This window comes from Micromonospora sp. NPDC049497 (assembly GCF_044465805.1).
GTDB lineage: Bacteria > Actinomycetota > Actinomycetes > Mycobacteriales > Micromonosporaceae > Micromonospora.
This window is the reverse complement of sequence record NZ_JBITMC010000026.1, coordinates 1-55,484: the sequence shown is the minus strand read 5'-3', so window position 1 is coordinate 55,484 and position 55,484 is coordinate 1. Positions and strand designations below refer to the sequence as shown.

At 69.9% G+C, this 55,484-nt stretch carries 59 protein-coding genes and 1 pseudogene (1 of these 60 running past the window's edge); 31 read left to right on the top strand and 29 right to left on the bottom strand.

Translation table 11 applies throughout. From position 1 onward, the window contains the following. A protein-coding gene (locus ACIBR0_RS26390) for a Wadjet anti-phage system protein JetD domain-containing protein (RefSeq protein WP_396720048.1) crosses the window boundary here: on the top strand, positions 1–1,057 show its 3' portion. Its footprint begins 209 nt before the window's first position; the window shows 1,057 of its 1,266 coding nt (coding positions 210–1,266); its start codon lies beyond the left edge, outside the window; it ends in the stop codon at positions 1,055–1,057. Between the two features lie 625 nt (positions 1,058–1,682). Here ACIBR0_RS26390 and ACIBR0_RS26385 read toward each other — a convergent pair. The 12 genes and pseudogenes from ACIBR0_RS26385 to ACIBR0_RS26330 all read right to left on the bottom strand — a co-directional run bounded on the left by ACIBR0_RS26385 (position 1,683) and on the right by ACIBR0_RS26330 (position 10,389). Next, complete coding sequence (locus ACIBR0_RS26385; RefSeq protein ID WP_396720067.1) at positions 1,683–1,883, bottom strand: hypothetical protein; 201 nt, start codon at positions 1,881–1,883, stop codon at positions 1,683–1,685. 15 nt (positions 1,884–1,898) lie between these two features. Next, positions 1,899–2,024: pseudogene (locus tag ACIBR0_RS26380) on the bottom strand (transposase); the annotation flags it as partial. Then, positions 1,970–2,389, bottom strand: coding sequence for a hypothetical protein (locus tag ACIBR0_RS26375; RefSeq protein ID WP_396720046.1), 420 nt, complete (start codon positions 2,387–2,389; stop codon positions 1,970–1,972). The gene ACIBR0_RS26375 and the pseudogene ACIBR0_RS26380, both read right to left, overlap by 55 nt. After that, complete coding sequence (locus ACIBR0_RS26370; protein ID WP_396720065.1) at positions 2,287–2,718, bottom strand: hypothetical protein; 432 nt, start codon at positions 2,716–2,718, stop codon at positions 2,287–2,289. The genes ACIBR0_RS26375 and ACIBR0_RS26370 overlap by 103 nt, the downstream gene beginning before the upstream one ends. 152 nt (positions 2,719–2,870) lie before the next feature. After that, a complete protein-coding gene (locus tag ACIBR0_RS26365; RefSeq protein ID WP_396720044.1) occupies positions 2,871–4,097 on the bottom strand; it encodes a hypothetical protein in 1,227 nt (408 codons plus the stop codon). Between the two features lie 71 nt (positions 4,098–4,168). Next, positions 4,169–4,357 (bottom strand): class I SAM-dependent methyltransferase, encoded by a 189-nt coding sequence (locus ACIBR0_RS26360; protein WP_396720043.1) that lies wholly within the window; start codon positions 4,355–4,357, stop codon positions 4,169–4,171. A 76-nt stretch (positions 4,358–4,433) separates the two neighbouring features. After that, positions 4,434–5,642 carry a histidine decarboxylase gene (locus tag ACIBR0_RS26355; protein ID WP_396720041.1) on the bottom strand — a complete coding sequence of 403 codons (1,209 nt, stop codon included), beginning with the start codon at positions 5,640–5,642 and terminating at the stop codon, positions 4,434–4,436. Next, positions 5,639–6,445, bottom strand: coding sequence for a hypothetical protein (locus ACIBR0_RS26350; RefSeq protein WP_396720039.1), 807 nt, complete (start codon positions 6,443–6,445; stop codon positions 5,639–5,641). Before ACIBR0_RS26350 ends, ACIBR0_RS26355 begins: the two co-directional genes overlap by 4 nt. Positions 6,446–6,642: 197 nt before the next feature. After that, the gene (locus ACIBR0_RS26345) at positions 6,643–8,088 is read right to left on the bottom strand and encodes an APC family permease (protein WP_396720061.1); all 1,446 of its coding nucleotides are present in this window, start codon (positions 8,086–8,088) and stop codon (positions 6,643–6,645) included. A gap of 11 nt (positions 8,089–8,099) precedes the next feature. Next, entirely contained in the window at positions 8,100–8,363 is a 264-nt protein-coding gene (locus ACIBR0_RS26340; protein ID WP_396720037.1) for a hypothetical protein, read from the bottom strand. A 221-nt stretch (positions 8,364–8,584) separates the two neighbouring features. Then, positions 8,585–9,211 carry an N-acetyltransferase gene (locus ACIBR0_RS26335; RefSeq protein WP_396720035.1) on the bottom strand — a complete coding sequence of 209 codons (627 nt, stop codon included), beginning with the start codon at positions 9,209–9,211 and terminating at the stop codon, positions 8,585–8,587. A gap of 62 nt (positions 9,212–9,273) precedes the next feature. Then, complete coding sequence (locus ACIBR0_RS26330; RefSeq protein WP_396720033.1) at positions 9,274–10,389, bottom strand: FAD-binding oxidoreductase; 1,116 nt, start codon at positions 10,387–10,389, stop codon at positions 9,274–9,276. 488 nt (positions 10,390–10,877) lie between these two features. Here ACIBR0_RS26330 and ACIBR0_RS26325 point away from each other — a divergent pair, with 488 nt between their 5' ends. The 5 genes from ACIBR0_RS26325 to ACIBR0_RS26305 all read left to right on the top strand — a co-directional run bounded on the left by ACIBR0_RS26325 (position 10,878) and on the right by ACIBR0_RS26305 (position 14,763). After that, positions 10,878–12,212: a multiprotein-bridging factor 1 family protein gene (locus ACIBR0_RS26325; RefSeq protein ID WP_396720059.1), complete on the top strand. Its 1,335-nt coding sequence runs from the start codon at positions 10,878–10,880 to the stop codon at positions 12,210–12,212. 79 nt (positions 12,213–12,291) lie between these two features. Continuing rightward, positions 12,292–12,822 carry a GNAT family N-acetyltransferase gene (locus ACIBR0_RS26320; protein ID WP_396720031.1) on the top strand — a complete coding sequence of 177 codons (531 nt, stop codon included), beginning with the start codon at positions 12,292–12,294 and terminating at the stop codon, positions 12,820–12,822. A gap of 184 nt (positions 12,823–13,006) precedes the next feature. Then, positions 13,007–13,660: a hypothetical protein gene (locus ACIBR0_RS26315; protein ID WP_396720029.1), complete on the top strand. Its 654-nt coding sequence runs from the start codon at positions 13,007–13,009 to the stop codon at positions 13,658–13,660. Between the two features lie 4 nt (positions 13,661–13,664). Continuing rightward, complete coding sequence (locus tag ACIBR0_RS26310) at positions 13,665–13,982, top strand: hypothetical protein (RefSeq protein WP_396720027.1); 318 nt, start codon at positions 13,665–13,667, stop codon at positions 13,980–13,982. A gap of 31 nt (positions 13,983–14,013) precedes the next feature. After that, positions 14,014–14,763 (top strand): hypothetical protein, encoded by a 750-nt coding sequence (locus tag ACIBR0_RS26305; RefSeq protein WP_396720025.1) that lies wholly within the window; start codon positions 14,014–14,016, stop codon positions 14,761–14,763. An 18-nt stretch (positions 14,764–14,781) separates the two neighbouring features. Here ACIBR0_RS26305 and ACIBR0_RS26300 read toward each other — a convergent pair whose 3' ends face one another. Next, complete coding sequence (locus ACIBR0_RS26300; protein WP_396720023.1) at positions 14,782–15,369, bottom strand: hypothetical protein; 588 nt, start codon at positions 15,367–15,369, stop codon at positions 14,782–14,784. A gap of 114 nt (positions 15,370–15,483) precedes the next feature. Here ACIBR0_RS26300 and ACIBR0_RS26295 point away from each other — a divergent pair, with 114 nt between their 5' ends. Beyond that, on the top strand, positions 15,484–15,735 hold the full coding sequence (locus tag ACIBR0_RS26295; RefSeq protein WP_396720021.1) for a transcriptional regulator: 252 nt from the start codon (positions 15,484–15,486) through the stop codon (positions 15,733–15,735). A gap of 289 nt (positions 15,736–16,024) precedes the next feature. Further along, on the top strand, positions 16,025–16,195 hold the full coding sequence (locus tag ACIBR0_RS26290; RefSeq protein WP_396720019.1) for a hypothetical protein: 171 nt from the start codon (positions 16,025–16,027) through the stop codon (positions 16,193–16,195). A gap of 198 nt (positions 16,196–16,393) precedes the next feature. Here ACIBR0_RS26290 and ACIBR0_RS26285 read toward each other — a convergent pair whose 3' ends face one another. After that, on the bottom strand, positions 16,394–16,600 hold the full coding sequence (locus ACIBR0_RS26285; protein ID WP_396720017.1) for a hypothetical protein: 207 nt from the start codon (positions 16,598–16,600) through the stop codon (positions 16,394–16,396). A 172-nt stretch (positions 16,601–16,772) separates the two neighbouring features. On the opposite strand from ACIBR0_RS26285, the gene ACIBR0_RS26280 reads away from it, so the two are divergent. Next, positions 16,773–17,324 carry a hypothetical protein gene (locus ACIBR0_RS26280; protein WP_396720016.1) on the top strand — a complete coding sequence of 184 codons (552 nt, stop codon included), beginning with the start codon at positions 16,773–16,775 and terminating at the stop codon, positions 17,322–17,324. Next, complete coding sequence (locus tag ACIBR0_RS26275) at positions 17,321–20,224, top strand: M48 family metalloprotease (protein ID WP_396720014.1); 2,904 nt, start codon at positions 17,321–17,323, stop codon at positions 20,222–20,224. The genes ACIBR0_RS26280 and ACIBR0_RS26275 overlap by 4 nt, the downstream gene beginning before the upstream one ends. A 45-nt stretch (positions 20,225–20,269) precedes the next feature. On the opposite strand, the gene ACIBR0_RS26270 is transcribed toward ACIBR0_RS26275, so the two are convergent. After that, on the bottom strand, positions 20,270–20,647 hold the full coding sequence (locus ACIBR0_RS26270; RefSeq protein ID WP_396720012.1) for a hypothetical protein: 378 nt from the start codon (positions 20,645–20,647) through the stop codon (positions 20,270–20,272). Between the two features lie 81 nt (positions 20,648–20,728). Then, entirely contained in the window at positions 20,729–21,610 is an 882-nt protein-coding gene (locus tag ACIBR0_RS26265; RefSeq protein WP_396720010.1) for a hypothetical protein, read from the bottom strand. 184 nt (positions 21,611–21,794) lie between these two features. On the opposite strand from ACIBR0_RS26265, the gene ACIBR0_RS26260 reads away from it, so the two are divergent. Further along, complete coding sequence (locus tag ACIBR0_RS26260; protein ID WP_396720008.1) at positions 21,795–22,373, top strand: IS607 family transposase; 579 nt, start codon at positions 21,795–21,797, stop codon at positions 22,371–22,373. Beyond that, positions 22,370–23,752: an IS607 family element RNA-guided endonuclease TnpB gene (tnpB, locus tag ACIBR0_RS26255; protein ID WP_396720006.1), complete on the top strand. Its 1,383-nt coding sequence runs from the start codon at positions 22,370–22,372 to the stop codon at positions 23,750–23,752. The genes ACIBR0_RS26260 and tnpB overlap by 4 nt, the downstream gene beginning before the upstream one ends. A 123-nt stretch (positions 23,753–23,875) precedes the next feature. Here tnpB and ACIBR0_RS26250 read toward each other — a convergent pair whose 3' ends face one another. The 9 genes from ACIBR0_RS26250 to ACIBR0_RS26210 form a co-directional block, all read right to left on the bottom strand. Then, on the bottom strand, positions 23,876–25,183 hold the full coding sequence (locus ACIBR0_RS26250) for a hypothetical protein (RefSeq protein ID WP_396720004.1): 1,308 nt from the start codon (positions 25,181–25,183) through the stop codon (positions 23,876–23,878). Beyond that, the gene (locus ACIBR0_RS26245) at positions 25,180–25,857 is read right to left on the bottom strand and encodes a GGDEF domain-containing protein (protein ID WP_396720002.1); all 678 of its coding nucleotides are present in this window, start codon (positions 25,855–25,857) and stop codon (positions 25,180–25,182) included. Before ACIBR0_RS26245 ends, ACIBR0_RS26250 begins: the two co-directional genes overlap by 4 nt. Positions 25,858–26,099: 242 nt before the next feature. After that, complete coding sequence (locus ACIBR0_RS26240; protein ID WP_396720000.1) at positions 26,100–27,329, bottom strand: hypothetical protein; 1,230 nt, start codon at positions 27,327–27,329, stop codon at positions 26,100–26,102. A 149-nt stretch (positions 27,330–27,478) separates the two neighbouring features. Next, positions 27,479–27,913, bottom strand: coding sequence for a hypothetical protein (locus ACIBR0_RS26235; RefSeq protein WP_396719999.1), 435 nt, complete (start codon positions 27,911–27,913; stop codon positions 27,479–27,481). A gap of 162 nt (positions 27,914–28,075) precedes the next feature. Continuing rightward, positions 28,076–29,056 carry a DUF4192 domain-containing protein gene (locus tag ACIBR0_RS26230; RefSeq protein WP_396719997.1) on the bottom strand — a complete coding sequence of 327 codons (981 nt, stop codon included), beginning with the start codon at positions 29,054–29,056 and terminating at the stop codon, positions 28,076–28,078. A gap of 303 nt (positions 29,057–29,359) precedes the next feature. Beyond that, complete coding sequence (locus tag ACIBR0_RS26225) at positions 29,360–29,821, bottom strand: hypothetical protein (protein WP_396719995.1); 462 nt, start codon at positions 29,819–29,821, stop codon at positions 29,360–29,362. A 604-nt stretch (positions 29,822–30,425) separates the two neighbouring features. Beyond that, positions 30,426–30,854, bottom strand: coding sequence for a hypothetical protein (locus tag ACIBR0_RS26220; RefSeq protein ID WP_396719993.1), 429 nt, complete (start codon positions 30,852–30,854; stop codon positions 30,426–30,428). Positions 30,855–30,974: 120 nt separating this feature from the next. Continuing rightward, positions 30,975–31,817, bottom strand: coding sequence for a TRM11 family SAM-dependent methyltransferase (locus ACIBR0_RS26215; protein ID WP_396719991.1), 843 nt, complete (start codon positions 31,815–31,817; stop codon positions 30,975–30,977). Then, positions 31,810–32,382, bottom strand: coding sequence for a hypothetical protein (locus ACIBR0_RS26210; protein ID WP_396720058.1), 573 nt, complete (start codon positions 32,380–32,382; stop codon positions 31,810–31,812). Before ACIBR0_RS26210 ends, ACIBR0_RS26215 begins: the two co-directional genes overlap by 8 nt. A gap of 270 nt (positions 32,383–32,652) precedes the next feature. On the opposite strand from ACIBR0_RS26210, the gene ACIBR0_RS26205 reads away from it, so the two are divergent. Beyond that, positions 32,653–33,429 (top strand): hypothetical protein, encoded by a 777-nt coding sequence (locus tag ACIBR0_RS26205; RefSeq protein ID WP_396719989.1) that lies wholly within the window; start codon positions 32,653–32,655, stop codon positions 33,427–33,429. Between the two features lie 264 nt (positions 33,430–33,693). Here ACIBR0_RS26205 and ACIBR0_RS26200 read toward each other — a convergent pair whose 3' ends face one another. The 4 genes from ACIBR0_RS26200 to ACIBR0_RS26185 all read right to left on the bottom strand — a co-directional run bounded on the left by ACIBR0_RS26200 (position 33,694) and on the right by ACIBR0_RS26185 (position 37,761). After that, entirely contained in the window at positions 33,694–34,464 is a 771-nt protein-coding gene (locus ACIBR0_RS26200; protein ID WP_396719987.1) for a MerR family transcriptional regulator, read from the bottom strand. A 28-nt stretch (positions 34,465–34,492) separates the two neighbouring features. Beyond that, entirely contained in the window at positions 34,493–35,254 is a 762-nt protein-coding gene (locus ACIBR0_RS26195; RefSeq protein ID WP_396719985.1) for an ABC transporter permease, read from the bottom strand. Further along, positions 35,251–36,075 (bottom strand): ABC transporter ATP-binding protein, encoded by an 825-nt coding sequence (locus ACIBR0_RS26190; RefSeq protein WP_396719983.1) that lies wholly within the window; start codon positions 36,073–36,075, stop codon positions 35,251–35,253. The genes ACIBR0_RS26195 and ACIBR0_RS26190 overlap by 4 nt, the downstream gene beginning before the upstream one ends. A gap of 465 nt (positions 36,076–36,540) precedes the next feature. After that, a complete protein-coding gene (locus ACIBR0_RS26185) occupies positions 36,541–37,761 on the bottom strand; it encodes a PP2C family protein-serine/threonine phosphatase (protein WP_396719981.1) in 1,221 nt (406 codons plus the stop codon). A 200-nt stretch (positions 37,762–37,961) separates the two neighbouring features. On the opposite strand from ACIBR0_RS26185, the gene ACIBR0_RS26180 reads away from it, so the two are divergent. The 18 genes from ACIBR0_RS26180 (at position 37,962) to ACIBR0_RS26095 (ending at position 55,255) form a co-directional block, all read left to right on the top strand. Then, on the top strand, positions 37,962–38,402 hold the full coding sequence (locus tag ACIBR0_RS26180) for an ATP-binding protein (protein ID WP_396719979.1): 441 nt from the start codon (positions 37,962–37,964) through the stop codon (positions 38,400–38,402). A 696-nt stretch (positions 38,403–39,098) separates the two neighbouring features. Then, positions 39,099–39,395: a pilin gene (locus ACIBR0_RS26175; RefSeq protein WP_396719977.1), complete on the top strand. Its 297-nt coding sequence runs from the start codon at positions 39,099–39,101 to the stop codon at positions 39,393–39,395. 8 nt (positions 39,396–39,403) lie between these two features. After that, a complete protein-coding gene (locus tag ACIBR0_RS26170; protein ID WP_396719975.1) occupies positions 39,404–40,321 on the top strand; it encodes a hypothetical protein in 918 nt (305 codons plus the stop codon). Beyond that, positions 40,318–41,208 (top strand): PrgI family protein, encoded by an 891-nt coding sequence (locus tag ACIBR0_RS26165; RefSeq protein WP_396719973.1) that lies wholly within the window; start codon positions 40,318–40,320, stop codon positions 41,206–41,208. Before ACIBR0_RS26170 ends, ACIBR0_RS26165 begins: the two co-directional genes overlap by 4 nt. Beyond that, on the top strand, positions 41,205–42,959 hold the full coding sequence (locus tag ACIBR0_RS26160; protein WP_396719971.1) for a VirB4 family type IV secretion system protein: 1,755 nt from the start codon (positions 41,205–41,207) through the stop codon (positions 42,957–42,959). Before ACIBR0_RS26165 ends, ACIBR0_RS26160 begins: the two co-directional genes overlap by 4 nt. After that, complete coding sequence (locus tag ACIBR0_RS26155) at positions 42,956–45,418, top strand: type IV secretory system conjugative DNA transfer family protein (RefSeq protein ID WP_396719969.1); 2,463 nt, start codon at positions 42,956–42,958, stop codon at positions 45,416–45,418. Before ACIBR0_RS26160 ends, ACIBR0_RS26155 begins: the two co-directional genes overlap by 4 nt. A 207-nt stretch (positions 45,419–45,625) precedes the next feature. Continuing rightward, the gene (locus ACIBR0_RS26150) at positions 45,626–46,480 is read left to right on the top strand and encodes a replication-relaxation family protein (protein WP_396719967.1); all 855 of its coding nucleotides are present in this window, start codon (positions 45,626–45,628) and stop codon (positions 46,478–46,480) included. 314 nt (positions 46,481–46,794) lie between these two features. Further along, the gene (locus ACIBR0_RS26145) at positions 46,795–47,478 is read left to right on the top strand and encodes a hypothetical protein (protein WP_396719965.1); all 684 of its coding nucleotides are present in this window, start codon (positions 46,795–46,797) and stop codon (positions 47,476–47,478) included. Positions 47,479–47,576: 98 nt separating this feature from the next. Next, positions 47,577–48,308, top strand: coding sequence for a hypothetical protein (locus ACIBR0_RS26140; protein WP_396719963.1), 732 nt, complete (start codon positions 47,577–47,579; stop codon positions 48,306–48,308). Between the two features lie 9 nt (positions 48,309–48,317). After that, entirely contained in the window at positions 48,318–48,908 is a 591-nt protein-coding gene (locus ACIBR0_RS26135; protein WP_396719961.1) for a hypothetical protein, read from the top strand. Positions 48,909–49,082: 174 nt separating this feature from the next. Next, positions 49,083–50,366 carry a MarR family transcriptional regulator gene (locus ACIBR0_RS26130; RefSeq protein ID WP_396719959.1) on the top strand — a complete coding sequence of 428 codons (1,284 nt, stop codon included), beginning with the start codon at positions 49,083–49,085 and terminating at the stop codon, positions 50,364–50,366. A gap of 140 nt (positions 50,367–50,506) precedes the next feature. Continuing rightward, positions 50,507–50,701: a hypothetical protein gene (locus ACIBR0_RS26125; RefSeq protein ID WP_396719957.1), complete on the top strand. Its 195-nt coding sequence runs from the start codon at positions 50,507–50,509 to the stop codon at positions 50,699–50,701. Between the two features lie 75 nt (positions 50,702–50,776). Further along, complete coding sequence (locus tag ACIBR0_RS26120; protein ID WP_396719955.1) at positions 50,777–51,766, top strand: DUF932 domain-containing protein; 990 nt, start codon at positions 50,777–50,779, stop codon at positions 51,764–51,766. 304 nt (positions 51,767–52,070) lie between these two features. Continuing rightward, positions 52,071–52,472 carry a hypothetical protein gene (locus ACIBR0_RS26115; protein WP_396719953.1) on the top strand — a complete coding sequence of 134 codons (402 nt, stop codon included), beginning with the start codon at positions 52,071–52,073 and terminating at the stop codon, positions 52,470–52,472. 335 nt (positions 52,473–52,807) lie between these two features. Further along, positions 52,808–53,440, top strand: a complete 633-nt coding sequence (locus ACIBR0_RS26110) for a helix-turn-helix domain-containing protein (protein ID WP_396719952.1) — start codon at positions 52,808–52,810, stop codon at positions 53,438–53,440. 186 nt (positions 53,441–53,626) lie between these two features. After that, positions 53,627–53,830 carry a hypothetical protein gene (locus ACIBR0_RS26105; protein WP_396719950.1) on the top strand — a complete coding sequence of 68 codons (204 nt, stop codon included), beginning with the start codon at positions 53,627–53,629 and terminating at the stop codon, positions 53,828–53,830. A 112-nt stretch (positions 53,831–53,942) separates the two neighbouring features. After that, entirely contained in the window at positions 53,943–54,155 is a 213-nt protein-coding gene (locus tag ACIBR0_RS26100) for a hypothetical protein (protein WP_396719948.1), read from the top strand. Between the two features lie 80 nt (positions 54,156–54,235). Further along, positions 54,236–55,255 carry a C40 family peptidase gene (locus tag ACIBR0_RS26095; protein ID WP_396719946.1) on the top strand — a complete coding sequence of 340 codons (1,020 nt, stop codon included), beginning with the start codon at positions 54,236–54,238 and terminating at the stop codon, positions 55,253–55,255. Positions 55,256–55,484: the final 229 nt, after the last annotated feature.

Genomic DNA, 55,484 nt, shown 5'->3' with positions numbered 1-55,484 from the left:
CGGCAGTCAGCTCCCCGCCGGCGTGGAAGTTGTCTGCACCGCGGTGACCATCCGAGGAGTCGCTGGCGACTTCCCGGCCGTGCTCAATGCAGACCTGGACGGCGCCGCCACGCTTATCGCCGACACCCATAACCAGGCTGAACCAATGACCGTGGAAGTCGGCCGGGCCCGTGCCCTGGCATCGACCCTGCAGTCCGCGGGCGCCACCCTCAACCCGGCCATACTCCGGGCCGTCTACGGCCTTCCAACCAACGACGTAGATGTGCTGATCAACGCGGTGACCTGGCTACGCCAGCACCCCGACGCCGGCAACTGGACACTGCGGCAACTTCCGGTGCCCGGGATGCACACCAAATGGCTCGGCACCCACGGCGCGCTGTTGCGCGACGTTGCTGGACGTGATGTCCGGGATGAAGTCCGACCTCGGCTGACCGTCATACATCTGACCTATATCGACCCACGCCACGCGGCATCGGGCCGACGCAGGCACGATGCCTGGACTACCGGGGACGTGCACGACATCGCCTACCAGCCGCGCGTCGTCCTCGTCGTGGAGAACCGCGACTCCCGCCTCTGGTTTCCGCCGGTCAGCGACACGATCGTGGTCGAGGGAGGCGGCAAGGCCGCAGCCGCCCTACTCGCGGACGTGCCCTGGATCCGCTCCGCGAACCACGTCGTCTACTGGGGCGATATCGACGCGGACGGGTACGCGATCCTCAACCACTTCCGCGCCACGCTCGCCGTGCCCACGCCGGACGGTGCACCAGCTAAACATGTCACCTCCATCCTCATGGAGGCCACCGACCTGCACCACTACTCCCTGCATGGCATAAACCACGACAAGGCCGGCCGGCCCATCAAACCGTCACGGGAGCTCTTGCCGCATTTGACCGAAGCCGAGGCCATCGCGTACGCCACCATCGCTACTGCGGGCCCTACCCCGTTTCGCCGAATCGAACAAGAAGCCATCCCTCTCACCCACGCCGTAGCTCAACTGCTACGGATCTTGAAGGGGCAGGAATCAGATCGGTGGCGCCCACGTCCGTCGTCGAAATAGACACGGTCACCGCTCGGTACCCAGATCGCCCTCATCCGCGCGTACCCGAAGCCGGATACAGGGGACTCTCCCAGCTCGAGCTATCCCCGCACAGCCGAACGTCTATCCCGTTCAGCCGCCGATAGCCGATTTAGCCCGACGTCGTGCTTGAAGGCGGCACGATATTGGCGCCCGGGGGCCCAGACCAAAGGAGCCGCGCGGGCTAGTCGCACACCTGTGTCATCGATGAAGGAGTGGGGCCGGTCAAGGCTCGGGTTTTGACCCTCTGACATTGATTTTTCCGGTTCCGGCAATGGGTTTCGGGCAGGCGTGTCTGCGGTGCCGGGGTCAATGGCTGGGCCGTAGGCCCACCCCGCAGGGGCTTGGCCTTGACGCCGGCGCCGTGCGCGCCATGCTGGTGATGCCGGAAGACGGCGTTGTGGGTGTGGTCGCGTCACCAGTTCCGACCGATGTCGGAAGGGCAGGCCGAGGGGTTCGGCTGCCGGTCATCCATTCGCCCACGGGAGTCGGGGCATGGTGGTTTGCGACCGTGACCGGACGGGGTCAATCAAGCGGGCGGCCTCGCCGTCGGCCGACCGGGGGCCAGACACAAAACGACCACGCGTCCGGTCACGTCCGAACCTGCTCACGCCGCCGCCTTGGCCGGTGCGAGGGCACGAATGTGCCCGTCGCGCAGGCCGTAGTAGACGAGGGTGAGGAGCTTGCGGGCCACCGCGACGGTGGCGATGTTGCGTCCACGGCGCTCGGCGATGGCCGCCCGTCGGGAGACCAGCCAGCCGGCGCGGTGCGGGACGCTTTGGGCGGCCTCGACCGCGGCCCACCGCACCAGCGTGGAGCCTTGTTTGGTGATTCGTCCCCAGTGAACGACGAGATCGGACTCGCGGTGCCGCGGGGTCAGCCCGGCCCATGAGGTCAACTGCGCCGGTCCGGGGAACCGGTCGACCTCGCCAATCTCGGCGACGAACACCGCCCCCAGCACGGACCGACACCGGGGATGGCCTGGATCGTGGTGTAACCACGGTGCCCGGCAAGCCTGGCCCGGATCGGCCCGGCGACCGCGTCGATCTCGAAGTCGACCGCCTCGATCAGCCGGCACAGCGAGGACACCCGCCCCCGATAGGCGCCGTCCAGCGGTGCCCGGGCGAGCAGTTCCCTCCCACCAACGCCGAACAGATCCGAGACAGCGATGTGCACGCCCTGTTTGGCCAACACCGCATGCACCGACGCCTTCAGGCCGCTGCGCCAGGCGACCAGCTTGGCCCGATACCGCACCAGCTCCCGCAACTCACGCACCGCCGGCGGGGCCACATACGCCTCCGGCAGCCTGCCCATCCGCAGCAGATCCGCCAGATCGGCGGCGTCCCGGGCTCGTTCTTCACCCGCCGGTAGGCGAAACCTTTTACCCCCAACGGATGCGCCAAATGCACCCGGGCACCGGCCGCGGTCAGCACATCCACCGCCCAGTACCAGCCGTAAGTGGCCTCCAGGACCACCTCCGGGTCGGGGCCGGCCTTGGCGATCTCCAACCCCAGCGCAACCGGGTCATTGTCGATGCGCACCGCGTCGAGCTTCTCCCCCGCCTCGGTCATCCGCACGATCACCGACCGGCGCCGATGCAGATCGATACCCACGAACTGCCGACCGTCGTACTCTGCCTGCATGAGGGGCCTCCTTCGTCGTGAGACGTGAGCACCCCAAGCATCCCGCCCGGGACCCACGAGGAGCGAGGCCCCGCTCCTTCATGCCATCAAGTCGCAGTTCAGCGGCGAGCTGTCGGGGTCGACGTTAGAGCCCGACCGGGCCAGCGGGCTTATCAACCCTGCCTGACCGCCCGCTCGGGCGCCTCGTTTTCGGCGCACACCTTGTGGCACGGCTTGCCGTCTTGGTCCCGGGTGAACGCGCCGGACCCGCAGATCCGACACGGCTGCCGGTCACCGGCGGCGTAGCCGCTCCAGTTGAAGCTGATGCCCGGATTTTTCGCTGCCGCCCCGCCGAGGTCGAACACCACCGGGCCGCGCGGATCCCGGGGAGCCGCCGGCGGTCGCCGTAACCCCGTGTCGACGCCGTAGTTGCAGTCCAGGTTAAGCTCGCGCGGCTTCATCATTACTACGTCGTCCGGGTCGGGGTCCAGCTCGACGTTCGGGACCGGCCGACGGCCCGCGCGGTCATTGAGGTACCGCTCCATGTCGGCGGCCGTCACCCAGTAGTACATGGGCCGGCCGCGCGAGTCAGTCTCCTCGAGCGACCGCCAGCCGCCGGCCGCCGCCCCGACGACAAGCTCGTCGAGGTTCAGGCCTCGGGTCGCGATCAGGTAGACGTGCAGCTTGCCGCACGGCCGCTTCCGGGTGACCGGGCAGTACACGCTACGGCGGCCGCACCGGTCGATGTCGGCGTCGCGGACACCACCGGAAACGAGCAGCTCATTGCCCCCGCGGACCCAGCCGGCGTTGGTCGTCGGGATCGTCGCCCACGCCACACGATGCTCGATCTGCACGGCGGGGTTGTCCGTCGTCCACATCGGCATCAGGCCGTCCTGGCGGGCGATCCGGACGCGCTTCTTGATCGTCGGGATCGACAGCTTCGATACCTGCAGCTCGTGTCCGAGCACCAGGCCGCCCTCGCCGCGCACCAATACGTCGGTGACCCGCTTGCCGGTCGACGAGCGGGCCTCCACCTCGACGGAGAAGCCGGCCCGCTCGGAGACGGTCGCGACCCGCTCCTTGAGGGCCTTGTGCTTGTCCGTCTCGACGGCATCCGGGTGGTTTTTCACGGCGGACGGGTTGAGGTGCACAGCCTGGCGCAGGCCAGTCCCGTCCGGCTTGCCCTTCAAGTACATCCACTCCGGACAGTCCGGGTCGTTCGTGTAGCAGGCGCCCATGCACCGCAGTTCACCCTGGTGGATCGTCCGCGACCGCAGCTCCTGCCACAGTCCCGGCAGCTCCGGGTGCCCCAGATCCGCTCGGCTCAGGTTCAGATCGATCCCGAGCCGCATGTACCGCACATCGGCCACACAGTTCCCCTCCCGCTTGTCCACCATCATGATGCGGGGTAGCACCGACAGGGCTCCACCGTCCGCGCCATCAGTGGCCCGAATTAGGGCAGCTTCGTGGCCTACGTTACGGCGGTGTAGATCCCGGCACCGACGGCCAGGTAGGCGGTGACCTCGCCCGTGCCGGCACCGACTTCCAGGACGCGCTGGCCAGGTTGAATGTCGAGCCGGTCCAACTCTTGACGGATGATCGGGTCGAGCAGTTCGCGCAGCCGGGTAGGGCGTAGCTGGCCGCCGTGAAGAGTCGTCATCGCGATGCTTCCTCATCGTGAAGTTCGTGCTCAGCGGTGTAGGGCTCATCCGTGGAGATCAGCCACATGGCGGGGCTCAAGGTGTCCTGCTTGCGGTTGGTGCGTCGTGCTGTCGCTGCCTAGGGCGCGGGATCGACCGTGGCGGCGCGGCGGCGGCGAGGTCGGCGATGAAGGCGTCGATCTGTCCTCGGGTGATGCCGGGCATGCAGATCAGATGGCTGGTGTCGCCGTCGGTGGCGAGCAGCCACTTCTTCCTGACCTGCTCGGGCGGGGTGGGCAGGACGACGGTGAAGGCGTGCGGGTGTCGCCAGGCGGGCCAACCGATCAGGTTGAGCCGGTCGGTGGTGTATGCGGCGAGGCGGCGAGCTTGGGTGGCCCGCCACCGGTGCCCTTCCCGACCGTGGGCGGCGATGGCGTGCCACAGCAGCGCGGCGGCCAGCCCGCACCGCGAGCCGGTGATCGTGGTGTCCGCCGTTGCGGTGTAGGCGACGCGGCTGCCGTGGGTGCGCAGGTGGTCGCGGATGAGCACCACCCCGCAGGGCGTCGGCGTGCCGAGGAACTTGTGGCCGCTGATGGCGATGCTGCTGATGCCACTGGTGTCATCCAGGCGGAGCAGGCCGTCGAGGGCCAGGGGTATGCCGGACAGGGCCGCGTCGACGTGCAGGTATCCGGCCGCGCCGTGCTCGTCGAGTACGGCGCGGATATGGCCGGTGTCGTCGACCGCCTCGGTCATGGTGGTGCCGGCGGTCGCGACGACGATGGCTGGCCAGCAGCGCCGCCTGCGTAGCTGTGCGGCGAGGTGCGTGTAGTCCATTTCCCCGTCCGGCTGCGCTTTGACCGGGACGCCTCGGGCTCCGAGCAGACGTACCACCTTCGGCACGGAGTAGTGGGCGGCGGTCGAGTAGTAGATGCGGGCGGTGGGGTCCCGCTGGTGTGCGGCGTGCAGGGCGGACAGGTTGCCTTCCGTGCCGCCGCTGTTCACGTAGCCCCAGCGGTCGGCGGGGGGCATGGCGAGCAGGTCGGCGATCCAGGTGATCACCGCGCCTTCCAGCGCCCGCGTGTGTACCACTCCGCCGTCATCGACGGGGTCGCCGATGTTGTTCCACAGCCTGCTGCCGAGGCGGGTCATGACCTCGGTGTGGTCGAGGTCCACGGCGCCGGGGAATCCGATGCTCGTGGCCGCCGCGGCGTCGGCCTCGCGCACGAGGTGGTCGAGGACGGCTCCGACGTCGATCGGCGTGCGGCTCAGCTCGGTGGCGTCGGCGAGGTTCAAAGTGTGGGTCACACCGGCCGCCCGCCGTGCAGGTGCGCGGTGAGGGTGTGGTGCAGTGCGCCGAGGTGCCGCCACACTGCCCGAGTGGCGTCGTCGCCGTCTTCGGTCAGGTGTTCGTGGCGGTTGTAGTAGGTGACCCGGTCCGCATCGAAGGTGCGGTTGCAGCGGATGCCGTCTACGCCCAGGCGGGCGTGCGGGTCGCGGTCGATGTGCATGGCGGTGCCGTCGGTCAGCAGCGCGTACGCCTGGCCTTTGAGGTCGAAGACCGACAGGCGGTGTCCGGTGGCGGGTAGGTCCCGCAGGGTGTGGGCGAGTTGGTACCAGCGGCCCTGGTCGGAGTCGAGGGTGCTGACCCCGATTCCGACGTAGGTCGCGTGCTCGGGCAGGCTCATGTCTCCGCCGTTGACCATCGAGCCGTCCGGGCCGAGGGGATGCCAGCGGCGCCGGACGGAGGCCGCGCGGGTGATGTTGTCCCGGGCCACGCCGTCGAGGTCGGCCAGCAGCCGAGGGAGGTCGTCGGAGTCCGGGGAGGCCAGCCACAGCCGGTAGGCGGTGTGCAGCCGGTAGCCGTGCGGCTCGGCCTGGGCGTCGGAGACGAAGAACAGCAGCACCCCGTGCGGGCCGAGCGCGTGGCGTTGCCCGAACCGCTGATCCGCCTCCACCATGTGGCCGGTGTTGATGCGCTTGCATCGGTACGCGACCTGCTTGCGTAGGTCCGCCCAGCGCCGCACCTCGGGCGGTATGCCATCACCGACCGGCGCCTGCTCGTCCGCCGACGACGGCGCGGACGGCGGGGTCGGGGTCGGGGGAACCATGGCCTCGGGTGGGCGCGGGTAGTCGGCAGGAACATGAGCATGTCGGTAGCCGGGCGGTGGCACATGGGACACGACTCTGGGCGGCTCGGCCGGCGTTGCTGCCGATGAAGCCGGTCGCCAGCCCAAGTTGACGGGATCGACGTCGTAGTGCTTCCCAGCAGGCGGCCTCGCCGCGTGGGTCATCATCATCGCTCCCTTCAGATTGAGACGTTGATGGCGTCGGGAACGGCATGTGTCTTCGGGGTGCCACGGCCGATGCCGGCGTAGACCTCCGGACTGGCCTGCCGAAGGTGCCCGGCCCACACTCCGCCCACGAGTGCGGTGGCGGCGAGGATCGCGGGCAGGAAGAACGGATACAGCGACCCGGGGGCGGCGCCGAGCAGGGAGCCGACGTTGCCGACCATCAGGGCCAGCACCACCGACCCGCCGAGCACACCCAAGGCGGGGGCGAGCCGCCACTCCCACGCGCCGGCATCCGGGCCGCGCACGCTGGCCGGGGCCGTCATGGCGGCCACGGACGAGGCCAGCAGCAGGCACAGCAAGCCCATGGCACCCAGCGTTGACAGCCAGGTGAACATCGCCGCGATCGGGTCAGCGCCGGCCGCCGCGAACGCGCCCACCACCACGGTCGCGATGCCGGTCTGCGTCAGCGACCCGCCGCGCGGCGCGCTGACCCTCATCGCGCTGCCGGTCCGCGCCAGGCCGGCGGGCAGGACACCGTCGCGGGCCATCGCGAACACGTACCGGGCGACAACGCTGTGGAAGGCCAGCATCGAGGTGACGATCGCGAAGATCAGCATCAGCTCCGCGATGGGAACCCACCCACCGCTGAGGCGCTCCAACACCGAGAATGGCAGCCCGGCCGCAGGGTCGGATGCCGTCTCGGCGACGGAGTCGGGGCCGACCGCCACCCCCATCGCCCACGCGGCGAGCGCGTACACCCCGCCGAGGACGACCACTGCCCCGATGGTGGCCCGGCCGACCGACCTGCGGTCGGTAGCCTCTTCGACGAACGACCCTGGGGCGTCGACCCCCATCAGCGCGGCCACGCAGAAGGCGACCGCGCCGCCGATGCCACTGACCGCCAGTCCTGAGGCATCGAAGCCCTCCCAGGACAGCTCACCGGCCGCCGGCTGTCCCACTCCCGCCAGGACGAAAGCCGCGACGATCAGCAGCGACACCGCCAGGACCGCTGCGAGGAACCGGGTGGACAGGACGATCGCCCGAACCCCCAGCACGCCGACCACGGCCAGGGCGATGCCGGCCCACACCCACCACGCTCCGCCCAGCTGCGCGGTCATGGTCGCCCCGAACAACCCGTAGAGGCTGCTTTGGATGGCGTTGTACGCGACGAGAGCGACGAAGCCGGCGGCGACACCCCAGCCGCGACCCAACCCGCCCGCGAGAATGCCGTAGTAGGCGGCCGGGTGCCCGAGTTGGCGGGCCATCGCCGTGTACCCGACCGCGAGTACCGCCACCACGACCGCGACAAGGACGAAGGTCAACGGCAGGGCGGTGACCTGTGTGGTCGCGTAGGTGGCGACGATGCCACCGGCGAGTACCACCATGGGTGCCGACGCTGCCGCCCCGAACACCCACAAGCCGAACGGCGTCACCGTCCGCCGCGCAAGGGCCACCTGCACATGCGTCGCCCTCACCGCTGCTGCCCCCGGTCCGGAGAGTTCGGGCAGCCCGAGCGCCGGCAGCCATATACCGGGTGCTGCTTCACGTCGGCGGCGTTGGCGGCCACCACGTACACCGCCATGGGCCGTACCGGGCCGCTGCGCCAGTAGCCCTGGTCGCGGTCGAGCCGCCGCTGCGCGGTGCCAGCCTCCGGGGTGAACCCGAACAGGTCGTGAGTACCGTCGGGCCACTCCCGCCGCAGCGCATACCCCCACGTGTAGGCGTCGTCCCGCATGCCGTCTCCCGAGCCTGGGACGTCGGCGGCGGTAGACACGGCAGCGGGCGTTGCAGGCCTCATCCATCGCCCGAAGTTCCGCGTGCGGGGCGGCGGCGTGGCGGTGGGATGGAGGTTTCTGGTCAGCATGAGGGGTGCCTTCCTTCGATAGGGCGCGGCGAGGTGGTCTGCTAGGCGCGAGGCCATCGCCGGCAGGTGATCGGTCACGTGGATCTTTCTGATCAGGGAGAGCGCGGCGGTGCTGCCCGGATGATCTGAGGCCGCAGGGAAGTTGCGGTTCGGTGCAGGCGCACTCGGCGCGGTAGTCCGCCAGGCGGCCGTCGGCCGAGCGGAGGCCGCCACATCCGCCACAGCACCGGTCCGCCCGGCTGCAGCCGGATCGGTGAGCGCGGCTCGTACCCGAGATCGGCGAACACGCTGCCGCGGGGCCGGCAGCTGCTGATCTCCGTGTACGCCGGGAGCCCTTCCGCTTCCAGACGCCGGTGGTGGTTGACCAGCAGCGCCCTCTCGGCGGCGCCGTGCTCGGGACGGGCTGCGACGTGCGCGAGGTAGTGATGCGGCGGGTGCGGCAGCACCGCGTCAAGGTAGGCGTGCAGCAGGGCGAACCGGGGCGCGTGCGGGCCGAGGAGCCGGTGCAGGTCGTACATCCACACCGCGGCCAGCGGGGGCGGTTCCCGTCGCAGGTACCAGACCGTCACAGCGGTGTGGTCGTCGGTCGTGTCGACCTGGCCGTGCGCCAGTCCCTGCGTCAACACCATGTGCGCCCAGTGGCGCAGGACGTCATGACGCTCGGCCGCATCCGGTACCAGCCAGGTGCTCAAGGGACGGGGCATCAGGGCGTCAGCCATGACCGAGGACAACGCACCGACGTCCTCACCGGTCGCACGGCGAATCAGCGGTTCCACGAGCGTCATATCCCGTCCCTCGGCGACGGGCGCGCGCCGGTGCCATCGGGGATGTCCAGCGCCAGCCAGGACTCGTCAGCGCATGCCGCCCCTTGGCACGAGATCCACGGCAGCATGTCGATCGCTGGCTGGAAGGTCCTGGCGAGATGCAGGTTTCCCGATTCGATCCCCGCCAATGGCAGGCGGGCCCGCGCTTCGTCGATCAACCCCGGCGGACCGCAAACGTAGAACGCTTGCCCATCCTGGTAGTGGCGCAGGGCCACCGTGAGCACGTCGCCCTGCGCGGCCGGTTCGACATCACGGTCGTCGGAGAACGCCAACACCACCGTCAGCCAGTCACCATGTGCCTGCTGCAGCTTGTCAAGCGCTACGGCGTCATACAGGTCGGACAGTGCCCGCCATCCCACCACCACCGTCACCCGGCGTCTGATCGGGGAGGCGGCGACCTGCTCGATCAGCGCCCGCATCGGCGCGAGACCCGTACCCCCAGCGGCCAACAGCAGGTCGGCGTCCCCGGCGCCTTCCAACGACAGCCCTACATCAACCGCAGGCCCCAACCACAGCCACTCCCCCGGCACCACCCGCTCGACCAGCGTCGGTGAAACCGCACCGTCCGGGAGTGCCCGTACATGGAACTCCACCGTCCCGTCCGGACGAGGAGCGTTCCCGGGTGAGTACCACCGCCACTGCCCCGGCAGACGCGGTGTGCACACCGGCATCGCTTGGCCCGGCAGGTAGCGAAGACGCCGCATCGGCCGGACGGTCAAGACGGCGACGCCGTCGGTCGTCGCATCGCGGGCCACCACCTCGCCAACCGTCGCCTGAGGACCGTCGCCCAGGACCGCCGCGGCCCTTTCGGCCAGACGGAGCGCTCGGCGACAACCCCGCTCCCACCAGCTCGCCAATGCCGGCTCCCAGCTCACGATCGAAAACCGACGCACCGTGTCCACCATTGCCGCCGCGACCACGGTCCCGTGGTACGGATGCAGCCCGAAACGCTGGTACATCCGCCCCAACACCACGAGCGCGGCACGCCGCCCAGCCGGATCTCCTCGGCCAGTGACCACCTGCCCGAGGGTGGAGAAGAACATCGGCGCGAACTGCTGCGGCAGGAACCGCACACTACGATCCTCCATAAACGACCAAAAATGGTCAGTGGCACCCTCATGGACAGCGAGGGGGAGAACTACCTGCCTCTCCAGTTCAGTCATCACGGCCACCACCCTCCATGCGACAAATCCCTGGGCGCATCGTCAACCTGAAACCCGCGACAACGGGCCAGGCGACACTAACCGCGGTCGCGCAAGCAATCCGTTGGCGATGGGCGGGTTTCGCCGGGGCATCAAGGTGCACGCTACGAGCGCGACCACCGAGCGATCTAGTGGACCAAGCCGAGTGCCCTGAATCTTCAAATACAACACCACTTGTGGGCTCCCGATTGGAGGAAGCCGACGGTCTTGAACCTGTATGCCCTGCTGCACTTTTCCCACGTGTTTCGACCTGACCCCACAGCGATCGTCCTACTTGCAAACTGTCTCCTCGAAGCCCAGACGGGGTTTGCGGCCACCGCACTTTGAGCGACACGAAAGGTGCCCGCCTTCTCTATTACGTGCAACACCTGAGCCCGCAACAGGCCTTCTCGACAAGAGAAGCGTCACCGATATGCTGTAGGAACAACAGGTGTGCATCGTGTGCACACGCATCTGCACACACGATCGGAGGCAAGGTGAGCTCGTTCGGGCGCGCTCTCAGGCAACACCGCACAGCAGCCGGCCTATCTCTACGAGACCTTGCCGCCCGAATAAACTTCCAGTACAGCCACATCTCGCAAGTGGAACGTGGAGAACGCCGCCCTACGAAGGCGATGGCAGAAGCCTGCGAACGAGCCCTGTCCACTGGCGGCAGACTGGCTGAGGCTTTCCTTCATGAGCAGGCAGGCGACACCGACATGCGCAGACGATCAATCCTCCATGCCATGGGGGCACTCGCCGCAACACCGGCCGCCGACCACCTTGTTGGGTTAGAAGCGCTCCGTCACGGCCTCGGTGCTGCAATCGACGTCGACCACGACGAGTGGCAGGACATCGTTGCCTCCTACGGCCGCGGCTACTACCAGCAGCCACACAACCAACTGATGGCACAACTAAGTCGAGACATGGCGGTACTGCAGCATCAGCTTGCCGCCGACCGTGGCGACCGTCGCCCCGTACTTCTACAGGCTGCTGGTCGGCTGTCGGTCATCGTCGCCCTCGGACTGGTCGCATCCGGACAGGCGATGATGGCTCGTAGGTGGTGGCACACGGCACGACGAGTCGCCGACGAATCCGGGGACCCGGAAACAAAGGTGTTGGTGTACGCCTGGGACGTGGTGAATGGCTGTTACGACGGTCGTCCAGCTGGTGAGGTAGTAGCGCTTTCGGATGAGGTGCTGCCGCTGCTGCAAGGGCGGGCTTCCGCCGCGACCTGCGGGCTACTTGCCGGGCGGGCGCAGGCTCTGTCCCTCGCTGGCCGGCATTCCGAGGCGATCGGCACCGTGGAGCAGCTCGCCAGCTTGGCAGAGCAGCTACCAGCGTCCGTCGTAAACGACGTCGAGAGCTTGTGGGGCTGGCCGGAGCATCGGCTTCGACACACCGAGTCGTGGGTTTATACACACGCAGACAGCTACCGCCGAGCGGACCAAGCGCAGGATCGAGCGCTTGCCCTATACCCTGCGTCGCAGATTCGGCTGCGCACGCAGGTACAACTACATCGTGCAGCAGCATTGATCCGTACCGGCCATATCCCGGACGGGCTGCGGCTGGCCGCTGACCTGCTCGACGGATTACCGGCGGGCCAACACAACGAACTCGTCCGTAGCGTGGCTTGGCAGGTCGTTGCCGCCGTGCCCTACAAGGAGCGCAGCCGTCCGCCGTACGACGAGCTGCTGGAGCGAGTGAGGCCATAGCTTTGCCTCGGTCATCGTCGATGTGTAGGAGTGCACTGCGACGCCGCTACTTGATTAGGTCCGCCCGTAGCATCCGAGGATGCTTACCTACACTGCCATCGCCAGCACCGCTGCCGGTCAGCTCTTCGACGTCCTCGGGGACCTGTACGGTCTCGTGTACGCCGAGCCGCCATATAACGAAGGACCGGAGCAGGTTGCCGGATTTCGTGACGGCCTACCCAAGGAGGCCACGCGGCCAGGGTTCAGCTTGATCGTTGCCGAGGACGACGGGCTCCTAGTCGGGGCAGCATATGGATGGAGGATGCCGGCTGGCAGCTGGTGGTCTCGCGCCGACCGGGATCCGCCCTCAGAGGTACGCGACGCCGACAAGTTCGCGGTTATGGAGTGGATCGTGCACCCGCAGCGGCGGGGTGCTGGCATTGGCGCAGAACTTATGCGCCAGCTACTTGCCGACCGTCCGGAGCCTTATGCGACCCTCGCATCCAACCCCGCCTCGACGGCCAGAGCCCTGTACGAACGGGCGGGGTGGAAGCAAGTGGCCACGTCCGTGCTGCCGTGGGGGCCGTCCATGGACATCCTGGTCCTGTCGCTCCCAGCTGGAGGCAAGTAACGCGCGGCGCTGGCTCCCAAGCCCTACCGGCACTAAAGACCACGTGCCCGCAAACAGCGGCACCCAGGTCCCCTCGCGCGCAGCATCGCACGGGCTTCCCCATCCAGGTACCGCACGTTGACGAGGTCTCACGTACGGTGGTACTGCTCGACACTGATCGTCGACGTGGGGAACTGAGGGACGGATGCAGGACCGACACGACCATCTATCGCTGGCGAGCCTAGATTTCCTCGGTGACGAGTCCGTACTGCGGGAGCAGGTAGAGCGGACGCTGCCGGGCTCCAGCATTCCCCTTCAGGCCGGCAGCTGTCACGGCGCCGATGTCACCGGGTCGGTCTCGGTTGTCGTCGACGCGTCGCGTCGCATCGAAAGCGTCGTGGTAGGCCGGGAGTGGCGGAGCGAAGTGGGCGTAGCGGGCTTGCCGGCGGCACTCTTCGACGCGTACACCAACGCCCTTGGCGCCGCCCTGGAACAGGCCGCCATGGCCAGACTTCAGGAGGAGCGTCCCGCTCCGCCGGCACCGCGCCGGGCGGCTACCTCTGAGGCGTACGTGGAGGCCGACGAGGACGCGTGGTCGCGGGCGACGTGGCGCACCCTGCAGGGCCTCGACGCGGAACTGGATCGGTTGGCGCGCCTTCGCGATTCCGCGGTCGAGGACACGATGGCCAGCCCGAACGGACTTCTGACGCTGCGGATTCGCGCGGGCAGCATCATCGGCATCACCGGCGACACACGACGGATCGCGCGCGCCGATGCCGGTGAGCTGCAGTTCGAGGCGCTGTCTGTTCTGCGCGCCTTCGACCTAGCCGACGGGCCCCGGCACGACATCGAGGGATGATCCGATGGATGAGCTGAACGTCATCACCGACGCCCTGCGCGCCGAAGGCAGCAAGTGGTTGAACCTGTCTGACAGCGTGGCGGCCGTCAAGGGCGCCGCCGAGCACCTGACCTTGGACCCCTCGGCCTTCTACATCGGTGACGCCAACGTCGCTGTCCATTCGGCCGCGTACCGCGACTTCCACACCTTCATGGTCACAGTCCTCGCCGGCGCGGCCGTGGAGTTCGAGCAGATGGGCGAGGCCCTTCGGCGCGTCGCTGACGCGTACGACCGCGCCGACGAGGTGATCTCACTCGACCTCAACGCCATCTACCGCGCCTGAACGCCGCACCCCGGAGAGGACACCGACACCGATGCAGCCCGCACCGCCGGACCTGGAGTACGGCGAGCCGTTCAACAAGGCCTTCGACCAGATCCGCGCCGGCGTGGATCTCGCCGTCGGCGGGTTCAACGACATCGTCGCGCAGGTCAACGAATGGGCGTGGCTCCTCGGCCCGGCGGCACTGCTGTGGATCAAACGCAACCTCGACGCGGCACGGCGTGGCCTGCGAAGCGTGCTGGATCGGGTCGAGCATGCGGTGGCGCACCAGATGCCGGTGCTGTCACTCATCTCGATGAGCTTCCGGTGGGTCACCGACGTGAAGACGCCCGTCTCCCAGCTGTCGTTCGCCGTCACCGAGCCGGTTGACCAGAACCTCGCCAAGTGGACCGGTGACGCGGCGCGTGCCTACGCCGACAAGGCCACCAAGCAGAAGGCTGCCGTGGACGAGTCCGTGCTCAAGGCCGAGTTCATCAGTCAGTGGCTGTTCAAGATCGCCAAGGCGAACGTCGACTACGCCGTCGAACTGGCGAAGATCGTCACCAACCTGGCCGGCAAGTTCGCCCAGGCCGCCGTCGACGCGGCGGCCGTCATCAACATCCCCTGGGCCATCGACACCCTCGCCGAGTCGGTCGGCGACATCGTCACCGCCGGACTCGACACCCTCCTGCACATCGGTCAGCGTTTCGTCGACGCGTTGGGCAACGTCCGGGACATCGCGACGCAGGTCGGAGACCACTCCAAGCTTCCCGGCGGCCGGTGGCCCGAAGCCGTCCGAGGCTAACGCCGGCCTACGGCGTCCTCAGGCACGCGGCACGGCGGCGTGGGTCGCCTTGAGGATCGCCAGCGCCTTCGCGGCGAGCACGTCCTCGGGCAGGTAGGAATCGCCGCCCACCGCCAGCCACACCTGCACCACCAGGTTCGCGGACCGGGCGTGAACCAGGTACTCGGCGTACTTGAAGCCGGGGTCGGATCGCTTGACGAATCCCTCCGCCTCCTCGCCCACCCCCGCGACCGGACCATCCACCGTCATGCCCGTCACCTGCCGGGTCGCCCGGTAGAGCTGTCCCGCCTCCTCGGCACTGGCCAATGAGGACGCCTCCACCCGCAGGTTCGCCTGATGACCGTCCGCGGTGCGCATCTCGAACAGACACGCCGAGCCCTGCCGCGCCAGCGGCGGCTTCGGATCGGTACGCGTAACCCGCAGCGACAGGTCCGCCAACGGCTTGAGGTCCGTACGCCGGCACAGGTCGAGACTCGCCGCGTCGTAGGAGACACCGGCGGCAAGTGTCGGGCTGCCGGTCGCCGGAGTGCCGACGGCAGGAGGTGCCGTGCTGGCGGCGGGAGCAGCCGCTCCCCCGTCACACGCTCCGACGGCCGCGGGCGTCACCAGAAGAGCGAAGACGACCAGCATACGAGTCCGGGACGAAGCGCTCACACCGTCGAACATACCGTCAGCTGCGCCGCACTGACCGCCGGTGCGCATTCCCCTTATCGTCGACGGATGCCCCACGAGACCATCGAATCTGTTGCCCGCGCCCGCGCCATCACCGCCGCAGCGGTTCTCCACCAGCAGGTCGACCTACGCGCCTACCCTCACCGCCACCTCGCCGTGGTCGCTTACGCCGCAGGCGGCGACAGCGTCAGCCAGGCGCTCGCCGCCGCCGACCACCTCAGCTACACCGGGTGGGAGCTGGTCAACGTGACGCAGGTCGGCAGCAACAGAGCACTGCACGCCTTCATGCGCCGCAGGTGAACGCAGCCCGGTCGCGGACGGTCACCCGGTGGCTGCGGTACTGGCTGTCGGCCAGAACCCGGATCCGGCCGACAACGAGAATGAACTACACCCACTACCCGGCCGTTGCCGCAACGGACCTGGCAATGGTTCGGGTTGTGCATAGGACGAGCCGCGGCGTCCGGACCGGATCGGTCGGCGCTTTTGCCGGGCGCTCCGCATGCACCCACTCAATCGACGACCGAGGTGTACGTCATGAGCGGGCTGCCGTGAAACCCGCGGGGGTCGCGACGCGGGCATCCCGGGAGGCATGCTCACGGCCACGGCCCCGCACGTGCTCGTGGCCGCCCACCTCGAGGTGTTCCTGGTGGCCGGGGTGCTTGTGCTCGCCCTCGTCCCGTTCCTTCGACCGAACCACCCGCGCCTGGCCGAAGGTCCGACGATCGGCACCCTGCTGGGTGCGCTCGCCGTCGCCGTGTGACGCTCACGGTTAAGGATTGACCGGCCGGTACCCCACAGTCAGCTCGGCCGTGGGGTCGCCGGCGTTCGGCCCACCACTCGCCGAGCGCCTCCTCCGAGCCGAAGGTCAGCGCCTGCGGTATAGGCCGAGGCCCGGGACGGTGGTGCAGGGCGCCTACGGCGGGCATGTCGAGATCGTTCGCGGTACGCAGACGGACGGTCATTCGCCCGACGGGATCCGGGCCGGCACCGCGACGCGCATCAGGTCCTGGGCCACCACGATGACACTGTCGAACTCGGCGGCCGCCTTTGTCATGGAAGCGGGCCGGTCCCCATACCGCTGAGGGACGTGGGTCAGCACCAGCCGGCTCTGCCGCGCGACCATCCCGACCTGCCCGGCAATCAGGTGTCTCACCTGGGCGGCCATCGTGGCGTCCTCGGGCAGGAACGTCGACTCGATGACTCGCCGGGTGGAGGCGATCGCCGCTGGCGGATTCGGTGGAACCCACTGTCGGATTGGTGATCGAGCAAGGTTGACCGGAGCGTGTTGACTTGGTGCCCTAGTGGGAACTCGGAACCCGCCCGGAGGGTGGCTGCCTGTGGCCGACTGCACGGAACCCGCTCGGCCGCCGGCACTGCCGGCCGCTCTGCCCGCCGCAGCACCGGGCGATCCGCCGGCCGGCCTCGCTGCCGTGGACATCGCCGTGGCCGTCGCGCGCGTGGCCGTCGCCCGTCTCGCCCCCGAGGAGCTGGCCGTCTTCGAACCCGTCGCCGCCGACTGGCGAAAGCACGCCGGCAGACGCGGCTGGTCGGCGCCTGGCGGTTCCGTGGGCTTCGGAGTCGAGGCCGTACTCGTCACGGAGGTCGCCCTCCAGGCGGCCGGGCAGGCCATCGCGGACGTCCTGGTCCTCGGCGGAACCCTGCTCGGCCGGCGCTGGTGGCGGCGTCGGGAACGACCCGTCGCGGTCCCGGTCGTCGAGCCGGGTGGCACCGGCCACCCGCCGCGGCTGGCCCTCACCGCCGAGCAGGCGCGGCAGCTACGGGCCGCCTGTCGCCGGCACGCCATCGCCCTCGGCCTGGAGGACAGCCGGGCCGACGTGCTCGCCGACGCGGTGGTGGGCGCCCTGCACGTCGACGCTGAGCTGCCATGACCCCGGACGAGACGGAGCGGGTCGCACCCGCGCCGCTCGCCTGGCTGTACCTACTCGTGGCCGCACTGGTCACGACCCTCGGCGTCGCCCTCGGGAACCTGTTCTTCCACGCCCACCGGCCGCTGGCCAACGAGTACGCGCTGGCTCTCACCCGCTGCGACCGGGTCTTCCCGGGGTACCCGTTCACGGCGCCGGAGCGGAACCTGGAGACGGCCAACGGCTTCATCGCCTGCATCAGCGAGCCCAGCCGCGCCCTCGGCTGGACACTGCTGGCGGGCGCGGCGCTGCTGCTGGCCGGTCTGGCGGCGCTGCTGATGCTGGTGCCCATGGTCGACGCCCTCCGGCTGCGCCGCCGCCGGGTGGCGCTGACCGTGCCGGGGGCCGAGGAGCGCTTCGCCGCGCTGTGCACGGCAGCCGGGCTGGCCGGGAGACAACGACCCCGGCTGCTGGTCGCCGGGCCACCGGTGCGCCAGGCATTCACCACCGCCCTGCCCGGCGGGCGGCCACTGGTCGTGCTGCCGGCCGCGGTGGCGCTCGCCCACGCCGACTCTGCCCGCTTCGACCCGGTGATCCGCCACGAGCTGGCGCACGTGCAGGCCCGCGACGTGGCGTGGGTGTCGACGCTGCGGGGCCTGCCCTGGGTCGTGGTTCCGCCCGTGCTGGCCGTGGCGGCCGGAAACATCGGCACCGCCCGCGTGGTGGTGCTACCGCCGCTGATCCGGGCCCTGATCCTGGTCGCCGCCGTCGCACTGCTGGCCGCGGCGCTGCTACGACTGCGCGAGCATGCCGCGGACCGGCTCGTCGGCGCCGACATCGGGCCTGGCATGCTCGCCGCGATCCTCGCTCGGGCACCGGCACCAGCGGCCGGGCCGCTGCGCCGGGCCCGACGCGCCGCCCTGGGACGCCACCCGTCACCTGCGGCGCGGGTGGCGGCGTTGACGGGGTCACGCCCGCCCCTGGACGCCGGGTTCACCCATGCCTTCGCCACGACCGCCGTCACGGTGGGTGCCATGGGTGCGGCGATGGCGGTGACCCAGTCCCTCGACGTGACCGGCGACCCCAAGGGTCCGGCGGCGGCCGTGGGCGGGTTGCTCCTCGGGCTGGGCCTGGTGCCGGCGCTGCACCGGCGGGCCGCAGCGGCGCGGCGATCGGGCAGCCGTGCCGCCTGGTGGCGCCCGGTCGCGGGTGCGACGGCCGGATTCGTCGTGGGTGCCATCCTGCTGCCGGTCGCGGCCCTGCCGGACGCGGTCGCATTTCCCGGCGGTGCCACCGACGCGCGCAGCGCGGTGACGTACGCCGCCGTGACCACGGTGGCGGGGGTCGCGCTCACCGTCCTCTGCGTGTTCGTCGCCCGGCTACTCGCCGACACCTCCGCGTCGGCCGGAGTGCGCGGGCGCGTGCTGCGAGGCGCGACATACCTCGCCGTCGCCCTGACGGTCACCGCGGTGGTGTGGGCGGTGCCGGTCGCCGCCCAGGCGCTGCAACAGCCCCGCGACCAGATCCATGACTGGCTGGTCTTCTCCGCACCGGTGGGCGGGTGGTCCATGACGTCGCTCGCCGCGCCGCTGGCCTGCGCGTTGCTGCTACGCGCCGCGGCCGGCCGCGGCTGGTGGGTCGGGCCGGCGCTCGCCTCCGCCGGGGCGGCGCTCGCCGCCGGAGCGGTCGCGGTGGTACATGCCGCCCGGCACCGGAACCCCACCCTCGTGGAGCTGATGGCGCTGTACCAGGATCAGCAGTGGACTGCGGCGCTGGCCGGGTGGGCCATCCTCATCGCGCTCGGCATGCGCCGCGCTCGGCACAGCGAGGTCATCGGAATCGTCGCGGCGTGGGCCACGACGGCGACGGTCGGAACCGGGCTCTACCTTCACTCACTGCTGGCCGGCTACCCCGCCAGCATGTTCCGGTTCCGGCTGCTCACCCTCGCCCCACTGGTGTGGCTGCTCTACCTGACGATCGTGACGCTGCCCGCGCTCGCCGCAGTCAGCGCCCTGCGTCGGACACCGGCCCCGGGGCCGCTGCCGTCCGAACCGGCAGTCGAACCCTGGAGCGCGCGGCTGGCATGGCCGGCGTCAACCGCCACGGTCCTCGCCGGCATTCTGGTGCTGCTGGTCAACGGTCCGGCCGGAGGCGTCCTTCGTGCCCCCGGTACCGCAGCGGCCGCAGCCGCGGCGGCGGGGGACGTCCCACCGTCCGCGCCGGCCTCGCCGGCGCCCACGACGAGGGCAGGCTCCTCGGCGCCCAGTGGCGCCACCGACCCGCGGCGGCCGCTGACCGCTGCCGAGACCGAAACGGCCGCCCGCGCCGTGGCACCCGCCCTGCCTGCCTACTGGCAGGCCGCCCCCGCCGGCACCGACGCAGACAACCCGGTCGAACCAGCGAGCTGCCTGCCCTTTGCCCGCACCCAGTTCCTCGACCCGTTGAAGCCGACCGAACGCGCCGACTCAGTCGTGCGCTACCAGACCCGGCCGGGGCCGGCGGCACTGGCCTCCACCAGCCTGACCGTCGGCGTCACCTCGTACGCCGAGCCGATCCCACCCACCGTCCTCGCCGCCGCCGAGACGGCCCGCGCGGCCTGCCCGCGCTTCCGCACGCCCGGCAAGCTCCCGATCAGCACGGAGGTGACGGCCGGCGCGGCACCGGCACTCGGCGAACAGGGCTGGCGGGTCGACCTGCGCCTCGCGGCCACCAGCGACGACGTCCAACTGACCGGCACCTCGGCGTACGTACTGATCCGGGTGGGTCACAACCTGGTGAGCGCATCGATGACCGCGATCATGGAACCGCTGGACGAGGAGCTGCTGCGGCAGGCGCTGCAGCGCACCGCGGCGGCACTGTCGGCCCCGTCGAGCCCGGCACCTTCATCGAGCCCGGCGGCCCCATCGGCGACCCCCACGCGGTAGGTCTTCGCCTGCGTCCGGGCAGTCTCAGGCATAGCCGAACGAGGACTACATATCGTCAGGCCACCACAGGGGGTCGAGGCTCTTGCCGTGACCGTGGGGGCAGGTGCCGTAGCCGGTGCTGGACACGTTCCAGTGGTGGTAGCAGTAGGGGGCGTCGCACGGGCCGCAGAATCCGGCGTCGTCGTAGAAACCTGCGGTGACCACGGCGGCGTACCGGTATGGCTCGGCGAAGGCGGCGGCGATTCGTGCGGCCCTCACCGGATCGACCGGTTGGCCGGTTCCGTTGCCTGCTTCGATGCCGGAGAACAGCAGCCACCACTGCTGGTCTCCGTGGCGCTGTCGAGCGGCGTCGAAGGTGTCGCGTTGCTGTGGTGACCACTGCCCCCAGTGCGCTGGCAGGCCCCCGGGTGCGACGAGCTCCACGTGTGTTGCCGGTCGTGCGCATACCGCGCATGGCGGTTCTGCTACGAAGGCTTGAAGCATGATCGCTCCTCTCCTCTGTTCTCAGGCGCCGCTGGGCTGTTGAGGTGGCACTGCCTGTCGAGCGGGATGGTGTGCGGGGCGTTCCGTCATGACGCAGGTACCAGTGAGTGGCCACCAGGGGCCACTGACCAGGGCGATCTCACGACATCGACGCCAAAGCGGGTGGGTGGCAGGTAGGGACGGGTAGCTGTCGATGGCGGCGAGGACGATCGGGTCGGGCCAGTAGCGCCAGGCAGCCTCGATGATCTGGTCGTCGTAATCGGGTAGCGCATAGCGGACGACGGCGCGGGCCTCGTCGTCCTGGTCGACCATGCAGCGGTTGTCGTCCCAGTACCAGACAGGCTGGAGGTGGTAATTGTGGGTGAGGAGCGGGTCGATCAGGCGCCATAGCGGGACCGTGACGTCCTCGAATGTCTGCCTGACAGCGCTCACGAGCGGCCTCAGCGTGGCGAGCTCGGCGTCGGTGACCGGGTGGCACCGGTAGGGGCGCTCCCTCAGGTCGTAGCGTTCTTCCATGCCGTCGTAGCGTTGCTCCCCGTAGTAGCCGGAGCTTTCGAAGAAGAAGTGGAAGTCACCGAAGGCGGTCACTCTGTCGATCTCGCTGGTCTGCTGCCACACCGGCTCTCGCACAGCGGATAGGACGTCGTTGAGCGGTCTACGGCGGAGGGCGTCGACGTACGACTGGCGGCCGCGGTCGATGAGGTGCCGGACGTGCTCGAGAGCGGCTGCTGGTGAGGGGCACCAGATGACCGTCGGCTCGGGCAGTTCGGCTATCCGGTAGGCGTCGCGTACGGCGGCTTCTGCCCGTAGCCGGTCGGCGGGCTCGGTGGTGCGGACCGCTGTCTTCCACCGTCGGATCACCTGATCCGCTGCTGGTGAGGTAGGAGCCATCGTCGGGTCCATGTCGTCTCCCATCTCTGTGTCGCGGCTGCCGGTCAGATCGTGGATGCCGATGGCTGAATGGTCCTGGCGTCCTACGCCCTGGGTGGGATCTACCTTCCAGGATGTGCAGGCACCGCCACTGGGGGTCGTTAACAGTTGGCACCCCGGTGCGCTTTAGTGCTCATTAGACTGCTAGAGTCACCGCGTGAACCTGAAGGAGTGGGCAGCGGCGACCGGCGTCTCGTACGCGACCGCACGGCGGCGTTACGAGGCCGGGGCGCTGCCCGTTCCCACGTACCGGCTCGGACGACTCATCATGGTCGGCGAGCCGGTGACCGCCGCGCCGCAGGCCGGGCGGGTCGTCGTGTACGCACGTGTGTCGTCGGCCGACCAGAAGTCTGACCTTGACCGGCAGGTCGCCCGGGTCACCATGTGGGCCACGAGCCAGCAGCTTTCCGTGTCGCGGGTGGTGACCGAGGTCGGCTCGGCGCTCAACGGACATCGCAAGGAGTTCCTCGCCCTGCTGGGCGACCCTGCCGTGTCGACGATCGTGGTCGAGCACCGCGACAGGTTCGCCCGCTTCGGTGCCGAGTATGTCGAAGCGGCCCTCGCGGCGCAGGGCCGCCGGCTGCTGGTGGTTGATCCGGCCGAGGTGGACGATGACCTCGTGCGTGACGTTACCGAGATTCTGACGTCGTTGTGTGCTCGCCTGTACGGCCGCCGCGCCGCAGCGAACCGCGCCCGCCGCGCGGTCGAAGCCGCCACGCAGGACGCCCGGTCGTGAAGGCGATCCAGGCGTACCGGTTCGCGCTCGACCTCACCCCGTCGCAGGAACGCGCGGTGCTCGCGCACGCCGGCGCGGCGCGGGTCGCGCACAACTGGGCGCTGGCACGGGTGAAGGCGGTCATGGACCAGCGTGCGGCGGAACGCTCCTACGGCTTCCCGGACGAGTTGTTGACCCCGGCGGTGTCGTGGTCACTGCCCGCGTTGCGCAAGTCATGGAACGCCGCGAAGGCCGAGGTGGCGCCGTGGTGGGCCGAATGCTCGAAGGAAGCGTTCAACACCGGCCTGGACGCCCTGGCCAGGGCGTTGAAGAACTGGTCCGATTCCCGATCCGGCAAGCGCGCAGGCCGGCCGGTCGGGTTTCCCCGGTTCAAGTCCCGACGCCGCGCCACCCCTACCGTGCGGTTCACCACCGGCGCGATCCGCGTCGAGCCGGACCGTAAACATGTGGTGCTGCCCCGACTGGGCCGGTTGAAGCTGCACGAGTCGGCCCGTAAGCTCGCCCGCCGCGTCGAGGCCGGCACCGCCCGGATCATGTCCGCGACGGTGCGCCGTGACGGCGGACGCTGGCACGTCGCGTTCTGTGTCGAGCTCGACCGCGCTGAACGCGCTCCGGCCCGGCCCGGCTCGGTGATCGGTGTGGACCTCGGCGTCACGCACCTCGCGGTGCTGTCCACCGGCGAGCTGGTACCGAACCCGCGACACCTCCTCGACGCGCAGTCACGGCTGCGAGCACTCGGCCGGGCTCTGTCTCGCAAGGTCGGCCCTGATCGGCGTACCGGCCAGCGTCCGTCGAATCGGTGGCAGCGCGCTCAAGCTCGGCTCGGGCGTGCACACGCCCGCGTCGCTCACCTGCGCCGCGACGGGCTGCACAAGCTCACCACCGGACTGACCCGCGAGCACGACACGATCGTGGTCGAAGACCTCAACGTCACCGGCATGCTGGCCAACCGGCGTCTGGCCCGGCACATCGCCGACGCCGGGTTCGCCGAACTGCGCCGCCAACTCGCCTACAAAACCCAGTGGAACGGTGGCCGGCTGCTCGTGGCCGACCGCTGGTATCCATCCTCAAAAACCTGTTCAGGATGCGGCGCGGTGAAAGCCAAACTCGCCCTGTCCGAACGTAAATACGACTGCCAGGCATGCGGCGTGGTCCTGGACCGGGACCTCAACGCCGCCCGTAACCTGGCCGCCCTCGCAGCAAACGCAGCAACCGCCGGGAGTGGCCCGGTGGCAGGACGTGGAGCCAACCGTAAGACCCCGCCCGCGGGGCCGGTGGCCGTGAAACGTCAACCCGGCACCGCCCACGCGGATCAGACCGGGACCGTCCCACCGCAAGGCGGGACTACCCTCAACCCTGCGCTCGCCAGAGCGCATTGAAAGGTAACGGCTGTCGTGGCGGGCTGCGATGGTGGCTCGGACGTCATCAGAGCGGCGTCCAAGGCTCGATGAGGTGCGCGGTGGCGGGATGCGGGTCCCGCCACCGCGCTGCGTCGGCATGGATTACTCCGGCGTGCCGTCGGTCGGGGGTGGAGGGTGACGTCGTCCGAGGACCCGCACGGTGGTGCTGAGTTTGATGGGCTTGTCGTCGGGGCCTTTGAGGAACGGCTCGACGTCGATCTTCTTGCGGAGGCTTCGGCCTGGTCCGTAGGCCTGGTTGCGTTCGTGCCCGGAAACCCAGTAGCGGTAGTCGGGCGTGCCCCGGGTCCGATGGCCAGTAGGCGTCGGCGTGTCGGTGACGGGTGTGCTGGAGGGTGGTCTGATCCGGACCAGTCGCACATCGGGCGCCGGGCGTTGGCTGCGGTGGTAGGCGTTGCGGGTCGCTCTCGGGAGCTTGGCGGGCGTGGTCTCGGTCATCTGTTGGTTCATGAGGAGCCAGGTGGTGATCAGCGGTCCGAGCGGGTGGCTGCCGCCGATGGACGCGGTGCGGGAGACGTGTTCGGTGTGGACGGGGATGAGCCAGCCGATGTCGTGGCGCAGTGTCGGCATCAGGTCGTCGTCGAGGCCTCCCCCGATGCTGCGGTAGCCGAGCATGTGCCAGCCGTTGGCGTGCGGTGTCCAGGAGACGGCGGCGACGCGCCCTTGGGTGCTGGTGGGGTGGGGCCAGACGACCAGTCCGCTGGGTGACGGGGTGATCCGGTCGGTGACTGGCGCCGGTGGTTGGCTGCCGGTGACGGCGTTGATCAGGTCGGTGAACTCGTGGTTGATCCAGTAGAGCGGTGCGCGGTCGAGGTGGTCGGCGAGGGTGCGGCGGGCCTCTGGCGCGTGGAGCGGGTCGGGCAGGCCGGCCGGGCCTCGTAAGAGTCCGGTGAGCCGGTCGCGGACCTTCGGCAGGATGTCCGGGGCGAGCTTGGCCGGTGGCCAGTCGGTGGTGGTGAGCAGGGTGCGGCCTTCGCGGGTCAGGACGATCGCGCGGTGCACCATGCCCAGGATGGCGTAGCGGGGGTTGGAGGGGTGCCAGCCCATGTGGGCGGCGCTGGTGGCGGTCAGGCCGGTCGGGTCGTCGGCTTCGATGTAGTGGGCGCAGCGCGCGCAGACGTGCCATTGGGTGTTGTAGGTCTGGATGATCTCCCGGCTGCCTCCGATGCCTTGGGCTTCGAGTTCCGCGGTGCGGTAGTTCCAGACGGGTCGGGGTCCGCTGCAGATGTGGCAGCGGTCGTAGACGTCGGCGATGAGGTGGGCGGCGACGGGTACGGGTTGGTGTCGTCCGTCCTCGCTGACCGGGTGCCGGTAGACGACCTTGTCGCCGTTGTGGTGTTGGGTGAGGCTGTAGCCGCAGGTGGCGCAGGCGATGAGGGTTGCCAGGTTCATGCGCCGGTCCCCTGCCCGGTCGGGCGGAGGTTGCGCAGGCGCCGCCCACGGCGGGGTGTGGTGGTCGGCATGGTCATGCCGGGTGTGTAGAGGGCGTGCTGGTTGCCGCCGGCGTGCTTGGCGTGGTACATGGCGATGTCGGCGCGTCGCAGGGCGACCTCTTCCAGGGGGTCGCTGCTGTCGACGATGGCGGCTCCGACGCTGGCCGAGACGTCGACCGTGGTGGGCTCACCGCCGCAGGGCAGGTCGATGGGGTGGGCGATCAGGGCGACGACCAGCCCGGCGACCCGAGCAGGGTTGCCGCGGTGCGCGGGCAGCAGGACGGCGTACTCGTCGCCGGCCAGCCGCGCGGCGGCGCCGCCGTGCAGGGCGGCGATCTCGTGGATGCGGGCGCCGATCTCGGTGAGGATGTAGTCGCCGGCGTCGTGGCCGTGGGTGTCGTTGACGGCCTTGAAGTCGTCCAGGTCGATCAGCAGGACAAGCATCGGCTGGGGTGTCGCGGCGAGGGTGGCGTGCAGGGCGAGCAGGCCGGCGCGGTTCAGCAGACCGGTGAGCGGGTCACGGGCAAGCTGCCGGACGGCGTCGGCGAGTTGGGCGCGCGTGCGCCGGAGTGCTGCGATCAGGTAGCAGGCCCAGGCGGTGGCTACGAGTGCCACGGCGGTCGTGGCAGTCACGGACATTGTGGTGAACACTGAGGTCCTCCATTCGTTTGGAGAACCCGGGGCGCCGGCGTTTCCTAGGCGGGGCGCCCCGGGTCCATAACGGCGACGGCCCGCCGATGGCGGGCCGTGGGTGTGGTGCCGGTGATGACGGCAGGACCGCCGGCATGGCGGAAGGCTGCGGCGGCCGGGGTGTCCGTCGGCTACAGGCGCAGTGGCGCTGCGGACGCGGGACAGGTTGTGCTGGTGCCTTGCGGTCAGTCGCGGTGCGCCTCGAGGCGGTGGTCGGCGTGTTCGCCGAGGTAGGCCGTCTGGAGCGGGATCGTGGCGGGGGCCGCCACGGTGTCGGACAGGACGCTGAGCTGCAGCCGTACCGCCTCTTCGGCCAGTCGAGGCGAGTGGGCGGCGCGTAGGCACACCAGGTAGGTCTCATGCCAGGTGACCTGGAAGGTGCCCGTGCCGCTGTCGTGGATGGTCGGCTCGCGGACCATGGCGCTGAGGGTGATGGGCAGCCCGTACTGCTGTTGCAGGGCGAAGGCGTCGCGGGCCAGGTGGTAGGCGGCGATACGTGCCGCTGTCGGGCTGTCGGCGGTGACGGTGAGGGGAATCGCGGCGGTGATCTCGTACAGGTGCGCGGTGGGCAGTCCCGGTAGGCCGAGGCCGCGCAGCAGGTCGTCGACGAGCTGGTACGGGGCGTGTGCGCCGGGCCGGTCGTCGAGGTCTCCGGTGCGCAGCGCCTCGATGAGCGCCGAGCGGATCTGCCGTACCCGGTGGTGCCATGCCTGCGCGGCGAGGTACCGCGCCGTGGTCGCCTCCGTGCTGGCCTCGCGTGAGGGCGGCGGGGTGTAGGGCGTGTCCGGGGCGTCTCTGTCGACGCTCAGATCGGTTGGGTCGCGCGGATCAGGATCGAGGACGACCGCCTGCACGGCGGGAAGGTCGACTGCGGGTGCGGGCAGCGCGGCGACGGCGCGGTGGACGGCCGCGAGGGCGTGGGCGCGGGCGTCGTCGCCGGTGCAGGCGCGCACCTGCGCGGTAAGTGTCACGAGCAGGCTGGCCTCGTATGGTCCGTGAACGGGGCCGTCACCGGGGCCCGCCGCACGCCGGTGCGGAAGCCGGTCGACGGTGATGGTGACGTTCGGGTCGAGCGCCTGCCGCACCCCCTGTTCCCGGTTGCCAGGGCCGGCGGCGAAGGCCCGCTCCAACGCGGTGGCGTCGGTGGGACGAGCGCAGGCCAGGGTGAGATGCAGGGTCCAGATTCGGGGCAGCGGGGACAGGCCAGCGGCCTGCAGGATCCGGCAGGCCGCCTCCAGCGCAACCAGGTTGGTGCGCACGAGGGGAATCAGTCGGCGGCGCAGGTCGACGCCGAGGCCGTGGGTGAGGCATCGCCACGCGGTGGCCTCCTGCCTCGTGAGGGTGTCGGCGCTGCTGGTTGTGGTGTGCTCGGTGTCGTAGCGCCCGTCGTCCGGCGCGGTGGTGCTGGGCGTCATCGATTCGCCTCCGAGGTCAGGTGGGTCAAAGACCAGTGGGGCGAGCCGGATGGCTCGCCCCACTGATGGGCTGAGGAACCGAAAGCGGGCCGGCGCGAGGGCGGCGGTAGACGTTCGCGCAGGGCCGCGGGATGTCGATTCAGTCGTTCTCATGCGCCGCGGTGGCGTGCGCGCTGCTCGACCAGGTCGGTGATCTTGTCTCGTCTGGCGGCCGGAAGGCTGGCCAGGACGGCGACCAGGTGGTGTTCCTGTTCGCTGAGCGGCTCGGCGAAGGCCGCCTTGTAGGCGAGTCGGGCTGCCTCGTGTGGGGCTTCGATCGGGCCGCTGTAATCGTGGCCGTAGGCGATCTCGCGGAGCTGCTCGGCGGCGGCGAGCGGATCGCGGGACAGGGTGACGTCGTAGACCGTGAAGGTCGCGGGAAGGTCAGCCGCGCTGATCGCCGTGATCAGGCACAGCCCTGCCTGCACGTCGTAGGCCCACAGTTCGCTACGGCCGGGGTTGTCGCCGCGAGCGCGGACGGCGGCACGGGCCGCGCGCCAACTCAACCGGGCTTCTTGGGAGCGGGCGGCGAGGGCGAGCAGCATGCGGCGTACGGGATCCATGAATGGGTTACTCCTGCTCTGGTGATTCCCCGACGACAGCGTCAGGGAGCGGGTGAACGGTCGGAGGCGCGATGTCGCAGTGCGTGCAGGGGTCATCGGGGCGCCGGTCGCGCCCGAGTTGGTGAGAGGTGCCGGCTTGTGGAGCTACGGCTGGTCGAAGAACTCCGACGGCGGGAGGCCGACGTGCAACGCCTGCTCCAGCAGACCCGCCAGCTCGTAGGTGGGCTCGATGGCCAGGGCGTGCTCGACGGCGAGCAGGGCGAGGGCGCCGTCGCCGCAGCGCCACGCGGCCAGAGCGAGCAGGGTCGCCGGTGCCGGCACCAGTGGCTGCTCGGCGCGGCGGGTGACCTCGGCCCAGAACGTGACGTGCTGGTCGTGCGGCTCGGTCAGTTCCATGGCGAGGTCGCGAACCGACGGGCGGGTCACCAGCACGGTCAGCCACGCCACCTCGTCGTCGGCGAGGCGCTTACCGGCGTCGTGCTGCCGTAGTGCCGCCCGAACGGCTCGTGCCCCCGCCTCGTGCGCGGCGGCGTCTCCGGCGTCGCGTAGTGACGCCGCCCGTGTGATCGCCTCACCTGTGGCGCGGCGCATGGCGTCGCGGTCGGCGCCCCCGACGGGTGCGAACCGAGCCGCCACCGCAGCGCGATCCGGGAACGCGACCTGCCCCGCGGCGGTCGCCTGCACGCTGATCAACGAGGTACGCGAATCGAAGGGGATGCCCTGTGGTGGGCAGCAGGCGGGGTTGTCGCACAGCAGACTGAAGATCCGTCGGTCGGTGACCCGCAACAGGTCGCGAATGGGCACGTCCTGAGCGGTGAACGTGCGGTCGAAGGTGCGCAGCGGCGGCTCGACGTGCTGGGCGTCGCCGTAGCCGATGATCACCGCGTCGGTGATCGGCTGTTGCCGCCGCACGACCTGGGTCAGGTGAGCGGCCGGGTTCTGCACCTGGGCCGTCGTGGCGCCACGGTCAGGGAGATCCCCTCGGGCGACGAACGTGACCCGGCGGTTGTTGAAGACGACCACGACGACGCTGCCGTCGTCGGGGTGGAAACCCAGCAGGTACGGCACCGCCGCGACCAGATCGGCCGGGGATCGGACTGTCAGCGTCTTCTCGGGAGTAGACATGATGCTTTCCACTTCGTATCGGAATCGGGGCCAGCGGGACATCAGCCGGAGACACGGAAGCCGTGCCTGGCTCGGCGCGATCCAGGAGCACCGGGATGTACGGGATGTCGGGCCGGCAGCGGTACGGCGACGGACGCGGCGCCAGCAGCCGGGCGACGCCGTGTCGTGGCATTGGATGCGTGCGCAGATGGACGGAGACCGCGGTCTGCTCGCGGGTGATCGCACGGGTTCGTGCCATCAGCGAGGTGATCCGGCCGGTAGAGGAGCCCGGGTGGCCGGTGACGTGTCTGGCTCGAGGGACGGCTATGCGGCCAGGGTCCGCAGGATCAGGTGCGCTTCCTTGAGGTGACCGGCGAGGACCTCGCCGTTGGCACCGGCGGTGCTGAGGCTGTCGGTGAGGGCTTGCACGACCGCAGTGGGCGCGGCGGGCAGCCCCGTGAAGGCGCGTCTGTTGACGTGCCCGCAGATGCGCTGGACGGTCTGGGTCAGGTGGGCCTGCGCGAGGTTGAGCCCGCACAGCAGTCGGGCCAGCTCGGTCAGGTCGTGGCCTTCGGCGGCGTACGTCATGATGTCGCCGAGGTTTTCCACGGCCAGCAGGAGCACGCGCGTCGCGGCGACGGTCCCGGCGGGGTCGAAGCGCGCCTCGTCGTCGAACAACGTGGTGAGCTCACCGATCACGGTCTGGCCGTGGTCGCTGAGGCGGGGCGCTTCCGGCAGCTGGGCGAACCAGTCGTCGTCGGACAGGTACCAGGTGTTTGTCAGCATGGTGTCCTCCACGGACAGAAGAAGGCGGCCACCGCGCGGTGGCCGCCTGAAGGGATGGAGGTGCCACGTCCCGACCGCGTACGCGAGGGACGTGGGGCTTTGTGGGTGCCGGATCTGAGACCGGGCAACGGCGGCCGACCGAGAGTGGTGGGCCCGATGCCGTCGCACGAGGCGTCGGATCAACAGCAGGCAGGGGTAACAGGGAGAGCCATCAGGCTAGCCCCGGCCGATGCAGGTGCGCTCGCAGCTGTCAGGTTCTGCTTTCTGGCCGGACCTGACAGCGCCGCCGGTCCCGGTGCTGCCACCGGGTGGTGTTCGCTCAGGCGACCACCACATCGACGGGCGAACCAAAGGTCTGCCGATCATCCGGGTGTGAGCCCAGGTCAGCCGCTGCGAGCGGTCTTCTTTCCCCCGGCTGCTGCAGCGATACAGCAAGCGGGGTCACCGAGGCCGTGCGCCCTGCAGCCCATCCCCCGCACGTCGTCAGACCGCTGTCATGGCGTCACCCCGACTACCCCGGGGTACGCCTTGCATCACGGGCTGTGCCCCACCGAATGCATGGTGGGCCATCCATCTCGTTCACCGCCGGCGGCTACGGCGCGTTTCAGGTCCAGGTCCATGGCCGAAGAGCTGTCCGTACGCGTCCGCGCCACCGCATACGACGTGGGTGCAGAAAGGTCTCGATGTCATCGAGGGCGTTGTCGGCGGTGCCGCTGGTGTGGGGCACCGTCCGGGCATGGCGCAGGGCGGCGACCACCCGATCCTCGTCCAGCCGGCGGTAGACCCTCGCCAGGTGTCCGAGGCAGGTCGCGGCGAGGGCGCTGACCTGGTGGTCCTCATGATCGAGTAACCGAAGATGCAGCTCCTGCAGTTCCTTCCAGTCGCCGTCGCCGTACAACGCGGTTCCGACCATGGCATCCAACGCCGCCGGCAGGTCGCCGCGATCGAGCGCGGAATTGACCTCTGCCGGTGTTGCTGGCGGCGGGTTGTGGAAGACGTGATGCTCATGGCGCACCGTCACATCCTCGCTCACATGCGCAGCGGCATGTGGTCCGAGCTGTGCGGTCCGCCCTGGCCTGCCGTCGGGCGATGGGTCGACGGCAGACCAGGGCGCGAATTCCGCCGATCCTGTAGAGCCGGATCCGGTGGTCAGTCAGCCGCGCCGCAGGATCAACACGTCCTCGTGCGCTATCAGGTGCACCGGGATGCCTTCGGCGCGGGCGCGTCGGACCGCCATCATCGCGAACATGGAGGCTCGGTGCACGATCTGCCCCTGGTGCACCGCGGCGAGCATCGCCGCGCACCGCTGCACCGGAATCAGCCCGACTGACTGCGCCACAGCGAGCAGCTCGCCGGGTAGATCGATCAGGTCGTCCCGCTGCCGGCGCACCGGCCGGCAAGTGATCACGACGAAACCGCCAGGACGAAGCAGCTGATGACTGGCGGCGAGGATTGCGGTGAATCCGTCGAGCAGACGGGACCATCCCGCGTAGGCGAGGTTGCCGCGTCTGCGGTCCCCGTAGAGGTGATCTCGTTTGCGTACCCCGGTGCCGGTCGTGTGGACCAGGCCGTGAGTCCCGCGCCCGTACGGCGGAGAGGTCAGTACCAGGCTGACGGCGCCGACAGCAGACGCGGGTACCAACTCCAGCAGGCCGGTGGCGTCGCCGGTGAGTACCGTCGCACGGCCGGCGGCACCCTGGGACGAGGCGAGGGCGACGTTAGCCCGGGCCAGTGCGGTGTAGCGAGGTTCGATGTCGATTCCGATCGCCTGCCGGCCGAGGTGCGTGGCCTCGACCAGGGTGGTACCCGACCCGCACATCGGATCGAACACCAGATCCCCTGGCGCGGTGTAAGAGCTGATCGCGTGCGCGGCCAGATGCGGCAGCATCTTGCCCGGGTGACTGGAGGTACGCGGGACGTAGCGGCCCCGTCGCTGGTCGCGGGCGGGCTGTTGGCAGGTCAACCAGATCGAGGTGACCGGCAGCGGCTCAGCCATCACCGCCCCCGGCCCTCATGGGGCTGCGGGTCAGGATCAGCACGTCGGTGTGGATGTCCAGCTGCGTCTGCTGGCCACGCCGAGGCGGCCGGTCGGCCGCCACGATGTGCTGCAGGTACGCCAGCCCGGCCCGCTTCGCGGCGATGACAACATCGACCGGCAGGACAACCTCGCCGTGCGGCAGCAGCACCGCCACGCAGCCGCCGGGCACGAGGCTGGCGCGGCACCGCACGAAGAACTGCACCGGTGAGGCGTCGCCAGTCGGCCATCCGGTAACGATCAGCGTCGCCGCCTCCGGGCCCCACCCGACCTGCCGGGGGGCCTGCAGGTGGTTGCGGCGGCGCGAAGCGATAACCGCGCGGGCCAGTTGCGGCCCCGCCGCCAAGTCGATGACCAGATCGGATGGATGGGTGAGGTTGTGGACGAGCCGAACGCCCATCGCGTTGGACATCGTCTCCTCGCCGTGCGGGGCGGGTACCGGCCAAACGGTGATCGGCACGGGCGGCTCACCGGGCACCACGTCCCCCACAGGGATCGGCGCCCAGTGCAGATTTCTGTCGGTCATGGGCACGGTGGCCCCCGGACCAGCGGACGTACTGACGATCCCCAGTACTCCGATGACAGGCCGATCGAACCCGCCTCGACCCTGACAGCACCCGTCAACCGGCCCACCTGACAGCTTGATCAACCGACGTGTCGACGGTTCCGACGGGCGCGAACCAGACCCGACCTGTCCCGGCCTGACAACTGCTCGTGGTGTCAGGCCGGACTGTCCCAATCGACGTCTCGGCGCCTTCGCACTGGGCGAGCGCTCATCCTCGACAAGGACATCACCATGGCCACGACCACCCGCACGAAGACGGCCGACACGGCGCTGACCACCGCCGAGAAGGCGTTCGCACTGCTGACCTGCGAACCCGCGCCACTGGCGTTCAACGCCCGCCCGGTGCCCGGCCTCCCGGACGCCACCATGCCGTTGGACGAGCTGCGCACGCTGCTGATGTACCAGCGCTACGACAGCGACACCACCGACGAGCTGTGGCGTCAGCTTGCCCACCACGCCCGCGAATGGGGACCGGCCTGGGTCGTCGGCGCGATCGGCGTGGCGCTGCCCGCGCTGACGCACCTCGCGGCGAAAGTCAGCCGCGGTCACGTCCAGCACGCCGACGACGTCGACTCCGAAATCCTGGCTGGCTTCCTCCAGGCCCTGCGCACGGCGGACCTCGCCCCGCCCCGGCTGTGGCTGCGGCTGTGCTGGGCGGCATGGCGTGCCGGGGCCGCGGTCGTCAAGGACGACGGTGACGAGGAGCTGCCTCTGGACCTGCCCACCGGCTCGCGTTCACCGAGGATGCCCTACGGCCATCCCGATCTCCTCCTCGGCCGGGCAGCCGCCGCCGGCCTGATCACTGCTGATGCAGCCGAGCTGATCAGCTCGACGCGGTTCGGCGACGCGCTTATTGAGCAGCTGGCCGCCGAAGTGGGTGTGACCCCATCGGTCCTGCGGATGCGCCGGCGGCGGGCCGAGCGCATCGTGGCTGCTGCTGTCACACGAGGCGATCTGTCTGGCCCAGCCCGCTCGCTCGGCCGCTGCGACGCCGCCGTTGCGGCCTGACACAACCGCGCTGTCCGCGTACCCGCCTGCAGGCAGTCCCGACGCCACCACCGATGACCTGCTCGTCAAGGCGAGCAACTACCTGCGTCAGTGGCACGCTGGGGGTCCCCCGGTATGAACCGGTCAGCGAGACCCGTTGCCGCCTCGTCCAGGATGACCTTCACCGGCCCACACCCGATACCAGACCCGCTAGACGACATATCCAGTTGCGGCACGGTGAAGGGTATTTCTCTTTGAAGACCGAGGTGCGTGACGACTGACGCCTCAGGGCTTGCGCCTTTCGATCCGGGTCCATCCGGTCCAACCGCGCTCGGCGACCAGCTCCCGTAGCCGCGTGACGGCGGGGTGGGCGGCGTTGGCGAACGAGTCCATCAGGTGCACGAACGCTGCGTCGGGCGTGACCTCGTCCTGCAGGTCGAGTTCCCCGCTGGCGGCGGCCTGTTCGAACAGCTCGCTCATCAGGTCGGCGGTCTCGCGCAGCAGATCCTCGTCGCCCCAGTCGTCCGCGATCCGACCGATGAGCTGGTAGAGCCGGATGACCTTCGGGTTGGCCAGCTGTGCCACCTTGTCGGCCATGAGTTCCGGGATCACCTCCGGCCACCGCGCCGCCATGAGGATCCACGCGTCGCGCTCAGCCTCGACGAGGGCAGCCGGCGCTCCGATGGCCCGCAGGCGGTCCAGGTAGTCGACCACCTCCGCGGGGACAGCCAGCGAGTCGCCGCCGCTGAGCCGCGCGATGCGCCGCCGGTGCTCCTGCAGCTCGCGGATCTGCGTACGCAACCGCCGGTCGATCTCTGTGGTCGCGGCGGCGAACGTCTCCGGGCCGGCGTCGAGGAGCTCGCTGACCCGGGCCAGCGGGACCCCGGCCTCGGCGAGGGTCCGGATCCGGATCAGTCGCACGACCGCCGCCGCGTCGTAGCTGCGGTAGCCGGAGGCGTCACGCTCCGGCTCCCGCAGCAGCCCGATCTGGTGGTAGTGCCGCACCGCGCGGATGGTCACCCCGGCGTAGGAGGCCAGCTGTCCGATGGTCAGCATGGCTTCAGCCTGCCACGACGACCCGTCATCAACTGATGACGCGGCGGTAGATGGTCATGGCGACGCCGTACGCGACGACGAGGAGGCCGGCGCACCAGACGAGGGCGATCCAGATGTCGCCACCGACATGCTGGTGGGCGAACAGGTCGCGGATCGTGTTGACGATGGCGGTCACCGGCTGGTTCTCGGCGAAGGCGCGCACCGGGCCGGGCATGCTCTGCGTGGGCACGAAAGCGGAGCTGATGAACGGCAGGAAGACCAGCGGGTAGGAGAACGCGCTCGCGCCGTCCACGGACTGGGCGGTGAGGCCCGGGATCACGGCGAGCCAGGTCAGGGCCAGCGTGAACAGCATCATGATGCCGGTGACCGCGAGCCAGGCCAGCACGCCGGCGCCCGAGCGGAAGCCCATGGCCAGGGCGACCAGCACCACCACCACGAGGGAGATGAGGTTGGCGACCAGCGAGGTCAGCACGTGCGCCCACAGCACGGACGAGCGTGCGATCGGCATGGATTGGAACCGCTCGAAGATGCCGCTCTTCATGTCCAGGAAGAGCCGGTACGCGGTGTAGGAGATGCCCGAGGCGACGGTGATGAGCAGAATGCCGGGCAGCAGGTAGTTCACGTAGTTGTCCGACCCGGTCTGGATCGCGCCGCCGAACACGTAGACGAACAGCAGCATGAATGCGATCGGCATGATCGCGGTCGTAATGATGGTGTCCGGGCTGCGGCTGATGTGGCGCAGAGACCGCCCCAGCAGGACGGCGGTGTCGCCGAAGAAGTGCCTGTTCATCGAGGGTCCTTGACTGCTTGTGCCGTCGGGGTGGGGGCGCCTGCGGTGCCGTCGCCGCCGATGATGGCGAGGAAGACGTCCTCGAGACTCGGCTGCTTCTCGACGTACTCGACGGTGGCCGGCGGGAGCAGCTGCTTGAGCTCGCCCAGGGTGCCGTTGGCGATGATGCGCCCCTGGTGCAGGATCGCGATCCGGTCGGCGAGTTGTTCGGCCTCGTCGAGGTACTGCGTGGTGAGCAGCACCGTCGTGCCCTGCCGGGCGAGCTCCCGGACGGCCTGCCACACCTCCAGGCGCGCCTGCGGGTCCAGCCCGGTGGTCGGCTCATCGAGGAAGATCACCGGCGGGTTCCCTATGAGGCTCATCGCGATGTCCAGGCGGCGGCGCATGCCACCCGAGTACGTCGACACCTTCCGGGTGGCCGCGTCGGTCAGTGCGAAGCGGGCCAGCAGGTCGTCCGCGATCCGGCCCGGATCCCTCAGGTGCCGCAACCGGGCGACCAGCAGCAGGTTCTCCCGGCCGCTGAGGATTTCGTCGACGGCCGCGAACTGCCCCGTCAGGCTGATCGACTCCCGCACCTTCGCCGCCTGCGTGGCGACGTCGAAGCCGTTGACACCGGCTGTCCCCGCGTCCGGCTTGAGCAGCGTGGACAGTATCCGCACGACGGTGGTCTTGCCCGCCCCGTTGGAGCCGAGCAGGGCGAAAATGCTGCCCCGCGCCACGTCGAAGTCGACGCCGCGCAGCACATGCAGCTGTTTGTATGACTTCTCCAAGCCCTGGACCCGTATCACCGGCCCGGCTGTCTGATGAGAATCGTTGGACATGGCGCCAGCATGCAGGGTTGACGCTGCGTCAAGGTCAAGCCCGGCAGCTAGGCAGGTCGTCGGCACGAATTTTTGGCGGCGTCATGGCCGAGACCGCCCATGGACCCGATATCGGCCACACGGTTTTGGTGCGTCCGGAAGGACTTGAACCTTCAGCCTTCTGATCTGTAGCGCCATTCCCGTGGAATGTCTGTCCGGACAGCATCGATGGCGGCGGCGCAGCGATGCTGCAATCAGCGTCCGAACAAGGGTCGGTCAGCTCCGGAAAGGGCTGATGCGATGCGGGCCGCGCAGGTGGCGTGTTGATCTACGTCGCCACCGATGCCATCACGTGCTGCGCCACGCCCTCTGCGGTGTCGCTGCCGGCGTACACCTTGCCCGCCACCACGAGGCAGAGTGTGGACTCCAGCAAGCAACCCTGACTGCCATCCCCTGGCCGCCGCCCAGGCGTGCGGCCCCAGCAGCTCACTCGGATGGTGGTCGGCGGCGGATGACCAGCAGGGCGATGTCGTCGCTGGCGTGCTCATCGGCGGTGGCGGAAATGATGTGGTCGCACAACGCGTCGGCCGGCCCGGGTTCTATGGCGTTGGTGAGGCGGTCGATACCCGTGTCGATGAGTTCGCCGCGGCGTTCGACCAGTCCGTCGGTGTAGAAGACGAGCGTCGCGGTCGGCGGCAGGTCCAGCACGGTGGTGTGGCGGTTGGTCGGTGGTCGGCCCACGCCCAGTGGCCTGTCGACCGTCAGGTTCATGAGCCGGGCGGGTTGGCCGGGGACGGCCAGCAGTGGCGGCAGGTGTCCGGCGGAGGAGAGGTGCACAGTGGCCCGGTCGGGTGAGATGAGGGCGTAGAGGACGGTGGTGAGGGTGCCGGCTTCGAAGTGGTGGATTTTGCGGTCGAGGGACGTCAGCGCCTGAGCGGGATCGTCGCGGTCGAGTGCGTAGGCGCGTAGCGCGCTGCGGATGCGTCCCATGACGACGGCGGACGGCAGCCCGTGGCCGGAAACGTCGCCGATGACGGCACCGGTCCAGCCCGAAGGCAGCGTGAACACGTCGTACCAGTCGCCGCCGATGCCCAGGTCGTGACCGGGCAGGTATCGGGCGGCCAGGTCCAGACCGGGGATGTCAGGTAGCCGGCTGGGAAGCAGACTTCGCTGCAGGGCCAGCGCGGCCTGCCGGTCGAGGACCTGTGCTCGGGCCCGACCTGCGACGCTGGCTCGGTCGGCGACGAGCTGCAACAGGTGCACATCCTCGGGACCGAAATGGCGCAGGCTCAGAGCGCCGACGTGCAGCACGCCGATGAGGTTGCCGTTGGCGAGCATGGGGACGCCCAGCAGGGCACGCACGCCCGCGTCGAGAAGGATGGGATTGACCACGTCGGCAGGTGTGACGTCGTAGATCGTGACCGGCTGGCGCGTCTCAGCCACCCGTCCGGCGAAGCCGTGCCCGATCCGGATACGGAACCCCCGGCGCACCTCCTCCTCCAAGCCCTTGGCCGCCGTCGCGACCAGTTCGCCGGTGTGGCCGTCGAGCAGCAGGATGGTCGCGGTATCAACCTTGAGGAGATCCCGGACCCGTTCGAGCAGCTCATCCAACAGCTCGGCGACGTTCAGACCTGACAAGGCCGCGTCGGTGATCGCCTCGATGCGACGTAGCCGCTCCTCATTCGTCACAAGCTCGGCTTCGGTCACGCACGCAGCCTAGACGCCGGCACGCCGCCGCTGGCCCACCGGAGGTAGATCAACAAGTGCCGGACCTCGCATTGGCGGTACCTTGGCACATCACATCGGTTGCCTTGATCGTCGGCGTCCGTTCGGCAGGAGCCAAATCGTCCTAACTCGCAGGATCGGTTAAGGTCGGCGGCATACACATCCGGCGACTAGGGGGACCAGTGGCGGAATCGCCGCTCGACCACCTACTCCCCACCGCCGCGGAGCCCTTCCTCTCGACGTCGCTTACCCTTCCGGACCTCACCCGCGTCCGACGCGAGGTCAGGGCTGTCAGTCACCGGTGCGGCCTCGACGATGACCAGATCGAAGACTGGATCAGTGCGGTCAACGAGCTCATGATCAACGTGATCCGGCACGGCGGCGGCCGGGGCACTGTACGCCTGCTACTTCTCAACGGAAGGTTCACCTGCGAAGTCACCGACTACGGGCCTGGATTCAACAACGCTCACTACGTTCCGCGTACCGAGCGGCCATCCCTGTCCGAGACGGGAGGTATGGGGTTATGGGTGGTCGGGCAAATGGCCGACTTCCTCCTGATCGACAGCGGGCCCGCGGGCACCACCATTCGCATCACACCACGCCCCAAGGACACCGCCGGCTGACCGCTTCCTCAAGGTCCCGACAACGCGTTACGGCACGGGCTGTGCCGCCGCGACAGGGCCATGACCCAAGCCGAGCAAGCCGTTCATCGGTGGAGCCAGTGATCCGCTTCGCCGTCACCGCCGGGACCAGACCCGACAAACCCATATCTCACCGGATGGGTCGGGACGTAGGGGATGCTCGTCGGACGAGCAGCCACCGAGCAGCCCAACATCCACGTGGGACGACAATACACAGGGCGGCCTGACCCGCGTTTCCGCAGGTCAGACCCTCATGATCTTGTTCGCCCGAAGGGACTCGAACCCCTAACCTTCTGATCCGTAGTCCGAGGCAGGCCGGGGCGATGAAGTACCGACCGCCGCACGATGACCGTGTCGGGTGCCGATGGCCGAGCGGCTTGCCGGCCGCCGCCTCTGGTGCGGGATCGTGAATGTCTGACCGGGGTGTCAGGGCGTGACAGGCGGGCGGTGGGTTCGATCGGCCTGACAGTCGAGATCTGAGCGGTGCATGTCATCCCTGGCATGCCCGCCCGGTGGGGACCTTCCCTGCGGCGAGGCCAACGGTTCGGCATGGCTGGCGCGGCGTACTGACACCGCAGCCCTTCGCGACGCGCGAGGAGGAGCGCCCCCGACCGAACCGTTGAAGCTTCGCCCTGGTCCCCACCGCGGCGGCCCCACATATCCCTGTGGAGCGCTGCTATGCACCCAACTCTGGCAGTTCTGTCCGACCTCGCCGCTGCTGTAGCACCGCCGGTGGCGGCCCCGAAGAGCATCAACGAGGTCATCTCCAGCGTCACTGGTTGGATCATGGGCATCATCGCGCTGGTCGCGACGATGTTCCTGGTCATTGGCGGCCTGCGGTACATGGCCGCCGGAGGCGATCCGGCGCAGGTCGAGCAGGCCAAGGGCAACGTCAAGTCCGCGTTGATCGGCTATGCCCTCGCGGTGCTGGCCCCGGTGATCCTGCGGGTGTTGCAGGGCATCATCGGCGGCTGAGGCGACTGATGGTCGATTGGCTGATGAACGACCTGGTCGGCTGGCTCGCCGAGAAGATCGTCGAGCTTCTCGGCGGCCTGCTGGCCTTCCTGGCATCGTCTATCTTCGTCACACCTGACGTCACCGTGCTGCCGCAGGTGCAGTCGATCGCCGGTAAGGGCGCAGCGGTTGTCAGCGCCTGCTTCATCCTCGCGATCATCGCCGCGGGTGTCGCGGTGATGGTCGGCGACTCGGTCGAGATGCGCTACGGCGTCAAGGAACTGGTCCCCCGGCTTGTTGTTGGGTTCGTCCTGTCCGCGTTTGCCCTACCGCTGACCGCCGTGGTCATCGACGTGGCCAACGCCCTGACGGTGTCGATGGTCGGCGACTCCGCACCAACGTCCGAGGCGGTCACGTTCGTCCGGGCCCGCTTGGTGTCAGCGATGACCGACGAGAGCGGCGCTCTTCTGATGGTGATCATCGGGCTGCTCATCGTGATGTTGATGTTCATGCTCGTCGGTAGTTGGCTTGCCCGCATCGGGCTGCTGGTGGTCTTGGCCGGGGTCGCGCCGATGGCGTTGGCCTGCTACGCCACGCCGTGGACGCAGGGTGCCGCGCAGCTGTGGTGGCGCACCCTGCTGGGTTGCCTGGCCGCACCGACGTTGCAGGCGGTCGCGTTCTCGGCAGGCATCGGCCTGCTGACGCATCCGGAGTCGAACCTGCCGATCCTGCTCGGCCTGCCCGGCTCGGACGCGGTGAATCTCCTCCTCGTCATCGTCGTTCTTTGGGTCACGATCAAGATCCCCGCAACGATCCGCCGGCACATCAGCCGCGCCGGGTCGCCGAACGTCGGCGGCGTTCTGCTCCGGGCGGTATTCATACAGAGCGTCACCCGTCGACTGCCGATCGGCCGGCTCGGACAAGCCGCGATGCGAGGTGGCCGATGACCAACGAGGACGCTCCCCCGCGCGCTGTCATGCCGACCAACGTCAACGAGCCCGACCGGATCGCGTTCGGGCTGACGTTCCGACAGCTAGGCATCATCGGCGGCACCGGCCTGGCGATGTTCGGTTGCTACCGCACCATCGGGCATCTACTGCCGCTGGCGGCGTGGGTCATCGCGGCAGTCATCGTGTTCGCCGTCGCGGTCGTAGTGGCGCTCGGTCGCCGTGACGGCCTGCCCCTGGACGTGTGGCTGCGACACGGGCTCACCCTCGGCTCTAGTCCGCGAACGCTCACCCCGGGTGCGGCTCGAGCAAGCTCCGTCGCGGTCATGGCCGGCCAACCGATCCTCCCGGCGCCGCTACGCTCGCCAGTCACGGCGATCAGCCCGACCGGCGTGCTCACCAGCGAGGGCAGCAACAAGGTCGTGCTCGCCTGCGGCACGACGAACATCCACCTGCGCACGGGCGGCGAGCAGGGTGCACTGCTGGAGGGGTTCGGCCGGTTCCTGAACAGTCTGACCGGGCCGGCGCAGATCGTCGTGGTCGCGCAGCGGCACGACCTGACCGCCTACGCGCAGACGACCGTCGACCACGCGCCCGGGCTGCCACATCCGGCGTTGCAGGCCGCCGCCGATGACTACGCGCAGTTCCTCCTCGACCTGGACGACGAACGTGATCCGTTGCGCCGCCAGGTCCTCGCGGTCGTCACCGGGGAGCACGCGGCCGACAGCGCCGTTCGCGTCTTGTCCGGGCTCGGTGTCGAAGCTGCCGCGTTGGACGGGCCAGCGGTCGCTTCCGCCCTGGCAGGCGCGGTCGATCCCTTCTCACCGCCGGTGCCCGGCCCGCGAGCGGTGCCCGGCACCCCGATCACCCTACGGAGTACAGGATGAGCCTGCTGAAGGCAACGAAGAAGAGTAGCGCTGCGGCCGGGGAGGGTATGCCGTCCCCGGCCGCGTTGTCGGTCACGCCGTCGTACGTGCAGGTCGGTGACGGGTACGCCGCCACCTACGCGGTGTGCGGATATCCGGCCGAGGTCGGCCCCGCATGGCTGGACCCGCTGCTGTCCTACCCCGCGAGGGTCGACGTCGCCGTTCACGTGGACCCGGTACCGCCGCAACTGGCCGCGCCGATGCTCAAGCGCCAACGTGCTCGCCTGGAATCCTCCCGCCGGTTGGATGCTGACCAGGGCCGCCTCGGTGACCCGATGGTCGAGGTCGCCGCGGCCGATGCCGCCGATCTCGCCGAGCGGGTTGCGCGAGGGGCGGCGAAGCTGTTCGACGTCGGCATCTACGTCACCGTCCACGCCCGCACCCTCGAGGAGTTGGCCGCCGTCGCCGCCGGGGTGAAGTCCGCCGCTGCCAGCGTGCTGCTCGACCTGCAGCCGGCAACGTTCCGCCACCAGCAGGGCTGGATCTCCACCCTGCCGGTCGGCGTGGACCCGCTGCGGGTACGCCGCATCCTCGACACCACCGCCCTCGCCGCGGCGTTCCCTCTCGCCTCAGCGGATCTCGCCGCTCCGGCCCCCGGCGTCGTCGCACCGCCCGAGGGGGTGCTGTACGGGGTCAACACGACGTCCAACGGGGTTGTCATCTGGAACCGGTGGGGGCAGGACAACCACAACAGCGTGGTCCTGGCCCGCTCCGGCGCCGGAAAGTCCTACTTCGTCAAGCTGGAGGTGCTGCGCAACCTCTACCAGGGCACGACCGTGAGCGTGATCGACCCCGAGGACGAGTACGCACCCCTGGCCGAGCACGTCGGCGGCACCGTCGTGCAGCTCGGCCAGCCGGGCGTGCGCGTCAACCCTCTCGATCTGCCCGCCGACAACCGACCCGACACGCTGACCCGGCGCGGGCTGTACCTGCACACCCTGATCGCGGTCATGCTCGGCGCCACACCACCGCCGGCGGAACGCGCCGCCCTTGATCGCGCTATCACCGCCACCTACGCAAGGGCGGGCATCAACGGCGACCCCGGCACGTGGACCAGACCCGCGCCGCTGCTGCGCGACCTGGCCGAGGTACTCGCCGGCGATGACGACCCGGCCGCCGGGCAGCTCGCCGCCCGCCTCGCCCCCTGGACGGTCGGCAACTACGCCAACCTGTTCGACGGGCCCACCTCGACCCGACCCGAGGGCCACCTGGTGGTGTGGTCGCTGCGGCACCTGCCCGACGAGCTGCGCACCGTCGGCACGCTGCTGGCCCTGGACTCGATCTGGACGGGCATCGACACACCAACGGCCGCCGGCCGCCGGCGCCGGCAGCTCGTGGTGGTGGACGAGGCGTGGCTGCTGATGCGCGACGGTGAGGGCAGCCGGTTCCTGTTCCGGATGGCGAAAGCAGCCCGGAAGCGGTCCGCGGGGCTGTGCGTGATCACCCAGGACGCCGCCGACGTGCTGTCGACCGACCTGGGCCTCGCCGTCGTCTCCAACGCGGCGACGCAGGTGCTGATGCGCCAGAGCACGCAGTCCATCGACGCGGTGAGCGAGGCGTTTCACCTGACCGCCGGGGAATCACGGCTGCTGCTGTCGGCGCCGCGCGGCGAGGGCCTGCTCGTCGCCGGCCGCAGCCGCATCCCGTTCCGCGCCGTTGGATCGGCCGCCGAGCACACGATCGCGGTGACCGGCATCGGGGAGGACCAATGACCACCAACCCGACGTGGCCCGCCGACCTCGGCCACTGGATCATCGCCCGACCCTGGCTCGGGTTCCTCGCCGCCGCCGTCATCGTCGGCGCGGTGTTCGGCCACGATCAGGTGCTCGCCTGGCGGCACCGACGGCTCGCTGTCGGTGCAAAATGGCTGACCATCGCCGCCCCACCCGAGGTCACACCGCAGGCCGCCGCCGCGTTCTGGACCACGCTCGTCGGCGTGCTGACACCCTCGGTGTGGCGGCGCCGGGTGTACGGCTGTCCGCACGTCGGATGGGAGTACACCTGGACCGGTCGCGCCCTGACCATCCGGGTATGGGTGCCGGGGACGGTGCCGCCGGGCGCGGTCGAGGCCGCCGTCCGGGCCGCCTGGCCCGCCGCCACCATGACGAGCAGCGACGCCGACGCGCCGATCCCGGCGCAGGTGGGCCAGCAGGTGGGTGGGGCGCACTGGCCGCAGCACACCGACGGGCTGCCGCTGCGCACCGAGCACGACACCGACCCGCTGCGGGCGCTGCTCGCCGCTGGGTCTGAGGTCCGGCACCGCGAACACGCGTGCGTGCAGATCCTCGCCCGCCCGGCACCGGCCCGCCGCGTCCGCGCGGCCCGCCGGGCAGCGGCTGCCACCGGCAGGCATCCCCACGGGCGACCCGACGCGGCCACCCGCGCCGTGTCGGGCGCGGCGCAGCTGGCCATCGAGCCTTTGCTGTGGTTCCTCGACGTGTTCACGCCCGGCCCGTCCCGGCCGCGCAGCCCCGCGTACACCACCGGCCGGCCGGCCGAGCGGGACCCGGTGGCCACCGCCGAGGCCCGCACGGTCGTGGACAAGGCGGTGCGGGTGCCGCACTTCGAGATCGCGGTCCGTTTCGCGGTGGCCACTGACCCGGACCGGCCGGCGGACAAGGAGCGGGCCCGGCAGGTCCGTAGGCGGCTGTTCGACCTCGGCCACACGATCGCCTCGGCGGCCGCGACGTACACCGGTCCGAACCGGCTGCGGCGGATGAAGATGCCCCAGCCGGTGGCCACGATCGCCGGACGCCGGCTGCGGCGCGGGTTCCTGGCTACCGTGCCGGAACTCGCCGCCCTCGCCGCGCTGCCACAAGACCTCGCCGTGCCGGGACTGGATCGGGCGCGGGCCAAGGCCGTGCCGCCGCCCGTGCAGGTGCCTTCGGGCGGACGGGGCGTGAAGGTGTTGGGCCGGTCGCAGATCGGCCATCACAGCGTGGGCCTGCGGGTGACCGACGCGCGCCAGCACGTGCATGTGGTCGGCAAGACCGGCGTCGGCAAGTCCGCGCTGCTGCTGAACATGATCCTCGGCGACATCAAAGCCGGACGCGGAACGGTGGTCATCGACCCGCGAGGAGACCTGATCACCGACATCCTCGACCGTCTCCCCGCCTCCCACGCGAAGAAGATTGTGATCATCGATCCGGATCAGGAGAACCCGGGCTGCTTCAACCCCCTCGACGACCAGGGCGACCCGCACCTGGCCGTGGACAACCTCGTCGGGATCTTCGCGAAGATCTTCCAAGGGCAGTGGGGACCCCGCATGGACGACACCATGCGGGTGGCGTGCCTGACGTTGATGCGGCACGCGAAACCCACGTTGAGCCTGGTCCCGTCGCTGCTGCAGGACCGCCAGTTCCGGGCCCGGTTCACCCACGGCCTGGACGACCCGGACGGCCTCGGCGGGTTCTGGCTCTGGTACGACGGCATCAACGAACAGTTCCGCGGTCAGGTCATCGCTCCCGTCCTCGCCCGGCTGCGGGCTTTCCTGTTGCGTGACTTCGTCAAGAGTGTGATCGGCAACGCCCACTCGTCGTTCGACATGGGCACGGTGCTCGACGGCGGGGTGCTGCTGTGTCGGCTGCCCAAGGGGATCCTCGGTGAGGAGACCAGCCGCATTCTCGGGTCGATGATCGTCGCCCGGGTGTGGCAGGCCGCCATCGCCCGCGCCACCATCGCCGAGGGCCAGCGCAAAGACGCCTGCCTGTATGTGGATGAGTGTCAGAACTTCCTCACGCTGCCCGGCAGCGTCGCCGACATGCTGGCCGAAGCCCGAGGGTTCCGGCTCGGGCTGGTGCTGGCGCACCAGGACCTGGCGCAACTGCCCAGGGACCTCGCCGCGGCGGTGTCGGCCAACGCGCGCACGAAGCTGTTCTTCACCGTCGACCCGGCCGACGCCCGCGAGCTGTCCCGGCACACCAAACCCGAGCTGGACGAGCACGACCTCGCCCACCTCGACGTCTACACCGCCGCCGCGCGACTGCTGGTCGGCAACCGGGAGCTGCCCGGCGTCACCGTCGTCACCAACCCGCCGGCGCCGGTCGTGGGTGAGGCGACCGCGATCCGACAGGAGTGCGCCGCCGCCCACCGCCACGCCGGCGGTGAGCCGCCGATGCAGCAGCTCGCCCGCACCGCGATGAAACGGCGCAGGGCCGACCGCGAACGCTGACCCCCGGCGGCTCGTTCCAGGGCTCGGCCGGGTGCGGCACTGGGGGCTCGTTTGGGGGCGTCTGCGACACGCAACCCCAAACGAGCCGTGCTCGCCCCGACTGTCAGGTGCCTGGCCTGCGCAAACCTGACCCGCCGCAGGCCCGCCCGCACGATCGACTCATCCAGACTCCCTCCGGGACTCTCTCTCCACGGGGTGAACCCACCTATGCCGACATCGCGTTCTCCTGGCCTGCTGACCATCTACCCCCACATCACCAGCCGTGACCGCCTGCTGCTCCACCTCCTCGACGACCACCAGGTCCTCACCACCGACCAGATCCACCGCATGCTGTTCCACGCCCAACGGACCTGCCAGCTCCGGCTGAATGAACTGGCCACCCTGGGCCTGCTGGACCGGTTCCGATTCGCCCGCGACGGCGGCGGCAGCCACCCCTGGCACTGGACGCTCGGCCACCACGGGCACCGGTTCCAGGCCGCCGCCCACCACCGGCCCGAGCCCACCCTGCGCGCGACCCGCCAAAGGCTGCACCGGCTGTCGGCCAACCCCCGCCTGCACCACCTCCTCACCGTCAACGAGTTCTTCGTCCGGCTCACCGCGCACACCCGCCAGCATCCCCACGCGCGGCTGGACCGGTGGTGGTCCGAGACGACGACCACCCAACAGTTCCGGACGATCACCGCTGACGGACACGGCCTGTGGAGCGTCGACGACACCACGGTCGGGTTCTTCCTGGAGGCCGACACCGGCACCGAACCGCTGGGGCGGGTAGTGGCCAAGCTCGACCGGTACGCGCAGCTGATCCGCCGCGGCGGCCCCCGCTACCCGGTGCTGTTCTGGCTCGGCAGCGAGCAACGCGAAGAACACCTGCACCAGCTTCTGTACGGTCGGCGTGGCGATGTTCCGGTCGCGACGGCCACCCACCCCACCAACCCCGCCGACGCCGTCTGGTCCCCGGCCGGCGCCACCAACCGGGTCCGGCTTACCGAGCTGCCCAGCCATCACGGGCAGCCCGTGGCGGACAACCCGAACTACGACGATGCCGGCACCCTCGTTCTCTGACAGACCCTGACAGCCGCTCACACCGTCCTCGCAGTGCAGGTCAGAGCCACTTTCGTGACTCCTGACAGGGGCCGGTTCTGTCAGGTCACCCCGCTACGGTGTGGCTTCTTCTTATCGCTCGCACCGCCGCCCGTCTGTCCTTCCCTGGATCTGCCCGCGCCAGCGGGATCACCCACAGCCCACCCCTGCGAGTCGGCTCGTGATCCACGCCCGCGCCCGTCACGGCAGCTCTGGCGGTCCAGACCCCGGCGATCCGGTGGCACCCGCATCCACCCATGCCAATCCCCACGCCCTCGCGAAGGGAGCACCCTGCCATGCCCATGCCGCCCACCGACCACGTGGTCACCGTCTGCTTCGCCACCGGTGAAGACGCCGACTGGTTCGCCGCCTCGGAGAAGATCAACGACGTTCTGCACACCGACGGCACCCCGGCCCGCCGCTACCGCGTCCGCCACCGACGCCTCATCGGCTGGCTGACCCGATTCCTCGGCTACCACCTGCTCGACGCCGCCCGCCGCTTCGGCGCGGTCACCATGGCCGCCGGCGGCCGCAAGAGCCGCCTCGACCTGACCGGCACCGCCGCCAAGGCCGCCCACGACGCCTCCCGGCGCTGGCGTGCCTGGAACACCCACATCAACGCCACCACCAGGCCCGCTCACCCCTGGGAGGACTACCTCGCCCAACACCACGCCGACCCGGCCAAGGTCACGGTCGCCGAGGCCCGCCGCCGCTTCGAGCAACAGCCCCGCGTCCTGGCGATGCTCGCCCACAGCTTCAACCCGTACGAGCTGTCCGTCTACCAGGCAGGCGAAGCCACCTACGTCGGGCTGCACTGGCGCATCGCCCTGATCGGCGACGCGCTGATCACCACCGACGGCCGGCTACTCATGCCCGCCAGCGACTCCGTCGCCGACCGGTTCCGCTTCCTCAACGACGCCTGCGCCTACCTGCGTGGCCTGCGCTCCAGCGCCCGGCTGTGCGCCGTCACCATCGCCTAGCTCCCCTACCGCCTCAAACACCCCAAGACCGGTCGCAGCCCCGCTGCGACCGGCCTTCGCCATGCCCCCACACCCTCGCCTGTGAAGGAGATTCCCCGGTGTTCCTGACCGATCCCGCGCTGCGGCGCATCGCCGCCGACACCAACGAAGTCCTACCCGAGCACCTGTGGCGCCACGACACCGCCACCCTCGACCCTCTCGGCGACCTCGCCCGCGTCCTGCACAAAACCGCCCGCGAGTTCACCGACAGCAACGCCGCCCTCGACCACGCCCTTGCCCGCGTGGATGAGCTGACCGTAACCGCCCGGCACGGGCTGGCCGCACGAGCCGACCTGCACATGGCCGGCTACCACCAAGCCCTCACCGACGCACTCGCCGCACGCGAACGGCACACCGTCCTCGGGGCCGCGCTCGTCACCGCCTACCGCGCCTGGCGCAACCACCGGCAGATCAGCAGCAGCGACGAGCGGCACGTGCTCCTGCAGCGCAGCGACCCGTCCCATGGCGTGGCGACGCTGCGGCTCACAGACCAGCGCACCTGGCTGGTGGTGCCCGACGCGGAGGCCGCCAGCGCCTTCGGCATCCCTTACCCGGACCGGGTCGTCGGCGAGGTCACCGAGACCGACCAGGGGTGGGCGCCGACCGCGTACACCGATCCGCAGCATCGCCAGATCACGGTGGGAATGGCGTACCCGCTGCCGGTGTGTGACGACCTCGCCTCGGCCTGCCGGTCGCTGCTGCGCTGGTGGCACCTGCGCCACTCCGACGCCTGGCACAGCCGCACCCCCGCTCAGCTCACCCCGGCCGAACTCACCCACCTGTCCAGCTAGGAGCAGAGCATGCTGCACCGCGACGTCATCGGCCGATGGGTTGCCCGCGCCACCGGTCGCACCCTCGACCAGCACGCTGCCGACCCCATCCCCGCCGCCGCGCACCTTCCCGAAGCCGCCGCCACCCTGCGGCACCTGCGCACCGAGCTGCTGCTCACGGTGGACCGGCTGCGCACCATTCTGATCAACGAAGACGACCTGAACGGCTCCACCAGCACGGTCGCCGGCCCGGTGGAGACCATCAGGGAGCTGGCCCGCGAGTACCGGTACGCCCGCAACTGGATCGACACTCTCATCGGCGACGAGGCGCGGGCCGCGTACGCCGAAGCGAACCCGGGTCGGTCGGTGCGGCGGCGCTACGTCAACCCCGGTGACACGGTCCTGGTCGTCCTTCCACACACCGACTCCTGCCGCCGGCAGAACCTCGCCGGACACGCCACCCACATCACCGTCGGCACGTCCGACGCCAGGCTCCGCCCGCCCAGCAGCGTCAACCCGCTGCGGCTGACCCACGTCGACGCCGGGATCTACCGCGACCCGACCGAGGACCGCCTCTACATCCTGCAGGCCGCCGCTGACGAGGCCGTTCCCGGCCGCTGACCGGCCGGCGCGGCACCACCCCGCCGCCACGACCACCGGGCCGCACCTGAGCAGCACGGCAGCGCACGACGTCACGCGCCTGCCGCGCTGAGCGCTGCCCGCGACCCGGCGCACGACCGCCCGGCACACCACCGTGCCGGGCGTCCCACCAGTTCCCGAGGAGGGAAAACCCTGATGGAACACCTGTCCCTGACGCCTGCCACGCAGGCCGTCCTCGACGCTCTGACCGATCTCGGCCAGGGCACCGTCCACGAGTTGGCCGACCGCTCCGGCAAGGCCCGCTCGACCACCGACAAGGCGATCAAGGCCCTGGCTGACGCCGGTGTCATCGTCGCGGTGGACACCGACGCCGACCAGGCCGAGGGCGCCCCAGTCCGGTGGACCCTCGCCGCGCCGCCCGACGCCACCGCCCTCACGCCCGCCGACACAGTGGACGAGGCCTGCATCGGCGACCCGGACTCCGACGACGACGCTGACCACCCGGACGCCGAGTTGGGCGACCAGCCCACCGATACGGTCAACGGCGCCGACGTCGAGGGCGAGAACGACCGACCCGACGACGGCAGCGACGACGCCGCCGGCACGCCGGACACTGAAACGACCGACCAGCCCGGCAGCCAGATCGACAACGACGACGCACCCGCCGACGGCGCCGACACTGGCGAAGAGGAGCAGGCACCCACGGTCGCCGCTGTGCAGGCCGCTCGCCCTGGTGACCGCAAGGTCATGGCCATCAAGGGTGTCCTGGCCGACTACGGCGACGACGGCGCGACCCTGGACCTGATCGTGGCCGAGAGCGGTATCAGTCACCCGAGCGCCTCCCGGCTGCTGACCGCGATGGAGCAGGCCGACGCTGCCCGCCGGCTGCCCGGCCCGCCGGAGCGGTGGATCGCCGGCCCGACCAAGGCCAGCGAGGTCGACCCGAACCCGCAGCCGCGCCGCTGCCCGCTGTGCTACCAGGTCATCCGCGGCCTGGCGGCCGCGCCGAGCGCCACGGCGGCGGTGCTGCCCCTGATCCGGCCGGACGGCACGCTGCACGTCGTCGCGCCCGACGGCGCCACCCACGTCGTCACCCTCCCCCGGCGCAGGCCGCCGCGCGCGCCGGGCCTCACCGCGAGCGTGAGCCGCCGCAGCGACGCGACCGCCAACGCCGACGGCAGCCCGCCGTTCGGTCGGGGTGAGCTGGAGAAGCTGACCCTCGACGTCCTGGCCGCGAACCCGGGCCGGGCGATGAGCCCGCAGGACATCGCCACCGCCATCAGCGGACAGCTCGGCCGCGCGGTCAGCTCCGGGGCGGTGCGCAACAACTGCACCAAGGCCGCCGCCACCGGCCGAATCATCCTGGTCTCCGACACACCGCTGACCTTCGCCTACCCCGCGCCGGCCGACACCGGGACCACCACCGGAGCCGGCGCGGACGGCACCGGGCAGGCAAGCGACGACACCACGCAGTCCTGACCCGGGGCCGCCGACGTCACCCCGGGGGCGGGCCACCGCCCGGCCCCCGGGGACCCGCTCGCAGGGAGAAACCCCATGCCCGATGTCCGGCAGCTGTCTGACCGGGTGTTGGACTACCTCGCCGAGAGGGCGGCCATCCGTTGAAGCCGCACGAGATCGCCCGCGGCATCAACGCCGCCCTCGACGGGCGGCGCATCGGCGCCAGCGCCGTCACCATCTGCTGCCTGCACGCCGCTGCCACCGGTCACCTCATCCAGGTCACCGAAGAACCGATGGCGTTCGCCTACCCCACCGGTCCGATCACGACCGCCGAAGGCCGCACCGACCAGTCCTGATCCGCACCAACCCCAACCCATCGTGGGGGCCGAGCGCATGCGCTCGGCCCCCACGGAACATCCGAGGAGAAACCCGTGCCACACGAACTCGAGACGTTCGCCGACGGAACGAACGCCTTCGCCAGCGCCCGCCTGTCGGCCTGGCACCAACTGGGCACCGTCACCCAGGACACGATGAAGGCCGAGGAGATCATGGCCGCCGCCCGGCTCGGTGACTGGGGCGTGCGGACCATCCGCACCGTCGGCATCGACATCGTCAACGGCGTCGAGGTGCAGATTCCCGCCGACGACAAGCGGATGACCGTGCGCCGCAACCCCGTCACCGGTGATACCGAGTACCTGGGCATCGTCGGCACCGACTACACGGTGGTGCAGAACGAGCAGTGCGCCGAGATGCTCGACCGCATCGTCGACCAGGTGGGCGGCGCCCACTTCGAAACCGCCGGAAGCCTGCGCCGCGGCAAGAGCGTGTTCGTCACGATGAAACTGCCCACGGCGATGGAGATCGCCGGGGTGGACCGGCTGGACCTCTACCTGATCGGCACGACCTCGCACGACGGCACCGCCGCCCTGCGGGTCGACGCCAGCCCGATCCGGGTGGTCTGCGCGAACACCCAACGCGCCGCCTTCGCCCACTCGGTCGGGCACTACACGTTCCGGCACACCTCCAACGTCAACTCCCAGATCAGCCAGGCCCGCGAGGCGCTCGGCCTGATGTGGAAGTACATGGAGACCTTCGAGAAGGCAGCCGAGCGGATGCTCCAGACCGAGCTGACCATGCGCGAGTTCGAGAAGGTCGTCGCCGAGGTGTGGCCGGTCAAGGACACCGCGTCCGAGCAAACCAAGAACAACGCCAAGCAGCGCCTCGGCACGCTCAAGTACCTGATCCGCGAGGCCGACACCCAGAAGGCCATCGCCGGCAGCCGGTGGGCCGGCTACCAGGCCATCACCGAGTACCTCGACCACTACCAACCCGCCAAGAACGAGACCGCCCGTGCCCACCGGGTGCTCACCGGCAACGTCGGCGAGCTGAAGGTGGCCGCCTTCGACCTGCTGAAGGTCTGACCGCACCTTGATCCGTCGGGGGGGCGGGGCCCCCCCCCCCCCCCCCCCCCCCGGGCCCACCCCCCCCCCCCACCACCCCCGCCCCCCCCCACCCCCCCGGCCAACACCGCCCGGGCCCCCCCCACAGCCCCCCCCCCGGCGGGGGGGGGCGGGGGGGGGCCCCCCCCCCCGGGCGCCCCCCCCCCCCCCCCGGGGGGGGGGGGCCCCCCCCCCCCCCCCCCCCCCCCCCCGACCCGGATGGAACGGACACATTCATGGCACTGCCGAGCACGACCGAGCGCGGATCAGACCGGACGGGCCGCCCATGATCGGCCACATCCGTCACCCGCGCGACCTTCGACAGTCGGTGTGCGGACTGCCCGCTGCCGACGTTCAGCGATGGGAAACCGAAGACCCGCCGCGCATCGAGTCCACCTGCGAGGACTGCTACACCCTGCTGCCCGAAGCGCAACGACCCGACGACGCCCACCACCCACCCGGAGACCCCGCGCTCATCGACACCCTGCGGCGCATCGTCGCCCACCGACAGCACGCCAAGATCGACGGCGTCCTCGTCGACCTATGGTCGGCCAGCGTCACCGTCCTCATCTGGAAGCAGCTCCGGCACAACCAGCGGCAACGGCTGCTGACCATGCCGTCGCACGAGTTGATCCTGCGCTGCATCGCGATCTACACGCGCATCACCGCGACGAAGGACCACCAGTGACCGGGCCCCGCCTACCCCGGCGGTTCCCCTTCGGGGCATGGGTGTTCTCAATCGACGCCGCGCAGGCGCTGATCGCGGCCTGGCCCCGCGACACCCAGCCTTTGGACGCGCCCGCTTAAGCCGCCGCGACTGCCTCGCCCATCTCGACAACGCCAACGCGTGGCAACCAACCTCATCGGACCGACCAGCACCGCCCTCAGCCGGACCTACGCCATGACCACCGACTCGACCGTGCCGGAGAACGCAGAACAGGGACGCGAGTACAAGAACGGGCCCGGCAGGTGCGCCAACACCTGTGATCCGGGCCCTTGACGGACGCAGGAGGTCCGCCCGCTGTGAGCGTAGAAGCTGTGTCCTGGGCGCTGAACGATGCGCCAGACGTACCCCCCGCATGCCTGGCTGTGCTGATCGGTCTCGCCAATCACGCGCACGCCAACGGCCGAGCCGCGTACCCGTCTCAGGAGCGGTTGGCGCACTACTCCCGGAAGTCGACCCGCTCGGTTCGCACGGACCTGGCGACGCTGGAACGGCTCGGGATCATCCATCGTGGCGATCAGCGGCACGTCGCCCACCTGCCGACCGACCGTCGTCCGGTTGTCTGGGATCTCGCAATGGAGCGTCGGCGCACCCTGCCCACGTCGCTCGACCGGTTCGCCGAGCCGCAGCCTGGTCGACCCAACGAGGTGCCCGAGCCTGTGGATAACCGGCCGGAAGCTGGCTTCCCCCCGGTATCGACCGACCGGAAGCACGCTTCCGAGCGACCGGAAGCAGGCTTCCGCACCGGCCGGAAGCGGGCTTCCTACGAACCGTCCTTGAACCATCAAGAACCATCCCCGCGCAGCCGCTCCCTTCGGGGCGGCGCTGCACTGCCGACCGATCCTCGCGCCGGGCAGTGCCCCAAGCACGTGGGATCTCCCGCCAACAACTGCGGACCTTGCCGCAGCGAGGCGATCGGGGGTGCGGCGTGAACGACACCGCCATCTACGCCGTGGGCCTGGTCCTGATTGGCGGACCGTCGTGAATGCTCGCGCCGTTCGTCATCGTTTACCGGCTGGCAGCGTCAGGTGATCCGGCTCGGTGTACCTGCTACGGCTGCACTGGCGGCGGCTCAGCCCGAGCACGTCGGCTCACTGGTCGGCTCGGCTGCGGTTGTCGTGAGCTACCGGCTCAGGCGCAAGCGGACCATGCGCTGGTTCAACCGCGAGTACGTCGCGCCGGTCCAGGCTGCTCTCGCCCCGGCCGTGGGCTTGCAGACCGGCGTGCGGCGGCCTGTGCATGAGACCCATCAGATCCAGGCGGGCCTGCTCCTCCGCCACGCGGCACCCCAACCGTTCCGCCCCGAACCGATGACGGCCTGATACCACTCAACCCCCCGCACGCCTCGGAAACCGCCCTACACAGCGGCCTCCGAGGCGTGCGCGGAGACAGCCGTGCAGGTGCCACTGCCTGGCCACCTGCGCCAGCCAACCCATGACCCTGCTCGCCCCACAGATCAACGGCGCCGTGTTCCTCGACGTCACCAGGGCCCTCTGGTACGTGCCCAGCATGGAGCCCGACCACTGGGACTGGCGCTACGCCACCTGCGTCAACGTGGGCGACCCGCTGTTCCCGGCCAGCATCCTGATCGCCGGCTTCCTCCGCGAGACCCACGCCGGACTGCTTCCTCTTCTGTACCACCTCTAGAACGCACCCCTGCCGCGCGGCGTCCGGCCGCGCACCGCACGCAGACCGGTCCTTTCTCGCTATCCCGAGAGGTCATCACCATGACGAAGATCGTCATCGGCGTCGTTACCGTCGTCGTCATCGCCTGCTTCGGCCTGCCCCTCCTACTGCTGTCCTCCGTCACCGGCGGCGGCCCCGGCGGATGCGCCGTCGCCGCCGCGCCCGCCATACGCCCCTCCGGGCAGCCGCCCGGCGCCGACCGATGGGACACCGAGCAACTCGACATCGCCGCCACGATCATCGACGTCGGTGTCGCCAAAGGCGTACCCCGCTGGGGCTGGATCGTCGCCGTCGCCACCGCCATGCAGGAATCCGGCCTACGCAACCTGCCCCACCTCGGCGAGAACAACGACCACGACTCCATCGGCGTCTTCCAGCAACGCCCCAGCCAAGGCTGGGGCACCATGGCGCAACTGTCCGAACCCGCCTACCAGGCCGGCACGTTCTTCGACAAGCTCCAGACCGTGCCCGGCTGGCAGACGATGCCGCTCACCCAAGCCGCGCAAGCCGTCCAGGTGTCCGCCTTCCCCGACGCCTACACCAAGTGGACCGACGACGCCCTGCACCTCGTGGAGCAGTTGACCAGCACCCTCGCCGACTGCGCAACCGACGCCCTCGACGCGCTCCCCGCCGGGTTCGCGTTACCCGCCACCACCCCGCCCGCCGTCGCGACCGCCATCGTCTGGGCCGTAGGCCAGCTCGGCACGCCGTACCACTTCGGCGGCTCCTGCACGGATCCGCACTCCGGCGACCCCGACAAACAGTGCGACTGCTCTTCGCTTATGCAATCGGCGTACCGGGCGGCTGGCATCTCCATCCCACGCATCACCATCGACCAGGTCAACATCGGAAAGCCGGTGGCAAACCCGGCGCTCCTGCTACCTGGCGACCTCGTCTTCATCCCCGGCAGCCACGGCACCCTGACCAACCCCCGCCACGTCGGCATGTACATCGGACAGGAATTGATCATCCAGGCGCCAACAACCGGCGACATGGTCAAGATCTCGCGGCTGAGCGACTGGTCCGGCCAGATCGCCGCCATCAGGCGGGTTCTGTTGTGACAGCGTCGGCTCCAGCCTCGATCCCGCCTGGCGCTCCATCCCGCCGACCGCGCTCAGCGGATCGCGGCAGATCCGGATACCGCTCCACACTGGCCAGCAGCTGACCAAAGGTCGGCAAATCGCCTCGATGCGGTTAGCCCGTGTTTCGTAAGGCCCAGAGGTACTGGTTGATGGCGGCGATGGTGAGGGTGGCTTCGTAGCGCACGGCGAGTTTGTCGTAGCGGGTGGC

Bases quoted from the DNA above. Each gene is read 5' to 3' on its own strand.
- ACIBR0_RS26375 (WP_396720046.1), bottom strand. From the start codon at position 2,389: ATGGGCAGGCTGCCGGAGGCGTATGTGGCCCCGCCGGCGGTGCGTGAG.
- ACIBR0_RS26370 (WP_396720065.1), bottom strand. From the start codon at position 2,718: ATGCAGGCAGAGTACGACGGTCGGCAGTTCGTGGGTATCGATCTGCAT.
- ACIBR0_RS26365 (WP_396720044.1), bottom strand. From the start codon at position 4,097: ATGATGGTGGACAAGCGGGAGGGGAACTGTGTGGCCGATGTGCGGTAC.
- ACIBR0_RS26360 (WP_396720043.1), bottom strand. From the start codon at position 4,357: ATGACGACTCTTCACGGCGGCCAGCTACGCCCTACCCGGCTGCGCGAA.
- ACIBR0_RS26350 (WP_396720039.1), bottom strand. From the start codon at position 6,445: ATGGTTCCCCCGACCCCGACCCCGCCGTCCGCGCCGTCGTCGGCGGAC.
- ACIBR0_RS26340 (WP_396720037.1), bottom strand. From the start codon at position 8,363: ATGCGGGACGACGCCTACACGTGGGGGTATGCGCTGCGGCGGGAGTGG.
- ACIBR0_RS26335 (WP_396720035.1), bottom strand. From the start codon at position 9,211: ATGGCTGACGCCCTGATGCCCCGTCCCTTGAGCACCTGGCTGGTACCG.
- ACIBR0_RS26320 (WP_396720031.1), top strand. From the start codon at position 12,292: ATGCTTACCTACACTGCCATCGCCAGCACCGCTGCCGGTCAGCTCTTC.
- ACIBR0_RS26315 (WP_396720029.1), top strand. From the start codon at position 13,007: ATGCAGGACCGACACGACCATCTATCGCTGGCGAGCCTAGATTTCCTC.
- ACIBR0_RS26310 (WP_396720027.1), top strand. From the start codon at position 13,665: ATGGATGAGCTGAACGTCATCACCGACGCCCTGCGCGCCGAAGGCAGC.
- ACIBR0_RS26305 (WP_396720025.1), top strand. From the start codon at position 14,014: ATGCAGCCCGCACCGCCGGACCTGGAGTACGGCGAGCCGTTCAACAAG.
- ACIBR0_RS26295 (WP_396720021.1), top strand. From the start codon at position 15,484: ATGCCCCACGAGACCATCGAATCTGTTGCCCGCGCCCGCGCCATCACC.
- ACIBR0_RS26290 (WP_396720019.1), top strand. From the start codon at position 16,025: ATGCTCACGGCCACGGCCCCGCACGTGCTCGTGGCCGCCCACCTCGAG.
- ACIBR0_RS26285 (WP_396720017.1), bottom strand. From the start codon at position 16,600: ATGGCCGCCCAGGTGAGACACCTGATTGCCGGGCAGGTCGGGATGGTC.
- ACIBR0_RS26275 (WP_396720014.1), top strand. From the start codon at position 17,321: ATGACCCCGGACGAGACGGAGCGGGTCGCACCCGCGCCGCTCGCCTGG.
- ACIBR0_RS26265 (WP_396720010.1), bottom strand. From the start codon at position 21,610: ATGGACCCGACGATGGCTCCTACCTCACCAGCAGCGGATCAGGTGATC.
- ACIBR0_RS26250 (WP_396720004.1), bottom strand. From the start codon at position 25,183: ATGAACCTGGCAACCCTCATCGCCTGCGCCACCTGCGGCTACAGCCTC.
- ACIBR0_RS26240 (WP_396720000.1), bottom strand. From the start codon at position 27,329: ATGACGCCCAGCACCACCGCGCCGGACGACGGGCGCTACGACACCGAG.
- ACIBR0_RS26235 (WP_396719999.1), bottom strand. From the start codon at position 27,913: ATGCTGCTCGCCCTCGCCGCCCGCTCCCAAGAAGCCCGGTTGAGTTGG.
- ACIBR0_RS26230 (WP_396719997.1), bottom strand. From the start codon at position 29,056: ATGTCTACTCCCGAGAAGACGCTGACAGTCCGATCCCCGGCCGATCTG.
- ACIBR0_RS26225 (WP_396719995.1), bottom strand. From the start codon at position 29,821: ATGCTGACAAACACCTGGTACCTGTCCGACGACGACTGGTTCGCCCAG.
- ACIBR0_RS26215 (WP_396719991.1), bottom strand. From the start codon at position 31,817: ATGGCTGAGCCGCTGCCGGTCACCTCGATCTGGTTGACCTGCCAACAG.
- ACIBR0_RS26210 (WP_396720058.1), bottom strand. From the start codon at position 32,382: ATGACCGACAGAAATCTGCACTGGGCGCCGATCCCTGTGGGGGACGTG.
- ACIBR0_RS26205 (WP_396719989.1), top strand. From the start codon at position 32,653: ATGGCCACGACCACCCGCACGAAGACGGCCGACACGGCGCTGACCACC.
- ACIBR0_RS26200 (WP_396719987.1), bottom strand. From the start codon at position 34,464: ATGCTGACCATCGGACAGCTGGCCTCCTACGCCGGGGTGACCATCCGC.
- ACIBR0_RS26195 (WP_396719985.1), bottom strand. From the start codon at position 35,254: ATGAACAGGCACTTCTTCGGCGACACCGCCGTCCTGCTGGGGCGGTCT.
- ACIBR0_RS26190 (WP_396719983.1), bottom strand. From the start codon at position 36,075: ATGTCCAACGATTCTCATCAGACAGCCGGGCCGGTGATACGGGTCCAG.
- ACIBR0_RS26175 (WP_396719977.1), top strand. From the start codon at position 39,099: ATGCACCCAACTCTGGCAGTTCTGTCCGACCTCGCCGCTGCTGTAGCA.
- ACIBR0_RS26170 (WP_396719975.1), top strand. From the start codon at position 39,404: ATGGTCGATTGGCTGATGAACGACCTGGTCGGCTGGCTCGCCGAGAAG.
- ACIBR0_RS26165 (WP_396719973.1), top strand. From the start codon at position 40,318: ATGACCAACGAGGACGCTCCCCCGCGCGCTGTCATGCCGACCAACGTC.
- ACIBR0_RS26160 (WP_396719971.1), top strand. From the start codon at position 41,205: ATGAGCCTGCTGAAGGCAACGAAGAAGAGTAGCGCTGCGGCCGGGGAG.
- ACIBR0_RS26155 (WP_396719969.1), top strand. From the start codon at position 42,956: ATGACCACCAACCCGACGTGGCCCGCCGACCTCGGCCACTGGATCATC.
- ACIBR0_RS26150 (WP_396719967.1), top strand. From the start codon at position 45,626: ATGCCGACATCGCGTTCTCCTGGCCTGCTGACCATCTACCCCCACATC.
- ACIBR0_RS26145 (WP_396719965.1), top strand. From the start codon at position 46,795: ATGCCCATGCCGCCCACCGACCACGTGGTCACCGTCTGCTTCGCCACC.
- ACIBR0_RS26135 (WP_396719961.1), top strand. From the start codon at position 48,318: ATGCTGCACCGCGACGTCATCGGCCGATGGGTTGCCCGCGCCACCGGT.
- ACIBR0_RS26130 (WP_396719959.1), top strand. From the start codon at position 49,083: ATGGAACACCTGTCCCTGACGCCTGCCACGCAGGCCGTCCTCGACGCT.
- ACIBR0_RS26115 (WP_396719953.1), top strand. From the start codon at position 52,071: ATGATCGGCCACATCCGTCACCCGCGCGACCTTCGACAGTCGGTGTGC.
- ACIBR0_RS26100 (WP_396719948.1), top strand. From the start codon at position 53,943: ATGACCCTGCTCGCCCCACAGATCAACGGCGCCGTGTTCCTCGACGTC.
- ACIBR0_RS26095 (WP_396719946.1), top strand. From the start codon at position 54,236: ATGACGAAGATCGTCATCGGCGTCGTTACCGTCGTCGTCATCGCCTGC.